Origin of the sequence: Pectobacterium parmentieri, assembly GCF_001742145.1 — a bacterium.
GTDB classification, from domain to species: domain Bacteria; phylum Pseudomonadota; class Gammaproteobacteria; order Enterobacterales; family Enterobacteriaceae; genus Pectobacterium; species Pectobacterium parmentieri.
This window is the reverse complement of sequence record NZ_CP015749.1, coordinates 57672-115342: the sequence shown is the minus strand read 5'-3', so window position 1 is coordinate 115342 and position 57671 is coordinate 57672. Positions and strand designations below refer to the sequence as shown.

The window sequence follows — 57671 nt, the reverse complement described above, 5'->3', positions numbered from 1 at the left end:
TTTCCTTTTCGTTCTCGATGCAGTTTGTATCTCATCCCTGCAAACCGCTAAAGTATCTCCTTCGTGATCAATCAGCGCACTACCGCGTTTATTCATCAATCTCGTTGAGAAGGAAGCAACATGAGAGCTATGCGCCCAGCGTAATTGCTGGAAAATACGTTTACTCTGATGAATACGGCGGGCTGACACCGATTGATGAGCTATAAATGCGCAAAGTAGTCAATAACGGGAGAAAAGTTACCATGAAATTAAGCCACAACTTTAGCAGTGCATTAAGAACCTTCGCCTATTTCATGGCTAGCGGCACCCAAAATACGCTTGAAGGCATTGATTACCTTTCGCTGTACGGCAAAGAACCCAGCGCGTTTGAACAAGTCTTCGCGATCTACGCCAATGTGTTAGAGCTGGATGAAGACGGTAACGTACTGAACGCCAAATATGCCGAAAAACGGGCAACAGACTATTTACGACAATACTGTGATCCCAGTTTCACCGTTGAACCACCTTATGAAGACTGGGAAGTTGAGCTGCATTAATTTATCCACGGGGCGTCTTGATCAAAAAAGCCTCGACGAAACGGTCGAGGCGGTTACTGGAAATGAAGACGCATGTTCCCTGATATGAAACAAGATCGCTATCTGCCACGACCTATTCCCTGTGCTACAATCCCGCGCCAGCAAAGGTAACCTCAGACAACACCGCCAAAACACACGAAATGATGACTGACAAACCATGACCGACGTAAAATCAGATAAAAGCAACACGGTATCCGCCGACTCCCGCGCCTCTAGTCTTAACCGCTTCTCCGTCGCGCCGATGCTCGACTGGACCGATCGTCATTGCCGTTATTTTCTCCGCCAGTTGACTAGCCAGACGCTGTTGTATACCGAAATGGTGACAACAGGCGCGATTCTTCACGGTAAAGGCGACTATCTGGCCTACAGCGAAGACGAACATCCTCTGGCGCTGCAACTCGGTGGCAGCGATCCTGCGGCATTGGCTCAATGCGCCAAACTGGCAGAGCAGCGCGGCTATGATGAAATCAATCTGAACGTCGGTTGCCCGTCAGACCGTGTACAAAATGGCCGTTTCGGCGCCTGCCTGATGGGCGAAACCGCGCTGGTAGCAGACTGCATCAAGGCAATGAAAGACAGCACCTCAATCCCGATTACGGTGAAAACCCGCATCGGCATTGACGATCAAGACAGCTATGAATTCTTGTGCGAGTTTATCCAAACCGTTGCTGGGCGCGGCGAGTGCGATACCTTCATCATCCACGCGCGCAAAGCCTGGCTATCGGGCCTTAGCCCGAAAGAGAATCGGGAAATTCCACCGCTGGATTATCCGCGCGTTTATCAGCTCAAACGTGATTTTCCAGCACTGACTATCGCTATCAACGGCGGCGTTAAAACGCTGGAAGAAGCCAAAACGCATTTACAACATCTGGACGGCGTGATGATGGGGCGTGAGGCTTACCAAAATCCCGGTATTCTGGCGCAGGTTGACCGTGAACTGTTTGGTATTGATGCCGTTGCTCCGGATCTGGCTGGCGTCGTGCGAGCCATGTATCCCTACATCGAACGCGAACTTTCTGGCGGTGCGTCATTAGGCCACATTACACGCCATATGCTCGGCATGTTTCAAGGCATCACCGGTGCTCGTCAGTGGCGACGCTACCTCAGCGAAAACGCCCACAAGCCCGGTGCCGACGCTGCGGTAGTAGAACGTGCGTTGACGCTGGTTAATCTGGTTTAAAAAATACCAATAGTTAGTATTTTCCACCAATACATTCTCATTTCTCTTTCTGGCGTCTCTGATAGATCAACGACTTATCAGCGACGCATCTTGGCACGATTCTTGTAATTGCTTATGTAGCACGCAGACTCATTTTTCTGCGGTTTAACCGCTACAGGAGCACACCATGTTAGAAATTTTCTTCGTTATTGGCTTTTTTATCATGCTGATGTTGACGGGCGTGTCATTACTGGGCGTGATTGCGGCACTGTTTGTGGCGTCCCTTTTTATGCTGATTGGCGGGCTGTTTAGCATGGCGATAAAGGTGCTACCGTGGCTAATTTTAGCCGTTGCAGCGGTATGGCTATGGCGCAAGTTTAGCGGGCGACCTGTCTACAACTCGCACCGTTATACCTATCAAAAATACACCTATCGTCAGCGCAATGGGAATCAGTGGTAATGCCATAAAAGGGAAAAATCTGAATTACGCGCGAAAATGGCGGCCAACGCGGTGTTTAACACGAATTGATCTTCGCACCGCCTTGTTTTAAGGCCGTCTTATTTTAGTACGACCAGTTTTAGTACAATCTGTTTTAGTACAAAAGTGTGCGCCAGCAGATATTTTTTCCCTGATGTGGCTGCTAGGATGACGCCACTGTTTGACACTCGATTGTCGTTTATAGAGTGAACAAACGTCGTGGCAAACATGCCACACGATTTCATCGTCGTCAGGAAATAATAGCCGCATAGCGGCACCTTCGTGACGATCACCACGCTGTACCCTACATACAGTCTGATGAAATTTGCGTAACGGCCACGGCCTTTCAGGCAATAATACCGGCTCTTAAGGAGTCGGTATTATTGCCAGGCTATGTCGTCCAGAAACAAGCTTTCCTGCCTTTATCGACCTTCCACTGACACACGCCATCACGCTTTTTTTATTGCGTCTGTTCGCGCTTGTGTAGCTTCACGCAAAAACCTGATGGTGTCATCGTAAAAGCAAAACTCTCGGTGACGGCCGATGCCGCCTGCTGTGCCTCTACGCGAAAGCCGCTACACAGTGCATGAAAACCCAGTTTGATCTCCATTAATGCTAAAGACCGTCCGGGGCACATACGCGGCCCACCGCCAAAGGGCTGGAGATCGGAAAAAGCCGCCTTTCCGCGCTCAAGCCACCGCTCAGGCATAAAATCATAGGGCTGCTGAAATAGCTCGTCATCAAACCCGCTCGCATTCAGCATTAGCAATAAGGGCGTGCCCTTTTTGATCAGGAAATCATCAATGACGGTGTTCTTGGTAGGCTCAAGGTACAGCAACGGCGCGACGGGCTTAAGCCGCATGGATTCATACATCACAGCGGTGAGCCAAGGCATACGCGGCAACGGCCACGGAAGGATGGCCTCAACACTATCAGTCACCTCTTTACACTCCTGAAAAACGCACGCTTCTACCGAAGGAGCCGAGCAAAGCAAAAAACTCATCCAGGTAAGCGTATTTGCCGTCGTGTCCTCCCCTGCAATAAGCAGCGTAATCGCATTCGCCACAATATCGTCGTCTTTCAGCATCCCGTCTTTTTGCTGCTCAGCGAGCATCACCTGTAGCATATTTTCAGGCGCGTCCAGTAATTGTGGATTGAGCTGGATACGTTGCCGCTGGCGATAAATGAATCCATCCACATACTCACGAATCAGGTTCAGACTCGCATCAAACTGTTTATCTCGCGCCCTCCGAATATAGCGCCATACAGGGAGTGGAGACTCGCAGCGCTCATTAATGATGGGAAATAAGTGACGTAAGCTTTGCGATAGCGGGTTATCACCTTGTTCAAGGGTATTCACGTCCTCACCAAAAGCCAGTAATGATGTGATATCAACCGTATAACGCTTAAATTCATCCACCAGGGCGATCGTTTCCCCAGTTTCAGCCAACATCGTAAAACGGTTAGATAGCCGAGAAGTGACTTTCCTGAGACTCGAATAGAAATACTTCAGATGAGCGGGCTGAAACATCGGTTCCGTCAGTTTACGCTGGTTTTCCCACCGTTCTCCTTCCGATGAGAAAACCCCGTTCAACCCGGCTTCCTGAAAAACAGATTCAATACTGCTGATGCGCCGAAACTCGCCAGGACGGGATTTCATTATGGTGCGAATCCATTCAGTATCGGCAATCACTACCGCTGGCGTAAGCCCCAGCCTTAATCGGTAAAAGCGTCCGTACTGCGCTTTCCACCGCAGCATCTGTAAATGGATGTCACTACGTTTTAAGTAATCAACATGCCCGAGAACACCTCGGGTGGGGGGCATTGGCAGGCGTTTGATGGATCTCATATTCGCATCCTTCTTTATGTATGTTCAAAAGCAGATGAATACATCACCTGTGAAAACAACAATCGAGATAGCGAAGAGGTAGAGAAATAATGTACGGCGCAGAGAACGTGCAAGGCAGAAAATTTGAATCAGCGTCTGAGTCTATGTTTTCGTCAAATCCTACCGCGAGGTGTTTAAAAAACAAACACGTTGATTTGGTTTTTTTGTTAATAAGTAATACTACGGGCAGCCGTCTTTTCTTCTACAGAAGGGCACGGCAAATAAACCGAAGCCCAGCCGAACGAGGAAAGGCAAGGTTACCGTAGCACGCTACGATAACCTTCCTAAACCATTAGCCCGGGATCAACAGGCATGAACCCTGCGTGCTGCGACTTTCTAACGCCCGATGAGCCGCTTGTGCATCCGCTAGTGCGAATTTTTGATTTTGCGGCACGTCTACCGTAATTGCCCCACTGACAATTAATGAGAACAGTTCGTTGCTAGCCTGCTCCAGTTCAGCACGGTTCGTCACATAGCCAAACAGTGAAGGACGCGTCACGTACAGCGAGCCTTTCTGGTTCAAGATCCCCAGATTGACGCCGGTCACCGGCCCAGACGCATTGCCGAAGCTCACCATCAGCCCGCGACGGCACAGGCTATCGAGCGAAGCTTCCCAGGTATCTTTCCCGACCGAGTCATACACCACCGGCACTTTCTTCCCATCGGTCAGTTCTGCGACGCGCTGCGCGATGTTCTCACTACGGTAATTAATGGTCGCCCAGGCACCCGCCTGTTTTGCGCGCTCCGCTTTCTCATCGGAACCTACCGTCCCGATCAGCTTCGCCCCCAGCGCCTTCGCCCACTGGCAGGCAATCAATCCAACGCCGCCCGCAGCCGCATGGAACAAGAAAACGTCATTCGGCTTGATGTCATACGTCTGGCGCAGCAGATAGTAAACAGTCAACCCTTTCAGGAAAGAGGCCGCAGCCTGCTCAAAGCTGATGGCGTCTGGCAGCAGCGCCACCTTCTCCGCCACCACGTTATGCACCTCACTATATGCCCCCAGCCCGGACTGCGCATACACGACGCGATCGCCGACTTTCAGCACGCTCACACCCGCGCCGACTTTCGTTACGACGCCCGCCGCTTCGGTTCCCAGCCCGGAAGGCAAATCAGGCACGGGATACAAGCCGCTACGAATATAGGTATCGATAAAATTAATGCCGATGGCGCGGTTCTCCACCTGAACCTCTCCCGCTGCGGGTTCGGCAGGCATGAAATCCCCATATTGCAACACCTCTGGGCCGCCATAAGCCCGAAACTGAACGCGTTTTGCCATGTTATCTCCTTAATCGTGACAGGTTCATCATTGCTCTATTATGGATATGGATTGTGTTATTTCGGACGTGCGGCATATACAATGCCCTCTTATCCAATGGCAAATCAACCGGTAAAGAATCCGTTTCATGGCAGAGAAAAGACCCACCAATAAATCGAATGAACCCCGTGACCGCCAAATGGAAGGTCTGAAACTTCCGCCACATTCGCTGGAAGCTGAACAATCGGTATTGGGTGGCCTGATGCTCGACAATGAACGCTGGGACAATGTCGCCGAGCGCGTTGTCGCCAACGACTTCTATAACCGCGCCCATCGCCTGATCTTCACCGAAATGCATCGTTTGCTGGAAATGAGCAGACCGATCGACCTGATTACGCTGTCCGAATCGCTCGAACTGCAAGGCTCATTAGAATCCGCCGGTGGCTTCGCCTATCTGGCCGAGCTGGCAAAAAACACCCCAAGCGCCGCCAACATTGGTGCCTACGCCGACATCGTGCGTGAGCGCGCCGTCGTGCGTGAAATGATCTCCGTCGCCAATGAGATCGCCGATGCGGGTTACGATCCACAAGGGCGTAGCAGTGAAGATCTGCTTGATTTGGCCGAATCCCGCGTCTTCCAGATCGCTGAAAACCGTGCCAGCAAGGACGAAGGTCCGAAAAGTATCGATCGCATTCTGGAAGACACCGTTTCCCGTATCGAACAGTTGTATCAGCGCCCGCACGACGGCGTAACTGGCGTCTCTACTGGCTATCAGGATCTGGACAAAAAGACTGCAGGCCTGCAGAAATCCGATCTGATCATCGTCGCGGCGCGTCCATCGATGGGTAAAACGACCTTCGCCATGAACCTGTGTGAAAACGCGGCGATGATGCAGGATAAACCCGTACTGATCTTCAGTCTGGAGATGCCCGGCGAGCAGATCATGATGCGTATGCTCGCGTCTCTGTCTCGCGTGGATCAGACCCGTATCCGTACCGGTCAGCTCGACGATGAAGACTGGGCGCGTATTTCCAGTACCATGGGGATCCTGCTGGAAAAGCGCAACATGTACATCGATGACTCTTCCGGCCTGACGCCAACCGACGTCCGTTCCCGCGCTCGCCGCGTGTTCCGTGAACATGACGGCCTCAGCCTGATCATGATCGACTACCTGCAATTGATGCGCGTGCCGTCATTGTCGGACAACCGAACGCTGGAAATTGCAGAAATATCTCGCTCACTCAAAGCGTTGGCAAAAGAATTACAGGTTCCGGTCGTCGCCCTGTCGCAGCTTAACCGTAGTCTGGAACAGCGCGCCGATAAGCGCCCGGTCAACTCGGACCTGCGTGAATCCGGCTCCATCGAGCAGGATGCCGACCTGATTATGTTTATCTATCGTGACGAGGTTTATCACGAAAATAGCGATCTGAAAGGTATCGCTGAAATCATTTTGGGGAAACAGCGTAACGGCCCGATTGGCTCCGTTCGTTTGACCTTTAACGGGCAGTGGTCGCGCTTTGATAACTATGCCGGCCCACAATATGACGATGAATAACGCAGCGCTCAGCAATGACAACACTGCACTAAGGACCAAGAATGAAAACGGCAACCGCCGTCATTAGTCGGCGTGCGTTACGCCACAACCTGCAACGTATCCGCCAGCTAGCGCCTGGCAGCCAGGTCGTTGCCGTCGTGAAAGCCAATGCCTACGGCCACGGCATGATCGAATCCGCTCATACCTTCTGCGATGCTGACTGCTACGGCGTCGCACGACTCTCCGAAGCATTGGCGCTTCGCGCAGCGGGCATTACCAAACCGATTGTCTTGCTGGAAGGCTTTTTCTCCGCTGACGATCTCCCGCTTCTGGTTGAGCACCAGCTAGAAACTGCCGTTCACAGCCCCGAACAGCTTGCCGCACTGGAGCAGGCCACGCTGTCACAACCGGTACGCGTGTGGATGAAGCTCGATACTGGCATGCACCGTCTCGGCGTTCTGCCGGAACAGGCCGACGCGTTTTGGCAACGCCTGACTGAATGCCGCAATGTCGTGCAGCCGGTCAATATTATGAGCCACTTTTGTCGTGCGGATGAACCCGAAGCCGGAACCACCGAACGCCAGTTGGCCTGCTTCGATGCCTTTACACAGGGCAAACCCGGCGCACAGTCCATCGCCGCCTCCGGTGGCATTCTGCTATGGCCGCAAGCGCACCGCGATCGCGTTCGCCCTGGCATCATTCTCTACGGCGTGTCGCCGCTGGATAACGAAGACGCCGCTCATTTTGGCTTTCAGCCTGCCATGACTTTTACCTCTCACCTGATCGCCGTGCGCGAACACAAAGCAGGGGAAGCCGTTGGCTATGGCAGCACCTGGACCAGCCCGCGCGATACGCGCCTGGGTGTCGTGGCCGTTGGCTATGGTGATGGCTACCCACGCTGCGCGCCAGCGGGTACACCTGTGCTCATCAACGGGCGCGAAGTGCCACTTTCTGGTCGCGTATCGATGGATATGATCACCGTTGATTTAGGACCAGAGGCGCAGGATAAGGTGGGTGATGAGGCTATTCTCTGGGGGCCAGCGCTATCGGTTGAGCGCATTGCCGCACACACGGGCGTCAGCGCCTATGAGCTGATTACCCGCTTAACACAGCGTGCCACGTTGGAATACACGGATAATTAATAAAAAATCATAATAATACATATACTCCAAATAATTCGAGTTTCAGGAAGGCAGCAAGAGAGGGAATCCCGATGAGCTTACACAAGTAAGTGATTCGGGTGAGTGAACGCAGCCAACGCACATGCAACTTGAAGTATTACGAGTATATGATCTATTTTGTGTAAGGATGCACCAGATGCCTCAACCGCCCCGTTTTTTCGGCCCTATCCTTTACTATGCGGCAAGCTGGCTTGCCGCATCCGCTATCCTGACGCTGTTTGCGCTCATTAATTTTTATACGCTGGAACCGACTGATGTTGGTGGCACACTGTTTGGCGGTATGTTCGGTGCGATATTCGATCTGATTTACTGGTCTTGCGCCGCGTTAGGGTTCTGCTTTCTGGCGCTCTTTCGACTCTCGGGATGGCGTGTTGCCTTGATATTAGCAGGGCTGGTGCAAATCGGTATCAGCGCACTATGGCGTATTCAATACTGGCAGGATTATGAAAATGAGGAACTGATACTTTCTCCGACGCCTGGCGAACTGCATGTTTCCATATTGGTGGGCGTAGCGATGACCACTATCGGCATCGTGAAATATCGGCACGCCCAGCACAATTCGAGACCTCATAGCCCAGTGCGGAGCAAAACCGTTACCCAAAAAACGCGCTCCACAAACACAATCACCGCCAAAACAATCGCCGCATTCGTACTGATCGCGCTTTATCTGGTACTCCCACTGCATCTCTATCTGCGTGAACCTTTACCCTACTGCGCCTTTAGCCCCAGCGGGCAGCAGCTAAGTATCTGTCTGGGAGAGGATGACGAACGGATCATTGTGGAGTGATGCAGATTGGAACAGGCCGAGACAAAGAATAAAATCTACAACGCGCTTCCTCCAAGACCCTTTTTTAACGGCTAGTCGTAATTTACTGATTTTTAATCACCTACAGCCTCGATTGTAAAAAAGGGTTTTTCCGAGAAAACAGGGTATTCGCTTTAATAATCTGGTAATTAGCATAAAACTCTTACGGTTCACTGCCGTATAGGCAGCTTAGAAACGCAGGAAGAATCTTTTATAACATAAACAGAATGTTCACTGCCGTATAGGCAGCTTAGAAATTAACTTCATCGAGCACGCCCAGCAGTTTAGCGTTCACTGCCGTATAGGCAGCTTAGAAACTAAGCACGGCTATTAATTGCCTTATTCCAATGTTCACTGCCGTATAGGCAGCTTAGAAATCTGAAACGCTAAACGGCGTAACGTGCACTAAGTTCACTGCCGTATAGGCAGCTTAGAAATTAGCGACTGCAACGCTAATTAATAATAGGATGTTCACTGCCGTATAGGCAGCTTAGAAAGTTAACAGTAAATTCACCGTCACGGTAATAGTGTTCACTGCCGTATAGGCAGCTTAGAAATTCCACGTGACCCAATATAGAACTATCAGAGTGTTCACTGCCGTATAGGCAGCTTAGAAATATGCTAACGGCGCTCGTACTCTCTTGGATTTGTTCACTGCCGTATAGGCAGCTTAGAAAAGTGCTGGATGACGTCACGCTCGACGTTATTCGTTCACTGCCGTATAGGCAGCTTAGAAAGTATATGATGACCATAAAGGCGTGTTAGAAGTGTTCACTGCCGTATAGGCAGCTTAGAAAACGGGTCGTATGCAAATTCGTTAAGTGAGTCGGTTCACTGCCGTATAGGCAGCTTAGAAAGACATGCAAACCCGTCAGCGTGAAGTTGCTGCGTTCACTGCCGTATAGGCAGCTTAGAAAACCGTTTCCCAGGCTGTTATGCAGTTAATTAAGTTCACTGCCGTATAGGCAGCTTAGAAAATAACGGCATGTGCCAGATCAACGGCATCTGAGTTCACTGCCGTATAGGCAGCTTAGAAATTGGGCAATGGGCAGTGCGCCCGTTGCTCGTCGTTCACTGCCGTATAGGCAGCTTAGAAATAGCGCCCCGCTGCCTGCACTAAAGGTTCACTGCCGTATAGGCAGCTTAGAAAGCTCATCACTGCGCCGTGTGCGTGTTTATCAAGTTCACTGCCGTATAGGCAGCTTAGAAAATCACCCTCTACCGCCGCCGCGACACGCACCAGTTCACTGCCGTATAGGCAGCTTAGAAAGTTTATCTCGACGGGCATTGTATCCTTTGTATGTTCACTGCCGTATAGGCAGCTTAGAAATCTTACGCGTGAGGCATACATTGATATCCTATGTTCACTGCCGTATAGGCAGCTTAGAAAACAGTCTAGTACTGACCTCTCCGGTTGAAATGGTTCACTGCCGTATAGGCAGCTTAGAAACTCTTTCGACCACACTGAATACGCCAGCGATGGTTCACTGCCGTATAGGCAGCTTAGAAAGGCTGCGTTCTCCGATACCAGATGACCTGAATGTTCACTGCCGTATAGGCAGCTTAGAAAAAGGTGCGAAAGCCACAGCGTCATGAAACCAAGTTCACTGCCGTATAGGCAGCTTAGAAATTTTGAGGCCAATCACATTCTGAAGCTTAAATGTTCACTGCCGTATAGGCAGCTTAGAAAAGCGCAGAACCACCCACGCTAACCCGCGAATCGTTCACTGCCGTATAGGCAGCTTAGAAAATAAATTACGCCGGTTTGAGTCCTGACAAAAAGTTCACTGCCGTATAGGCAGCTTAGAAAACGGATGACCGAGTGACCGGCGACGAATACCAGTTCACTGCCGTATAGGCAGCTTAGAAAGAGAGCGGAACGATGTGATCCACCGCCCTGTCGTTCACTGCCGTATAGGCAGCTTAGAAAAGTCGGCTCAATTGGCACCAGCGCCCAACCTTGTTCACTGCCGTATAGGCAGCTTAGAAATTGCCTACATACCATAAATTACGTCTAGCTGAGTTCACTGCCGTATAGGCAGCTTAGAAACGGTAAGCAGATAAAAATTTATGGCGGAAAGGGTTCACTGCCGTATAGGCAGCTTAGAAAGCAATGCGTGGGGCGGCATGGTATTGAAAGAAGTTCACTGCCGTATAGGCAGCTTAGAAAGGGCGCGCTGTCATGCTGCGCATCGAGCCAGCATTCACTGCCGTGCAGGCAGCTTAAAGAACAAAACGTTTCGGAAATCAGCGATAAAAAACTCATAGGCAACGCGGCTTAAAAAGCTGGTAGTCTGTTTGACTGACTATCTGACACTGTTTAGGGAACGCGATGTACAACATTGATGATTTCGATCTGAAAATTCTGACGCTGCTGCAAACCAATGGCCGCCTGACCAATCAGGAACTGAGTGAGTTGGTCGGGCTTTCCGCCTCACAGTGCTCCCGCCGCCGCATCGCGCTGGAACAGGCACAACTGATCCTCGGCTATCATGCCCGACTGTCACCGAATGCCGTTGGTCTGGAATGTCTGGGGTTAATTGAGGTGCGGCTGATCAACCACACCAGCGAATACGTTGAACGCTTTCACCAGATGCTAGGGGAAGTGGATGCGATTATCGATGCCTATAAGACGACGGGTGATGCCGATTATCTGTTAAAAGTCGCCGTCGCGGATCTGCCAGGGCTCAGCACGCTGATTAGCCAGATTCTGTCGCAGAACAAGAGTGTCGCGCATCTGAAAACCTCAGTCGTCTTGAACCGCCTCAAAGAAAACGGTTTGGTGACACCGGAACCCCCTGTGTTGCCCTAAACTGGGGCAATAGTGCCTATTTGGTGCATAGAAATGAATTATTTACGCAATAAAAGACATTTATTTGCACAAAAAAACCAATAAATATAAATTTAACGCACGAATCGCGCATTATTTTCATCTATATAATTCAATACGTTGCTCTTATTACCGCAGGTCTTTCGCGAAAACCAGCCGCTAAGCGGTATCATCTGGTGTGATTCTTGCTTGGGTAAGCACATATTTTTACGACCATCTGTTGAGTGCTCACCATGGATAACGTTATTCCCACACAAAAAATATCACATACGCGACTGGAAGATGTGCTGGCGATACTGATCGGTACGCTGATGGCATCGTTTGGTATCATCCTACTGCGTCAGGCAGGTGCTCTCACCGGTGGCACTGCTGGTATCGCTTTTCTTGTCCACTATCTGACAAACATTTCCTTTGGCGTCGCGTTTTTCCTGCTGAACCTACCTTTCTATTATCTGGCCGTGCGTCGCATGGGGTGGGAATTCACGGTGAAAACATTTAGCGCCGTCGGCTTAGTTTCTTTATTTTCCGATCTGCACCCGCTTTTCGTTCATTTTGATCGGCTCAATCCGTTTTACGCCACGCTGTTCGGCAACATCATCACGGGCATAGGCTTCATTGTGCTATTCCGCCATAAGGCCAGCCTCGGTGGCGTTAACGTCCTGGCGCTGTACCTTCAGGACAAATACGGCCTGCGAGCGGGAAAATTCCAGATGGGTGTTGACGTTGTCATTGTGCTGACTTCCCTGTTCGTGGTAAGCATATCGATGCTGATTGTTTCGATTCTGGGAGCAACCATTCTGAACTTGATTATTGCGATGAATCATCGCCCCGGCCGTTACGCGGCCTGATTGTCCCCCACCCTCGTCGGGGTTACGGTGCCCATAAAATGACACACTCAGGAGAGCCACACTGTGTTTCAAAACGTTGATACCTATGCCGGAGATCCTATCTTGTCTCTGATGGAAAAATTCAAACAGGATCCAAGAGCAGATAAGATCAATTTGAGTATCGGGCTCTACTACAACGAGCAGAATATTATCCCGCAACTGCGCGCCGTCAGCGCGGCGGAAAACAGCCTGCGCCAGCCAGTTCAGAGCGCGAATTCCTATCTGCCAATGGAAGGACTACAGCCTTACCGTAGCGCGATCCAGCATCTGCTGTTTGGTGAAAGCCACGCGGCGCTGGCAGCGGATCGCATCGCCACCATCCAGACGCTAGGCGGCTCCGGTGCGCTGAAAATCGGTGCAGATTTCCTGAAACGCTACTTCCCGGATTCAGAGGTGTGGGTCAGCGACCCTACATGGGAAAACCATATTGCGATCTTTGAGGGCGCGGGCTTTAACGTTCATACCTATCCGTATTTCGATGGCGAAAGTCTGGGCGTGAAATTTGATGCCATGCTTGCCACCCTGCAAACGTTGCCAGCACGCAGCATTGTGCTGCTGCACCCATGCTGCCATAACCCGACCGGTTCTGACCTCACCACCGAACAGTGGGATCGCGTCATTGAAGTCGTCATCGCACGTGAGTTGATTCCATTTATGGACATCGCCTATCAGGGCTTTGGCCTCGGGATCGAGCAAGATGCCTATGCAATTCGCGCCATTGCCAGCGCGGGCGTACCGGCACTGATCGCCAACTCATTCTCCAAAATTTTCTCCCTCTACAGCGAACGCGTCGGCGGCCTTTCCGTGGTGTGTGACGATACCGACAGCGCACTGCGAGTGTTGGGTCAGTTAAAAGCGACGGTACGCCGCAACTACTCTTCCCCACCAAATTTCGGCGCTCAGGTGGTTTCTAAAGTCCTGAACGACGCGCAATTGAACGCCGACTGGAAAGCGGAAGTCGAAGAGATGCGCACCCGTATTCTGAGCATGCGCCAGGAGTTGGTATCAGCCTTGAAAAATGCGCTGCCGAACCGCAATTTCGATTACCTGCTCACTCAGCGCGGTATGTTCAGCTACACCGGTTTCAGCCCGGAACAGGTTGACCGTCTGCGTGAAGAGTTCGGCGTTTACCTGATCGCCAGCGGCCGTATGTGCATGGCGGGGCTGAACCACAGCAACGTCCAGCGCGTCGCGGCGGCTTTCGCCGCCATTCAGTAAACCGTAAAATGATAAAGCCACAGGTTTAACCGACTCACCGTTGTGAATTCGCTTAACGTGTGGCTTTTATTTTCGCTTAGCCGCTGTTACGGTTAGGGATTCGTTTCTTTGTATTGTACTAATCAGAACGTTCATGACTACGTTACGCTACCTAAATGGTTATCCCCCTGCGATTGTCGCACAAGCTCAAACCCTCGTTGAGCAAGGCAAGCTCGGCCTGTGGCTGGAAAAAAGATATCCCGATCGCCATCACATCCAGAGTGATAAGTTGCTCTATCAATTTGTCGCAGAGTTAAAGCAGCGATATTTGAAGAATGCGCCTGCGATATCCAAGGTGCTTTACGACAATAAACAGAATCCGATAAAAGGGACGCTGGGCACCAATACCTTTGTGGCACGTGTACAAGGTGGAAAATTAAAGTCCAACAACGAAATTAGAATCGCGACGCTATTTCGTGACGGGCCAGAAGATTTCCTACGCATGATCGTGATACACGAACTCGCCCACCTCAAAGAAAAAGATCATAACAAGGCATTCTACCAACTCTGTTGCCATATGGACCCTGACTACCATCAGTTGGAATTTGATATGCGGATCTGGCTAAACTGGCGAGAGATGAATACGACTTCGGCATAAACCCTCCATTTATGAGAGATCGCTTTGCTTTGATGCCACATTAACCGTATTATTTCCGGGCTGACGGCCGATATATTATCAGTCAGCTTATTTATAATTATTTTCATAAGGATTTGATATGGCTAATTTGATTTATGCCAGCATTAATGGTCAAAAACAGGGTTTAATATCATCCGGTTGCTCAACGCTTGACTCAATTGGCAATCGCTACCAAACTGGTCATGAAGATCAAATACAAGTATTAGGCTTAAACCACAGTATCAGCCGCGATCAAAATGTTGCCCATCACCCAATTAATTTTGTTAAGCCAATCGACAAATCGTCCCCATTATTAGGGATGGCAATCTCTTATAATGAAAAGGTGGATGTCACATTCTATTTTTACCGCGTCAATTCCGCAGGGCAATTAGAACTTTATTATGAAGTTACATTAACGGATGCGAACATTGTCGATGTCACCTGTGTCTATCCGCACGTCATCGATAACAATGAAATCATGCCGTATGAAAAAGTCCAGCTAAAATACAAAACCATCGCATGGAACCATAAGATTGCAGGAACATCGGGTTACAGTATCTGGGAGGAAATGAGCCTCTAGGATTTATGACCTTTGATAACAAGCACATCTTATTCGTTGTGCTTGTTAGTTATCATTTATCGCAAAGAGTGATATCTTTCACATATTTATTGGGATCCATCCAGGATATTTTAGGGCAGGTTTTATACCCCTGATGACTAAGGCTGTATGATATATACGATGATGAAAACAAACTAACCACAGCACCGAAGATAAGAAACTTAACCAACCACTCGCCTAATTTATTATTGATCTTCACATGCTCATTTTTTATCGCAGAAAAAAAACAAGCATATGAAAAATAGAATGACAACGGTACTCCAAAGATAGCAACCCCAACTCTCCATGAAAAAACAATCACATCATTTGATTTAAAAAATGATAAATACTCACTTAAAGAAAACCAAGTTCCCCAGCAGGAAAGGCATAAAATAAAAACAGAAAACGCTCCAATAAATGGTCTATTTACTTTAACCACGAATAACTCCATATTTAATCATAAAATAATTATCAATCTATTCTTTACAAAGAATAATATCTCTTACATATTTACTGGGAGCTATCCATGAGTTCTTGGGACAAACTTTATAACCCTGAACATGAAGACTATAAGAGATATACATAGATAAAATCAAACTCACCACGGCACCAAAAATAGCAAAAATGACCAATGCATTTGAGATTTTATCATTCATTTTAATCGGTCTATTTTTCATCGCAGAAAAAAAGCCAAAACAAGAAAACTGGAACACGATTGGAACGAGAAAAATTATCACCCCGAGTTTCCATGAAAATGAAACAACATGACTCAGATTAAAGAAATCAATATAGCCGCGTAAAGAGAACCATCCTCCCCAGCATGAAATAATAAAAACTGAATATATGAAAAAAACGGTCTATTTATCTTAACCACGATTGATTCTTCCTTGGTAGGAAAATAAAAACTACTAGATATTTTTGTTATTTACCATTCATCACAGAGAGTAATTTTTTTCACATATTTATTGGGAGCCATCCAAGAGTTCTTAGGACATAATTCATACCCATAACTTCTAAAATTATAAGATATGTAGAAAGATGAGAACAAACTAATGATAGCACCAACTATCATTATTATAAATAACCCCCCTCCAAGTTTATTATTTATTTTCGCCACTTCATTATTTATTGCAGAATAAAAAAATAAATATGAAAAATAGAATAGCAAAGGAGAACCAAATACCATTAACCCAACTTTCCATGAAAAGACTATCGTGTCATTTAACTGTAAAAAATCCAAATATGAATTAAAAGAAAACCAACCAGTAAAACATGTCAATAGAAAAATAAAAATTGCAAATGCGCCCACTAATGGCCTGTTAACCTTAACCACGGCTGTACCTCCCCCAAGCATGAAAAAGCATATTCTCTTATCATTATTTATTCTTTACAAAGAACAATATTTTTTACATATTTATTCGGAGACATCCAGGACGTCTTAGGACAGACTTCATACCCTAGCTCATTTAGGCTATAAGAGATATAAAGAGATGAAAAAAAACTAATCACAGCCCCCAGAATAGCAAATATAACCAATACATTTGAAATTTTATTATTCATTTTAATAGGCTTGTTTTTTATCGCAGAGAAAAGGGAAAAATGAGAGAATTGCAATACTATAGGCACTAAAAAAATCATCCCCCCCAGTTTCCATGAAAATAAAACAACATCGCTTAGATTAAAAAAATCAATATATCCGCTTAAAGAAAACCATCCACCCCAACATGAAAGGATAAAAGCAAACAATGAAAATGAGAAAAATAATGGCCTATTTATTTTAACCACGACTGACTCTCCCTTGGTAGGAAAATAAAAACCACTAGATATTTTTGTTATTTACCATTCATCACAGAGAACAATGCTTTTCACATACTTATTGGGATCCATCCAAGAGTTCTTAGGACATAATTCATACCCATAACTTCTAAAATTAAAAGAAATATACATAGATGCAATAAAACTAATCACCACACCAATAAAAAACAAATAACCACATACATTTGTTAATGTTCCATACATTCCTATCGGTTTGTTTTTTATTGCCATGTAAAACCCTAAATAAGAAAAATAAAACAACATTGGCGAACCAAAAATAAGTATCCCGACCTTCCATGAAAAGATAATTATATCGCTTAGTCTAAACAAACCCCAATAACCATTAAAAGAAAACCAGATTCCCCAGCATGTAATTATAAAAACCAGCACTGAGAATGAGAAAAATAGCGGCCGATTTATTTTAAACACGAACAATCCTCCACAGGCATAAAAATAACAACCTATTAGATAATCTTTACCATTTATCACAGAAAACAATATCTTTCACATACTTATTGGGATCCATCCAGGATATTTTTGGACACATTTTATAACTTTGAATGTTAAGATCATATGATACATATATTGATAAAAACAAACTAACCACCGCGCCAAAGATAGCTATCATTGCTAATATATTTGCTAATTTATTATTCATCTTTGCAGGTTCGTTTTTTATTACAGAATAAAAAGCCAGATATGAAAAATAGAACAATAGTGGTGCAGCGAATATCAGGACACCAACTTTCCATGAGAAGATAATTACATCATTTGATTCAAAGAAAGCTAAGTATCCGCTTAAAGAGAACCAACATCCCCAACAAGAAGCAAGAAAAAGAAATAATGCAAACGAACCAATTAATGGCCTATTTACTTTAACCACGGCTGTATCTCCCCCAGGCATGGAATATCATACTTTCGTACTATTTTATTCTTTACAAAGATCAATGTTTTTTACATATTTATTTGGAGACATCCAGGATGTCTTAGGGCAGACTTCATAGCCCAACTCATTTAGGCTATAAGATATATACAGAGATGAAAACAAGCTAATTACGCCCCCAATAATCATTATTATAACCAACCCCCCTCCAAGTTTATTATTAATTCTAGCCACTTCATTATTCACTACAGAATAAAGGAATAAATATGAAAAATAGAATAGCAATGGTGAACAAAAAACCATCAACCCAACTTTCCATGAAAAAACAATTACATCAGTTAACTGTAAAAAATCCAAATATGAATTAAAAGAAAACCAACCAGTAAAACATGTCAATAGAAAAATAAAAATTGCAAATGCGCCCACTAATGGCCTGTTAACCTTAACCACGACTGTACCTCCCCCAGGTATTAAAGAACTGGTCTGGATGGTATGGGGTATATTGTGATCTATGTGATTTTAAGTTATTTATTATCGTCTCACTTATTTTATACCTATCATCTAACCAGAGTAATGAAAAGCTGACAATGACCCCTAATGCGAATACACCACAAGCAATAATAATAACACTGCCTCCTGTGGCTACCATTACCGAGGTAGCTGCCGTTTTCGCCCCCCATGCAACTCCAATCGATATCGCTAATTTTGCGGCATCCATCGTTAAATTAACAAAGAAATCGGTTAATGCGTATTCATCTTTAAACATTAACTCAATGGTTCGGTAAGCCGCTGAAAAAATAATACATAATCTTGCACCAGCCGCAATACCGCTTTCGATACCTTTCGTCCCTATCCCTATATCTACTATTTTATGACTAATATTTAAATATCTAGTGGCATTTAAATATTTCCTTACCCCAGGATACCCAGATAGTTTTATATATTTATTGCCATCTTTTCCAATATATTCAGTTGCCTTTACGCCGAATCCTTTTATCTCCATCAAAATTCGGCTCACAGACACAGCCTCTGCAATATTACCGGCAAACGATGATACAGGGTCAGTACAGCCAAATATGGCCGTTTTCCACGATTGATTAGGATTTGGCGTACACAATGTTTTTAAAAAATACGTTGCTTCCTGCGCAGTCAATATGGCATGAATATTATCATCATTTATTTCATTTAGTTGAGCACGTAATTTTTGATCGTTGATATCTGCATGCTGCTTTTTAAAATCAAGATGATCCTCTAGCCGATAATCATCATCAACAAGCGTTTTTAACACCGGATCGTATTTCACCGTGATCTCACTCCCTTGAATTTTACTTAAGCCAACGAATTATTTCCCTGTAAGAGTACCTTAACGGAAAAATGACGATTTTTAAATATTAATAACGTCAAAATTGTAATTTCTCACCCAATCAAAAAATCCAGTTACGTAAAAGCGTCACGAAAAGAGGCAACAATAATACGTTATTAAAGGGCCATAACGCATTGAGCACCAGAGCAGCACTACCTCGATAATAGCCAGACGCGGGTGCTTGAGACGATGAATAATCCATCGATGCGACAGTGAACGGTTAGGTTTTCACACTAATCGCCAGATTATTAAAGAAAATATATTTTTTTCGAAAACCCCTTTTTTATTAAGACGACCAACTGCAATTAACAATCAATAGCTTGCAGTTGGCCGCTACCAAAGGGTTAGAACCACGGAACGGTGGCTTCCGCGCTTAAACCATAGGAAGAGAAACGGCCTGTGGCAGGGGCGTTCTGTAGTGGGCCATGTTCCACAAACACAAAAAACATCTGCCCGTTGGACAAGCTCTTGATTTGCACAAACGGCAGTGTGCTACGTTTTTCCACCGCATCGGGAATTCGTGCTGCGGCTTCTGCTTCCGTTAACCAGCCTTTGTTCACCGAGCGTCGACGCAGCCGTTCGGCGCTGGTCTTGAGCTGAACGCGGCGTACAGTGCGAAATTTCACGTTGTTAGGTACGGCTTTACACTCAGAAACCTGTGTGTAATCCCGCAATCCTTTTAGCCAGGACGTTTTTTCTAACGTAGAGAGCGCGTCTGCCGTACCGTGTAGCCGCAAGCATTCCCCCAGCGTTTTACCCACTTCGGGAAAGCTAATCCCAATCTTGCCATCCGCCAGTTGCCCCAGCGCCCGGTGCAGTTTGGCAAACAGCGCGTTCAAAAGCTGCGGCGCAGTGAACTCGGGATCGGGTTGGACGCGGATATCAATGTAGTGATCCATACCGCCACCTTATTCGCCTTTTTCACCAAACACACCGCCACGAATCAGCGTAGCGATGACGTAGTGCTGCTGTTCTGGCACGGGGACGTCGCCTTTAATTACCCAGTTATCCAGCAGCGTGTAGAAATCCATTTTCTCTTTAGGCTGGCGATAGGCTTTACCGCGACTGGTTACCGAGCCGTAAGGTTCGACGGCAATCGGACCCGCTTCATCAGCCGCCGGATACCAGTCGTCGATGGTGCGCAATGCGTTACCGATTTTCTGCGAGTGGATGGCCGCGACATCGTTTACCTGATAGAGGATCTTGCTCTTGCCGTTACGCGCTTTTTCGTCGAGCACCAGTTCCTGAGATGGGAAGACTTCCTGCCCGTTGCCTAACTGCACGTAGGCTTCCACGGTAAAAAGCGCCGAGGCGTCACCCGCCAGCCCCTCCTCAATCGCCTGTGCTAATGCTGCAAGGTCACCCGTTGGCTGGCTGAACTGGCGCAGCGAATAGTCTTCACCGTTGAACTCCCAACTTTTTTCACCTTTCCTGGTGACGACGACGCGGATCGCTTCCGCCCCAACGCGGTTGCGCCACAGAAAACGACCGTTCGCGATATTCTCCGCATAGCGTGCCGCCAGTGTGCCAAAACCCTGATCCTGAGCATATCCGGTGATGATGTTACCCAGCGCGGTTTGATAATCCTGATCGTTACATACCGATGGCTGCGCCAGATTACCGAGCACCCGCAGGGTGAACACGACTTTTAGGGTATCGGCATCGAAAGGAAGAGCGGCGACGTCCACTTTTTGCAGGTTGGCTTTTTGAATTTCCGCATCCAGTTTGGTCGTGTCGCTGGTGAGGGCATTTTTCAGGCGGTTAGAGATCGTCCCACGAACCGATTTCTCCTGAATGGCAATAGCCGTCCAGTTGTCCTGCTGCGTCCAGTTTCCTGCGTACATCAATGCATCCGAGTTAGCCAATTTACGTTCAAAAGCCAGTACTGATGCGGTCTTTAACGCTGTTGTTGCTTTTGCCATGGTATCGTCCTTTTTAGTAATCGAATTCGTAGGAAGTGTCTTCTGCTGCTGAGTCGGTATCCGCTAACTGGCGGCAGTGATAATCGCCGTTCTGGTGGTCATATTCCCAGAGTATCTGGCGGATATCATTGATGCGGTGCGCGCCTTGCCATTCCCCGATGCCGTAGGCGGCTTCGGCAAAACAGAACGATGTGTGCGGATCGCGGGTTTTATCAACCTCACCGGGTGCATAAAGTGGTGAAATGGCACGGTAGCCAATCATCAACGGCGTCAGAAAACCGCCGTCGCCGGGCTTGGGAAGGTATTTCCACTGTACGGCGTTATCGCTAGGATCGCGTTCTGCCTGCATCTTCAGCGCGGCGAAATCCAGCCAGGCATCGATCATTTCTGCTTGCGGGTTGTCCTGCTGTAGAGCCTGAAAATGGCGATGCAGTAGTGAGGTGCGGTCTCTTAGCACAAAGCCCGGTAATAGGCGGCGCATGACTCCACGGTTTTCCACTTCGTCCACCGGTAACGACTGGATGGTGACCCGCTCGATATCAATAACGGTTCCTCCTGCCAGACGTTGGCATTGCGCCTGCTGTTTCAAATGTTCACATAGGGCCGTGGTATCCGCCGGGATCTGTCCGTCGCAGCGTATTAACAACGAGACGGTCATATGCATGCGGCCTTCTTCATTAAAAGCGGCAGTTTTGGCTTCTTTGGTGAGCGGGTTACGGGTCAGGGCAAAACTCCGTTCCCAACTGGAACCATAGGCGTGTAGCTGATGCTGATGGCTCACCACGCCGCAGCCGTCCAGCGTTAGCCCGTGGCTAGCCTGTAGCTTGCGCGATAGCGCATGGGTAAACCCGAGAAAGTGCGTAATGGCAGGAAAGCCGTAGGTCAGTCCAGCAATGGCGTTGGCGTTTTCGACCTGGATACGACGCAGGATAATCAACGTGCTCATGCCAGCTCCTCTTTCAGTGTGCCTTCCATTTCGCGCATACGACGTTTGAACAGGGCTGCGGTAGACCATTCCCGACGTTCTACCTCGCCGAAAATCAAGTTTTCATGCTTGAGGCGACGGTTCAGCCAGCGGCCAAAATCGTAGGCCACCGCCTGTTGCCAATCTCCCGCTTCGCGTTCACGGCGGAAAACGGTATCCGTTTCTGCGCGATAAGGATCGAGCCACAACTGCTGGGTGCGTTTCAGTTCAGACTCTGCGCTCCAACCAGCGGGCAGGTTCTGCACGCTAGCGACATAGAAGAAGAGCTGATCGATTAACTGGTCGAGGTAACGCAGGCGCTGTTGACGAATGTCGCGATTGTTTTCCACCTCTTTGACGCTGAGTAAAAAGCGCTGCATCTGCGCTAACGTCGCGCGGGTGTAATAGTCCACCTCGCCGCGTGGCCGGAAAATGGATTCATGCTGCTGCGGAGGTTTTTCAATACTATTCCACTGCGGTGGTGCACTGCTGAGCAAATAAGAACGGCCGCTGCGGCTGCTGTTTAGCGCAGAAATATTTTGTGGCTTGGTGCCACCCATATTCTGTACTGCCAGATTGGGGTAACTGATAGAGAGTTGGTCGTGCCACTGGCTTGCTTTTTGCGCCTGACGAATTGCTTTTGCCTCGTCGCCAAAACGCACGGCATTGATCCGCTGATGGAGAGCCTGTGCCAGTGAAGAGGAGTAAAGTGGGCTGAGCAGATGGTATTCACCATTTGCTAGCGGGAAATAGATCTGTTTGGCCAGCTTATGTGAGCTGGGTTGGCGATCGGTGAACACCTGCTGAAACCCTGCCAACCACTGTGCGAGCTGTTCCGGACTTTCTGCCAGTGCTTCCAATGCGCTGTGGTCGCCACGCTGTAAGGCGGCGACCAGCGAATCCCCGTCGTATTCGGTCTGTAGCAGCTTGGCGACATCTAATGCGGCTGCGTTGCCGACGGCATCAATGGCGGGTTGTGCCAGCGTTGCAGTGGAAAGCGTTTTGGCATCAGCTACAGTGTCAGCGCTAAAGATACTGCTACCTCTGGCATCGCTGTGGGTGAACTTCAGCGCGTGGGTGACCAGGCTGATTTGTCCAGCGCGGCTGGCAGCATCGGTTAACCAGTTTTGTACTTCGTGCTTTTGCTCTATCTCCCGACGCACTTGCGCCAGTTCTAGCTCTGTCACAGCCAGCGCTTCACCGCTGAGTGCTGCGCGTTTCTTCTCCGCGTCTTTATCGAAAGCATCCAGCTTGGCCTGCTTTCGCGTGCTAATGTAGGAGAGTATGAACGTTTTCAATTTCTCACCACGCATAGTTAATCCTTTATTTTTAGACTCTTACATGAACTTTCTTCTAGTTTCGATTGATTGTTATAGAAAAAATTGAGAATTGTTGTCCCTTTGCTGAGCTGTCCGCTTGGTTATTGATATACATAGTTATGGGCTTCATACAAAGGATGACAACCAAAATAGCGGCCAATAACACTGCTAATCCAATAACGTTTAATCGTTTCATATGCTGCGACCTGCTTAAAGCTTGCACTATACGAGCATGATAGCTGAAGATTTCATTCAACCTAAGAAAAGACATTTGTCTCTTTATTTTTATATTTCTTCAGTGATTGAAGCATAAGCGTATGAATGTGTATCATGCAAGCCCTATCGATACAGATAGCTTAGAAATAAGAAAAGTCATTCGTGGCTTTAATCTTACATTACTGCCGTACAGGCAGTGGCGCACTCAACTGAGTGCGCCAAACACTCCCAACAGCGGGTGCCAGTACCAGTCTTTTTCTTCACGCAGGCGAATTTCGCCGAAGCGGGCGCTCACCCAGCTCAGTTCCCACTGCTTTTCTTCTGCCAGCCGTTGGTACAAGGCGTGGTAATCCGGCTCAATCCAGGCACTGACGCCTTCTGCCATGTTCAGCGTAACGGGACGAGCAATATCGTTTGGCTTCCAGCCGCTGGGGCCATCGTCCTGCACCATGAAAACGGGTTCTTCATCGTCATCGGCGATCCACAGGGTGTACGCTTCATCTTTCGCCGATTGACGAAAAGGTGTTCGCCGTTGCAGTTCACCATTCCAATGCGGGTGTGCGCGCCACCAAAAGGCTGCGGGAGGGCGTTTCAGGTCATCGAGTTTTTTATTTTTGAGGCCAAGCAGCGTTTTTCCCAACACGGCATGCTCTAGCGCTACCAGTGAAAGCGGTTTGGTAAATGATGCTGGCTGCACGATACGCGGTGCGGCGCTAAGGTGGCGGTACTCTTTTTCCTGTAATAGCTGATGGAGATCGTGTGTATCCAGGCTGTCATCCTGCGACTCAAAGCCAGGTTTACAGTACGCAATGTCCTCTCCCCTAAGCGCTCGAATATTGTGACTGAGCAGATAGATATTCGGCGTTTTAGGTACATATCGTTCATCCTGCCGGTGACGCAATATGCGCCCGGCAAGTTGGATCAGCGAACGCATCGAGCTAGGTTCAACAATCGCCCAGTCGTAATCATGATCGCGACCCACTTCAGCGACAGAGGTTGCCAGAACAACAAAGACGTGATGCTGTTGTGGCGCTTTTTCTATCGCCTGACGAATCTCCTCTACCTGCCACAGAGCATCGGCATCGTTGCGCATCAGCGCGGCATCAAGCCGCTGTTCAATATAGGAGCGCATCGCCAACGGATGTTGGCTGTGATAAACGCAGTAATGAATACAGGTATCCGGCGGTGAAGGGATGGAAAGTAACTGTCGAGTGGCGGCAACCAGCGGATCGATGTTTGCCATTCTGACCAGCCCCAGCGAGACGGTCTTCCCACTTTCATGCTGTTGGTGATGCTGCGAATGTAAATCCAATATCCGTGGATGGATCGCCTGTGCGACGGCCAGATGAACATCGTCTGCATTTTTGCTGGGGCTGCTGACCGGTACGATAGTGGCGAAGCGTAGCGGGAGTTCATCTTTCGTCAGATTTTTCAGCCGCTGATGAACGAACGCATCGTGCTTGATCATGAAGTCTTTCACGTCGCCATATTGCGCATGCTGACAGTCAAATTCATCAAACCAGCCGCAGCACACATTCAGTGGCGCATTTGGTGTACCGTAAGCCTGTTGCCAGGCAGCGCGGCCATCAAGATAAGCATCGAACAGCGCACGAATTAACGCAGGCGGCAGTGTGGCTGACGACAACAGCACGCGTGAGCCCAACATTCCCGCCCAGTTAACCAGTCGACAAAGGGCAGGAAGATCCTCCAGACCAAAATCATCCGGTTCATCGAGTACCAGGTCGGAGGTTAATAATCGTAGCATTGGGGCAATCTGGTGACCGCCGCGTAGCCCTTCCGTTGCTGGCATTAGGTGATCGATGGTGGTGATCAGCACGGGCGCACTCAGTAATTGATGCAGAGTTGGACTGCGTTCCAGCCAGGCTTTTAGCCGACCATCATCCAGAGAGCCATCGTAGCGAACATATTGATGTTCAGAGAACAGCGGATCGGCGGATTCACTGCCGGTCTGTGGCGTATTCTGCTGGCGTTGTTGATTCTCCTTCCGCATTTCATGGAGATCTTGCACCGCCTGTGAACCAATCAGCACCGCTAAGTCGTCTTCGTCCAACTTCAAACGTTGCCGTAGCGCATCGCCCGTTTGTAACGTTAGCGTACGTAACCCCAGCGCGACGGAGAAGCGGCAGCCGATGGCTTCATCCGACAGACCATACATAATTCGTGCGTTAGCAAAGGTTTTCCCTCTGCCTGTCGATGCCATGTTGATGCCGAAGAAGCCGTGCTGTTTCGTGGTTTCACGAATGGAGCCAGCAAGGTCAAACGCACGATCTTGCCAGCGAAAGCGTGGATGCGTGCTGCGTTGACGGAACCCTTTGTGGCGGGTGATGGCGGGGAGCGTGTCACGCAGGTGCGGCAGACTTCTCCCCAGTAGTAGGGCATTTTGTCCAACACCGACGCAGTGTTCGTCCAGCCTCTGTTTGTATTCCCTTGTCTTGCGATCGGTGTTAGCCCACACCGGATAAGTGATGTCCTGCCAGCCAAGCGTCGCCGCGCCTGCCGAGTAGTGGTGATCTGCCAGCATGAGCGCAAGGCGTGCCAGATGCACGGTCAACCGCTGGTCTAACTGGCTGAAATACATGAATGCAGGCAGCTTCAGCGCACGGCCTGCAAATTTTCGAGCCTTCTCTCTCCAGACCGCGCTGCGCAGTGGTGTCCCGTTAGGGAACTGCCAGTTTTGCTCTCGCTCGGACGATGTCCAGTGAGTTTTGTAGTGATTGATGGCATTCCACTGAGCGGAGGTATGGTCGGTTAACCATGTCTCAGCGAAACTTAACTGCGGTTCACTACTATTTGGTGCAAGCTCAACAGCTTTATTAAACACTGGCAGCCGATGGTGAGACACAATCAGCCAGGCAACGGTTTGTGCCAGTGGCGGCAAGGTACGAAATGGGCTATCGCTGAACGTCGGCTTATCGTGTTGCAGCGTTGCCAACAGCGCGACCTCCGCTTCTGGGGTAATGGTGCTGAGCATGGTTAGCCAGGCTTTATCGTCCTGCTCACCGACAAAAGCCTGAAATAGTCGCAGCGATACCCATTCATGTCGATAGGGTTGGCTGTGCGGGCCTGTGCCGCTCAGTCCCGCCTGAAACAACGCATTGGCTTTGCCAACATCGTGAAATAACCCAGCAATAGCGGCCAGCAGGCTAAATACCTCAGCGCTGTGCCACGGGTTTTCATCTTTCGTGCGCAGGACATCCCGGCTGGTGGTATTGGTCGGTACGCTCCCCTGAGCATTAAAACGCCGCAGATTGCCGACGACCCACAGCAGCTCGGTATGGTTTGTACTACGAATCCAGTGACAGGCGACAGCCGTATTGCGACGTGCCGTTTTGCGCAACAGCTTGCGTAGTGTGTTCAGCCCTTCCAGCGTGATAGCGGTTTGCCAACTGCGTTCGCCCTTGCGCTCGGCAAACTGATCCAGTATTCGACGGGTTTCGACCAGCGCACGCTTATTGCATTCTGAAATCAGCAGAATATTCATCGCGCTACCTGACTCAGCTTACTGGCGACATCCTGCAAACTGCCGATCATCACATCCAGCGCTTCGGATTGTTGAAACGCGGTCAGGCAGCGCTGACGAAATTCTTGTTCATCTTCGCCCTCCATCGCAGCAATAAAAGCCTGCGGTAGCACAAGCGCATCTTTAATTAAATCGGCGACGTCGAACACCAACCCGCCACGGCGAGTCTTACCGTGCAACACAGCTAGCCCGTGCGGCAGACCCAAGACCCACGTCGAGACGGCGGCCAACCCATAAGCCAGATAGTTGCCGTGATCGAGAAAGCGGTTAGCCAAATCGGTGCCACCGCCGCGTTTGGCGCGGGTAAAGTCACCATAGCTGACAGCATTAGCGGCCAATTTGTACAAGGCTTTCGTCATCATCGCTTCCTGTACCAGCACATCATTACTGGTACGGCAGTTGGTTAGCCCTTTTTCATAACGATCCAAAAGCGCCTGAAGGTGATCGGCCTTAAAGGTAAAGCGGGATTCGCGGGACAGACGAGAGCTTAGCCAGTGCTGACGAATTTGTGTTATTCGCACCTGCTGAAAGGCGACGGCGGCGGCCAGCCTTTTCTCATCATCGAACCAAAAGCTCACCCAGTCCTGCAAATACTCGGTTGGTCGATATTCGCTCTGTGGCGATAGCCAGGATACCGCGATTTCCGCCTCGTTAGCCGCAAACAGCGGAGTACCGCCACCGCCACAGAAACCGACCATCACACCGGCTCTGGCAAACTCTCGCATGGCGGCCTGCGTGACGGAGGTGCCGGTTCCCAACATCACAACGCTGGTATTGGCGATGGGAATATTCCAGTACAGCGACTGACTTCCCTCTTCCGTGACATATTCGACACGGCCACCGTTGACGAGAATGCGACAATGCTGAAGATAATAAACATTGGCGCGTTTGGAATGCAGAATTGTTTTTAAGTCCGAAGGGCTAAAAGCGTTATCCATAATGTATTTTCTGCCGCGATCGATAATAGGTGTTGATGCCAGCGAAATTAATCGCAGACTAACTATTTAATAAATAAAAATATAATCTTCAGAAAACTAACGAAAATCAGCCTATCACAGATAGTTTGGGAAAATGATGGCTACAAAAAATATTACCCAGATGCAGACCCTTTTTATTTGGTCTATTTCACAGGATTAAAAATCAATGAGTTACAGTTAGGCTGAAAAAAAGGGTTTTTGCGGCAAAAACGGTGATTGCTGCTAATAAAACAAATCGTTAGAGTGATCGGGCTACAGGTTCACTGCCGTACAGGCAGCTTAGAAAAGCTAAACGCGGCGGTGTACTCCGCTATCGAAGTTCACTGCCGTACAGGCAGCTTAGAAACTGTATAAACATACATACCCCTAAAAGCTCCTGTTCACTGCCGTACAGGCAGCTTAGAAACACTGCAAATTATCCGCTTTCAGGTTTCGCAGGGTTCACTGCCGTACAGGCAGCTTAGAAAGCGTTTAGCTGGTGGAACAATTTAGCGTTAGCGTTCACTGCCGTACAGGCAGCTTAGAAATCATTCAACGTGCTTGACTATGCCCTGCGTGTGTTCACTGCCGTACAGGCAGCTTAGAAATAGAGGAAGATTCTAGCCTTTTAGATATCTTGGGTTCACTGCCGTACAGGCAGCTTAGAAAAGCAGAAAGCAGGGCAAGCGGCAGAAACTCGTGTTCACTGCCGTACAGGCAGCTTAGAAATTCATACGCATCATTGAAGCTGTGCAGGGCAAGTTCACTGCCGTACAGGCAGCTTAGAAATAGATAATAGGGGCTTATTCTTTGTTGAGGTTAGTTCACTGCCGTACAGGCAGCTTAGAAATAAAGTCGGGCAATCTGTTTACGTGCCTTTCGGTTCACTGCCGTACAGGCAGCTTAGAAAATAGCAAAATCTAACGCCCGCGCATCCATAAAGTTCACTGCCGTACAGGCAGCTTAGAAACTACAGTAGTATCACTGTAGCAACCATCGCCCCGTTCACTGCCGTACAGGCAGCTTAGAAAATGATGACGAGGCAATTTTTCTTGCGCAGCTCGTTCACTGCCGTACAGGCAGCTTAGAAATGGGTAATGGTCGCTGTCACGGTCGCCTCCGTGTTCACTGCCGTACAGGCAGCTTAGAAACACAATTCCAATTCATCCATGATGTGCATGATGTTCACTGCCGTACAGGCAGCTTAGAAATCATTATATAATCACTATCCGTGAATTTCATGTGTTCACTGCCGTACAGGCAGCTTAGAAAATGTAAGCGCTAACAATGTTATGGTGCGCTATGTTCACTGCCGTACAGGCAGCTTAGAAAGTTATCAATATTTATTCCGATGGCGCATTCACGTTCACTGCCGTATAGGCAGCTTAGAAACGCCGCCCGATACTGACGTTGCGCCGCTTTCGTGTTCACTGCCGTATAGGCAGCTTAGAAAGCTGATTAACGATAAGTGGATGGAATTTCTGAGTTCACTGCCGTATAGGCAGCTTAGAAAGTGGAGGGCGGGTTTTACGGGTCGCTAATTGCGTTCACTGCCGTATAGGCAGCTTAGAAAGTGCACCGAATGTGGCTGTCGTGAAACTCGGCGTTCACTGCCGTACAGGCAGCTTAGAAAGTTAAATTCCAGCGTTTGGTATTGGGCAATCAGTTCACTGCCGTACAGGCAGCTTAGAAAAGCCACCTCTGCCAGTTTTCCGTACAGCGTGAGTCCACTGCCGTACAGGCAGCTTAGAAAAGAATGGAGCCAATCACGTTTCAGTACAATATGTTCACTGCCGTACAGGCAGCTTAGAAAAGATCACAGTGAACAGGAAAACGATATTCAGCGTTCACTGCCGTGCAGGCAGTTCAGTGTTTATCGAGATAAGTCGCTGGTACGATTCGCTTCAAGGGAGCTATTCCCCATTCAGCGTAACGACCAGCGAGCGGCTGCCGCCGTGGTTGCGGTGTTCGCACAGGTAGATACCCTGCCAGGTGCCGATGTTCAGGCATCCGTCGGTGATGGGGAGCGTGAGGCTGTTTCCCAGCAGGCTGCCTTTCAGGTGCGCGGGCATGTCGTCACTGCCTTCATAAATATGGCGGTAGTACGGTTCATCCTCCGGCACTAACCGATTAAAGAAGCTCTCGAAATCCTGCCTCACCGTGGGGTCCGCATTCTCATTAATCGTTAGCGCCGCCGAGGTATGTTTGATGAACACATGCATCAGTCCGGCTTTTATCTGACGCAGTGCAGTGACCTGCGCCAGTATTTCATCCGTCACCAGATGGAAGCCTCTGGCTTTCGGCTTCAGGCGGATTTCATATTGCGCCCACATGATTTGGCCTCTCGCTATCAGGCTTCGCGTGCCAGAATCGGTCGCAGGAAGCGCGCGGTGTGAGACTGCTCGCACGCCGCTACCGTTTCCGGCGTGCCAGAAACCAGAATTTCTCCGCCGCCGCTACCGCCTTCCGGCCCTAAATCGACAATCCAGTCCGCCGTTTTAATCACATCCAGATTATGCTCAATCACCACGATAGTATTGCCCTGATCGCGCAGTTGATGCAGAACGGTAAGAAGCTGCTCAATATCAGCAAAGTGCAGGCCAGTCGTGGGTTCGTCTAGAATATACAGCGTCTGACCCGTTCCACGTTTTGACAGTTCGCGTGCCAGTTTCACACGCTGCGCTTCCCCGCCGGACAGCGTAGTTGCCGACTGCCCAAGGCGAATGTAGGACAGGCCAACATCGATCAACGTTTGCAGCTTCCGCGCCAGCGCTGGGATGGCATCAAAAAACTCGCGCGCTTCTTCGATGGTCATATCCAGCACTTCATGAATGCCTTTACCCTTGTATTTAATTTCCAGCGTTTCACGGTTATAACGTTTACCTTTGCACTGGTCACACGGCACATAGACATCCGGTAGGAAGTGCATTTCGACCTTGATTACACCGTCGCCTTGGCAGGCTTCGCAGCGTCCGCCACGCACGTTAAAGCTGAAACGTCCGGGGTTATAGCCACGGGTACGGGCTTCCGGCACGCCAGCAAATAGCTCGCGAATCGGCGTGAAAATGCCGGTGTAAGTTGCGGGATTGGAACGTGGTGTACGACCGATCGGGCTTTGGTCGATATCGATCACTTTGTCGAAATGTTCCAGTCCCTGGATCTCACGGTAAGCAGCAGGTTCTGCCAGCGTCGCACCGTTCAACTGACGCTGTGCCAGCGGGAACAAAGTATCGTTGATGAGCGTAGATTTGCCCGATCCCGACACACCGGTGATGCAGGTAAACAGGCCAACTGGCAGCGTCAACGTGACGTCTTTCAGGTTGTTGCCCTTCGCGCCGATCAGCTTCAATACTTTGGTTGGATCCGCAGGTACGCGCTGCTTCGGTATTTCAATCTTGCGCTTACCGCTGAGGAACTGCCCCGTCAGCGACCCCGGCACCGCCATAATTTCTTCCATCGTGCCCTCGGCGACAATTTGTCCGCCGTGCACACCCGCACCGGGGCCAATATCAATCACATGGTCGGCAGCACGAATTGCGTCTTCATCGTGTTCCACCACAATGACGGTATTGCCCAAGTTGCGCAGATGAACCAGCGTTTCCAGCAGGCGCTCGTTGTCTCGCTGGTGCAGGCCGATAGACGGCTCATCCAGCACGTACATCACACCAACCAGCCCGGCACCGATCTGGCTCGCCAGACGAATACGCTGCGCCTCGCCGCCGGACAGCGTTTCCGCCGAGCGGGAGAGCGACAAATAGTTCAGCCCCACATTCACCAGAAACTTCAGCCGATCGCCAATCTCTTTTAGTACTTTCTCGGCGATTTGGGCACGCTGCCCGCTAAGCTTCATATTCTGAAAAAACGTCATCGCATGGCCAATGCTCATATCGGAAATCTGCGGCAACGTGGTTTGCTCAACAAACACGTTACGCGCTTCTTCACGCAGACGCGTCCCGCCGCAACTGGCGCAGGAGCGATTGCTGATGAATTTCGCCAACTCTTCGCGCACCGCCGTGGATTCCGTCTCTTTATAGCGGCGCTCCATATTGTGCAGCACGCCTTCAAACGGATGACGACGTACCGAGGTATCACCACGATCGTTGATATATTTGAATTCAACGTTCTCTTTGCCGGAGCCGTACAGAATCACTTTCTGCACCGCTGCAGTCTGGTCTTCAAACGGGGCATCGACGTCAAATTTGTAGTGCTCCGCCAGCGAGCGCAGCATCTGGAAATAATAGAAATTGCGGCGATCCCAGCCGCGAATCGCTCCGCCCGCCAGCGACAGCTCCGCGTTTTGCACCACGCGAACCGGATCGAAGAACTGCTGTACGCCCAGACCATCACAGCTTGGGCACGCGCCCGCCGGGTTGTTGAACGAAAACATACGCGGTTCCAGCTCGTGCATGCTGTAGCCACACACTGGACAGGCAAAATTCGCCGAAAATAGCAGTTCAGGCTGCGTTGGATCGTCCATATCGGCCACGACTACGCTACCACCGGACAGATCCAGCGCAGTTTCAAACGACTCCGCCAGGCGCTGCGCCAAGTCTTCTCGCACTTTAAAGCGATCGACGACAACTTCGATGGTGTGTTTTTTCTGTAATTCCAGTTTTGGCGGATCGGACAGATCGCACACCTCGCCGTCGATACGGGCGCGGATGTAACCCTGTGACGCCAGGTTTTCCAGCGTCTTGCTGTGCTCGCCTTTGCGATCTTTCACAATCGGCGCCAGCAGCATTAGGCGTTTACCTTCCGGCTGCGCCAGCACGTTGTCCACCATTTGGCTGACCGTCTGCGCATCCAGCGGCACATCATGCTCTGGGCAGCGCGGTTCACCCACGCGGGCAAACAGCAAACGCAGGTAGTCATGAATTTCGGTAATCGTCCCGACCGTCGAACGCGGGTTGTGTGAAGTGGATTTTTGTTCGATAGAGATGGCGGGCGACAGCCCTTCTATATGATCGACATCCGGTTTTTCCATCAGCGACAAGAACTGACGGGCGTAGGCGGAGAGGGATTCCACATAGCGCCGCTGCCCTTCGGCATACAGCGTGTCGAACGCCAGCGATGACTTACCCGAACCAGACAGACCGGTGATAACGATCAGCTTGTCACGAGGGATTATCAGATTGATATTCTTGAGATTATGGGTACGAGCACCACGAACTTCGATCTTATCCATTCACACACTTCCCGGAATAAAAACGGTTTGTCATCGTCTCCCGAACGGAGAGAACCGGTACGAAACGGACAATTATGGCACAAAAAAAACTGAATGAATATCCAGTATTAAACCCGTTTATTTTGCAAACGCTGCAAATCTGACTTTCATTTCTGAAGCCATTTCGCAGGTATGACAGAGAGTTTTCCCATGTTAAGATTGATCGTTTAGACTTAAAACAAATCTATCGATTCATCAGGAGATACGAGCATGGCCAGCAGAGGCGTTAATAAAGTGATTCTTGTCGGGAATCTGGGTCAAGACCCGGAAGTCCGCTATATGCCGAATGGTGGTGCAGTTGCCAACATCACGCTGGCTACGTCGGAAAGCTGGCGTGACAAGCAAACCGGTGAGCAGAAAGAGAAGACCGAATGGCACCGTGTGGTTCTGTTCGGCAAACTGGCAGAAGTTGCAGGCGAATACCTGCGCAAAGGCTCTCAGGTTTATATCGAAGGCGCACTGCAAACCCGTAAATGGGCCGATCAGGCTGGCGTAGAGCGCTACACCACCGAAGTCGTTGTTAACGTCGGCGGCACCATGCAGATGCTAGGTGGACGACAGGGCGGCGGCGCACCAGCAGGCGGTAATGCAGGTGGCGGTCAGCAGCAAGGCGGTTGGGGTCAACCTCAGCAGCCGCAGGGTGGCAACCAGTTCAGCGGCGGTGCGCAAGCTCAGCAGCGTCCGGCACAGAACAGCGCGCCCGCACAAAGTAACGAACCGCCAATGGATTTCGACGACGACATTCCGTTCTAGCGCATACCATAGACAATTCTGTAAAGTTTAGACCTGAAACCCTCGCACTGCGGGGGTTTTTCATTTTGTGGTGTATAGAGAAACCAAACATAAACAATCAACCAGGGAAATCATCACATCATGTGCGTTTCGTGCTCAGCGGTATAATCAGAGCACAATCGGTACAGTTATTTCTCCATTGCTACTGAAAAATAGCAACGCCTTATCAATGAGGTGTAAACGTTATATATGGAGATATACGTATGGAAAAAAATAGTACACGCCGCATAGCTACCAAGAATCGATCCCAAAACACGGTCAACAACACATCCTCGACACAGGCTAAGCACGCGGTAACAGGACGCTATTCTTTCAGGCTCGCTGCGCTTGCTGTGACCGTTTCAGGTTTGTTTTTTTCCTCACCCGGGCTAATGGCGGCAGAAACGGCAGCGACTGCCGATTTAGTTTTACGCAATGGCAATATTTATACCGTTAATCAGGGTCAGCCGTGGGCGGAAGCCGTCGCAGTACGCGATGGCCGTTATGTTTTCATCGGTTCAAATGCACAGGCGGCAGAGTTTATCGGCCCGAAAACGCAGGTGGTTGACCTCAATGGCAGTATGGCAATGCCGGGGATTAATGATGTCCATGCTCACCCGTTAGACGGCGGCTATGAAGATATTTATTCCTGTAACTTCGCGCAAACAAGCTCACTGGATGGCATTCTGAATCAGGTCAGTGAATGCGCGCAAAAAGCAGGACCGGGCGAATGGGTGGTCGGGTCTGCCTGGGGTAGCCCGCATATGGCAGAGCTGTCTACCGCCGAAGCGCTGGCGAAATTGGATAAAGTCAGTAACGGGCGTCCGGTCATTCTGCGTGATGATTCTTACCATAACCGCTGGATTAATAGTGAGGCGATGCGTCTGGCAACTATCACCGCCCAGTCCGTTAGCCCAGCCGGAGGCGTCATTGTTAAAGATGCCAAAACAGGCGAGCCTACAGGCCTGTTGCAAGAATTCCCCGCATTCCAGCATGTACAAAGTCTGGTTCCGGTACCCACAGAAGAGCAACGGCTGACATCAGGTCGCAGAGCCGCAAAAACGATGGTGTCGTTGGGCATTACTGGCGTGCAGGAAGCGGTCAGTTCAGAAGTGAATCTGCGCATCTGGAGCAAGATTGACCGGGCAGAAGGCCTGCCTCTGCGTATTATCGGCTCGATCGTCTCCACGCCGCTGTTGGATGAAGGCGCTGCGGGTCTGGAGTTGGTTGCCCGACGCGATGTCTACCGCACCACCAACTTCTTCCCCGATCGTTTTAAATTTGTGTTGGATGGTGTTCCACCGGCCCATACCGCAAAGCTGATTGATCCCTATCTGCCAACCAAAACCCATGGCGATCACTATCACGGTGATACGCACTACACCACCGAGCAAGTCGTCGAGATTCTGTCCAAGCTGGATAAACAAGGCATATCAACCAAGCTTCATGCTGCGGGAGATGGTTCACTGCGTCTGGCGCTGGATGCCGTTGAGCAGGTACGTAAAATTAATGGACCAAATGGTCCGATGCATCAAATCGCGCATACGCATTTGATTTCACCGCAAGATATGCCACGCTTCGCACAGTTGCGGGTTGCCGCCGACCTCTCGCCGATGCTGTGGTTCCCGTCCGATATGACTAACGCCAGTGTTGTGACCATTGGCGAAGAACGTATGAAGGACTTTGTCCCCACGGTTAAATTGTTACGTTCTGGCGCGGTAGTCGCTGGCGGCTCTGACTGGCCAGCCGGTGGCCCCACACCATCACCTTGGATCGGTATTGAAGGACTGGTAACACGCCAGAATCCGCTGGATGATGCACCCGGTACACTGGCCCCCGAAGAAGCCGTCGATCTGCCTGAAGCGATTCGTATCTATACCATCAACAGCGCAAAAACGATGGGCATAGAGAAAGAGACAGGCTCGGTCGAGCTGGGTAAATCCGCCGATCTAATCGTATTGGATCGCCACTTGTTCAACGTACCGATCAAACAGGTGCATCGTGCCAACGTGGTCAAAACGTATTTCAAAGGCCAGCTCGTCTATTCAGCGCCAGAGAAATCCTAACGTGCGGAACCGTCAATAATATTAGGTAATTTTCAGGGGCGTCGATGCAGACGCCCCTTTAACACCGTCTTCATCTCCTTCTAATTGGTCTGCATCTCTCTCAATAAGTGGCTGGGTATATCCGTCTATTTCATTGCTATCTTATTCCTATCTTATTGCTATAAAAATCAGCCTGATTTTCAGCACCCATCCGTAACAACAAAATATCGCGACAATATGAGAGTAAAAATAATGAATTTAGATCGAGAAATTATGATTAATTCAGCCGAGCCAGAAGATTACGATCAATGGCTACCCTATTGGGAAAGTTATCAGGCGTTCTATAACGTCCAGCTTACCGATGACGTCACTAAAACAACTTGGGATCGCTTTTTTAAAGCAGAGATTCCCGTTCACTGTGCCATAGCACGGGAAGGAGCACACATTATCGGCTTCGCACATTTTGTTTTTCACGATTCCACCTGGGGCGTAAACCCTTATTGTTACTTAGAAGATCTTTTCGTTGCCCCCACCGCTCGCGGTAAATGCGTTGGCAAAAAACTGATTGAATATGTGAGAGAAAAGGCACAGGAAAAACACTGTGATCGGTTGTATTGGCACACTCAGGAAACCAATAAAACAGCCCAGCGACTTTATAATTGGGTAGCGGAAAAACCGGGCATTATCGAATATAGAATGCCGCTTTAATTATCAAACATTCGGCAGTAAAGTGACGGCGTGCGGCATACACGCCGTGTATAAATGGATTTATAAAATGAACTACCAGTCAACATCTCTTTTTATCTACACCACCAGGATCTTTTTTGCGATTTGCCTCTGTGGCGCGCTGGCAGTCGCCGGTATAAGCGCCCCGGTCTTCTACCTTCTGGCGATGAAACTGGCTTACCCCGTCATCCTCTCTCTGCGATTACACCGTCTGAGTGAAAAAGGCATCGCCTTTTTGCCAAAGGAAAAGAGTGAATGGATGGTCTATGTTCATGGCATCCCAGTGCGTGAAACCAGGACATCATTAACCAATCCGTATTTCTTTAGTGCCGAAAGCATACGGACGTTTTCCCTACGTGCCTACATAGGAAAGCTGCTGGTTCAGATCTGCGCCGTCATTTTATTGGTGCAGCAGACCATAACGGTCAACTGGCCGTGGCTTTATCTTGGCGTGGTTGTTGCCGCGCTCTGGTTTGCTTATGCCATTGCTATGACCATTATTGAACTTGTTTCAATTATGAGAGATCGCTGGTTTATCGAGAAACTCGTCTCTCCCAGTCAAAGCGAATGGTTCGGTGGATATATCGATTTCCGCGGCTATCGTGTCACGGTTCTTGAACGACTGCTGTCGCTGAAATAGCATCCCGTCTATTTCAGTCTCTGTACTGATTCTTTGACCACCGCCAGTTCGGTGCATTGGGCAATACAGTGATGACGTCATTTGCTGCGCCTGCAAAGCAGGCGCCATACCTTATTGGCGCATACCGATCGCCAAGCGATTAAAAGCACTCATCAGCGCGACGGCAAAGCTCAGATCGGCGATCTCTGCATCGCTGAAATGTACCTTCAGCGGCTCAAAATCTTCATCAGGCGCGTGGCTGTGAGCCACGTCCACAAGCGATTCAGTCCAGGCTAGCGCCACACGCTCGCGTTCATTGAACTGCGCGCTCACACGCCAACCAGCCAGGCTGTCCAGCTTCGTATCCGGCACACCATCAGCACGCAGAGCCGACGCATGCATCTCCAGGCAGAAAGCGCAGCCATTAATTTGCGACACACGCAAATAGACCAATTCGATCAACTGTTTTCCAAGGCTGCTCTTGTTCAGGGCTTTCTTGGTCATGCCGAGCCCTTGATAGGCTTCTGGCGAGAGAGTTTGGTAGGGCAAGCGAAGCGTACTCATAGAAGGTCTCCAATTAAGAAATGAAAGGACGAGAAAAAAATCAGTACATAGAGCGTCTGAGCCAATGGTTCAACCGTCGGAGTTGCACGACCTTGCCATCCGGAGTGACCACAACATCGTTGTTTCATGGCTCTTCACACCTATAGCGCTAAGCTGAAATGCAACCCTTTGGAGAGCAAGCCCTGACGAAAATAGAAGCGTTGCGCCAGTGCATTGCCCAAGGCTGTATCGAGCACCAGATGAGCACAGTCTTGCCGCTGCGCTTCCTCGCGCATTGCCTCGATCAGCAGGCCACCGAGCCCCTTATCGCGGACAGCAACGGCAACCACAAGGTCATCAACATAGAGGAATCGACCATACAACAGGTTTTCCTGAATGCGGTAACCCGCCAACCCCATGACGCGATCGCCCTGCCATGCCGCCAGCAGATGATAGCCTTGCCCAGCTTGGCGACGGGCCTGCGCAGTGAATCCGGCAGCATCAGGAAGATGAGGTCGCAGCTCCCGCATAACATCGAAGCAAGCCAGATAGTCCCGATCGCTGTCAATGAGGCTCAATCGAAAGGTACCCATGTCAATCTCCTTGTAATGAAGCCAGTATGTTAGGAAAATTATGCCCCATAATGAAGGTGCAAGAATTGAGTAAATGAATAGGACATAACGTATGGACATGCAGCATCTGAAGCCAAGCAGGGAACACGATGCGCCGCTCTATTTACAGTTGTATCGACGCTACCGCGACGCCATTACCGCCGGAAAACTTCATCCAGGCGATCGCGTACCGTCCGTGCGCAGCCTTGCCAGTGAACTGAATCTGGCACGAGGCACGGTCGAAATGGCTTATCAGATGCTAGCCGGTGAAGGCTATTTCCTGACACGTGGCCCAGCGGGTACCATCGTCTCCCCCCAGTTGGAAAAGCTGACCGAGTCGGGATATATCACCCCCTCCCGTTCTCAAATACCCTCGCGTCCGCAAACCGAGGCCGCTCAAGTACAACCTTTCCAACTCGGCTTACCTGCACTGGATGCCTTTCCCCGCAAGACCTGGGCACGCCTTGCCGGGAAAAATTTACGCACGCTGGATACGGCAGCCATGATCTATCCCGATCCGGCGGGCTATGAACCGCTTCGTCGAGCCATCGCGACCTATCTGGGGATCTCGCGCGGTATCACTTGCACATACGAGCAGGTGTTCATCACCGCAGGCTACCGGGGAGCACTGGAACTGGTGTGCCGCACGTTATTACAACCCGGCGATATTGGATGGTTCGAAGATCCCGGCTATCTCTTCGCTCGCCAGTTCTTAGAGCGAGCAGGTATGCATCTGGCACCCGTTCCGGTGGATGAGGAAGGTCTGAATGTGGACATGGGTCAACAGCGAGCCGCAGAGGCACGTTTTGCCGTGGTGACTCCCACGCACCAAAGCCCAATGGGGGTAGCGTTGTCTCTGCCCCGACGACTACAGTTGTTGGAATGGGCCAGCCACCGCCGATCCTGGATCATTGAGGACGACTACGACAGCGAGTTCCGTTACCACGGTCGACCATTACCGGCGCTGAAAAGCCTGGATCGCGACGGGCGCGTACTCTACACCGGCACCTTCAGCAAAGTCCTGTTTCCCGGCCTACGCTTAGCCTATCTGGTGGTCCCTGAACCGCAGATCGAGCGCTTCAAGGAGACGACAAATCACTTTGGCTACTCTGGTTCGATCTTGCCCCAGGCCACGGTGGCGGATTTCATGGAACAAGGTCACTTTGCCCGCCATTTGCGCAAGATGCGTTCACTGTATGCCATGCGTCGCAGCTATCTGGTCGACGAGCTTTTACAGACATTAGGTTCACACCTAACCGTCCAACCGCAGGCGGGCGGCATTCATGTGTTAGCTACGCTGGCAACCCGTGGTGACGACCAGTCTCTGGCAGCGGCGGCTCAATCTCATGGTCTTGCCATTCAGGCACTGAATGACTGGCGAATGTGTGGGCCATCACACGGCGGGCTCCTTATGGGATTCACGAATGTGGCCGAACCCGCGATGGCAAAGGTATTGGTACATCAACTGGCAGCGGCCATCGGGTTATCGTGAAAGGGTTATCCCACAGTCGGACAGCTCTGCTGCCCGTAAGCTCAATCTGTATTACTCTCAATGCGCCGTACCGATTCTCTGACGACCACCTTCCCCGCCAGTTCGGTGCGCTGGGCAATACCGAGCGCCTGTGAGGGCGTCATTTGCTGCGCCAGCAACTGTAGCGCAGCACGGGCAATCGTCTCAAACGGCAGGTGTACCGTGGTGAGCGAAACCGGCAGCATGTCGAATGGCAGAATGTCGTCCATGCCCATCACCGACATATCATCTGGCACCCGCAGTCCGTGCTGATACAGCGCGTCGATCACGCCGATGGCCTGATTGTCCGCCGCGCAGAAAATCGCGGTGACACCTAATCTATCGGGATTCGCTGTCAGCCAGCGCAATAGCGCATCGCGGGCCGTGCGCGGGTGGAAATCCGGCAGCGACAGAATCAGATCGTCATCCACCGCAATCCCCGCCTGAGCAAGCGCATCACGATAGCCACGCTCGCGCTGTTTAATCGTCATGCGCGACGTCCAGGTCAGATGTAGGATCCGCGTATGACCCTGATCGATCAGGTAACGCACCGCGGCTGCCGCTGCATAATGGTTGGCTGGCGTGACGCTACTCAGACGCATCGAGGGATCCTCACCGTTAATCAGCACCGCCGGAATACCACTTTCCGCCACGGCGTTCAGCAACGTTGGGTGATCGTCATTCACGATGAGAATACCGCTCTCTTTTCCTCCCTGAAGTTCACGCAGCAGTTGCTGTTCGTTAATGGTGTCGTGTTCCCCCAGAAATGGACGCAGTTGGATATTGCGTTGTAAACACAGCGTTTTCAGAGCATTAATCAGCGTCAGCGACACCAAATTGTACTCACTTTCCAGCATCAGGTTGCGCGGCGTCGCCAGCAAAATATGGCGCAGCGGTTCCGTCTGCGTGACGGTCGCTTTACCCACTTTATGCAGCGGATAACCCTGCTCGGTGGCGATCGCCATGATGTGCTGCCTGACTTTAGCGCTGATCGGTGCCGTCCCGTTCAGCGCGCGGGAAACCGTGCTGATGGAAACCCCCGCGCGGTCGGCAATATCCTTGAGTGTCGCCATTATTTCATCCCCGTGTTGGCAATCCCCGTCGTGATGTATTTTTGCAGGAAGACGAACACTGCCGTCACCGGCAGAAGCGAGAGCATCGTCATCGCCAGTATATAGTGCCACTGCACCGAGAACTGCCCCTGAAACGCATTCAAACCTATTTGCAGCGTAAAATTGTCCTGACTGGAGAGGACGATCAGCGGCCAGAGGAAGTCGTTCCAGCGCCAGATCACCGAGAAGATCGCCAGTACCGCCAGCGCGGGTGCGGTCAGCGGCAGGATGATCTTCCAGTAAATACGGAACTCGCTGGCGGCATCGATCCGCGCCGCCTCGATCAGCTCATCGGGGATCGTCAGCATATATTGCCGTAATAGGAATACGCCGGTCGGCGTCGCGACTGTAGGGATAATCACGCCCCATAGGTTATCGCCCATGTTCAGGCCGATCACCACCAGAAACGTTGGAACCATCACCACCGACAGCGGGATCATCATGGTCGAGAGGAACAGCGTCAGCACCGTACCACGACCGCGAAACTCGTATTTTGACAGCGCGAACGCCGCCATCGAACTGAGCAACAGGGTCAGCAGCGTCGCCATCACCGTCACGAATACGGTGTTCTTCAGGTAGGTGGCAAAGTGGAACTTCGTGATCGGCGTCGTGTAGTTTTCCGTTTCCAGATGCAACGCCTTCATCGGCACCAGATCTTTGGTCGACACACGCACCACCTCACTCGGCGCATCTGGGTTCACCAGTTGGGCGATCAGCCCAATACGCCGGACCAGCGCCATGGTTTTCGCTTCACCGTCTTCCTGTTTAACCTGCCACAGTTCCAATGGTTTGGGGTACTCCGGCAGCATGATGGTATCCGCCGCCTGCGGCAGAAAACTCGGCGGAAAGCGGTTAATCTCTGCGGGCGTTTTGAACGACGACATGGCTGCCCACATGACCGGAATCATCACCAGCAGCGTGCCGACCACCAGCCAGACCCAGCTCATGATATCCGTCATATGGATGCGCCCTGGATGACGGGTGCGGGTGAGAAAGGCGATTATTTTCATCATGGCTCCCGTTATTTTTTCCCTTCCAGCCGACGCGTCAGCAGGAACTGCAACGCCGTCAGGATCATCAGCACTACGCCCATCAGCACCGAGGCTGCCGAGGCCAGCCCGTAGAGCGATGCATTTGACGAGAAGGCGGTCTGGTAGATGTACTGCACAATAAAGCTGTTGGCCGTGCCGGGGCCGCCACCGTTGGTTAACACCCAGGCTTCATCGAAGATCTGCACGCTGTTGATGGTCAGCAGAATCACCACCACCAGAATGTTCGGTGCCAGCAGCGGTAACGTCAGCCGATAAAAACCACGCCAACGCGAGGTACCGTCCACCGCCGCCGCTTCATAGATATCACGCGGGATCGCCTGCAATCCCGCCAGCAGGATCAGAGTATAAAACCCGACGTGAAACCAGACGGAGACAAACACCACCCAGAAACGCGACAGCGTCGGGTCGAGCAGGAAGGTAATCGGCTGCCCGCCCAGCGACGACAGCACCAGATTCAGCAGGCCGTTACGGTTAAGGAACCACTGCCAGATCAGGCCAACCACCACCGGCGACAGCAGCACCGGATAGAAGAACATCGCACGGAAAAACCCCCGCGCGATAATCTTGCGGTTAAGGATCAGTGCCGTCACCAGCGCCACCAGCAGCGTGCAGAGCACGTTGAAAAAGGTGAACGACACGGTGTTGTAGACGCCAGTCCAGAACAGATCCTGTTCACAGCTCGATGGCTCGGCGTAATTGCCGCAGCTCAGCAGCGTGGAGAAGTTATCCACGCCGACGTAAGGACGTTCCCACAGCAGAATATTGGTGCCACCGGTAAAGGCGTAGCACACCGCCAGCAGAATCGGAATAAAGACAAAAACGGCGAACAGCAGCATGTTAGGCGCGATAAAAAACCACGGCATCACTTTGCGGCCACCGAATTTTTGTAGCAGATTCACCGCTTTCTCTACTGGCGTCACCAGCTTATCGATCAGCGATCCTGCGGGCAGTAAGGCAATCTTTTTCATGTCGTCCTCTCCCGTCGCGATAATTAATGCTCGCTACCACGCGGCAATGTGTCATCCGTTTTGCCGTCGAACAGATGGCAATACGTCGGCGGGAAGCGCACGAACACCGACTCACCCGCAGCGAACTCGCGGTGCTGCGCCAGATGGACGATCATCTCATCGTCAATACCGCCCATTCGCCCGTAGATAAAGGTTTCATGCCCCATCATCTCGCAGCGATCGACGCACAGCGCGATCCCCTCCCCCTCCTCCACCAGCTCACAGTGTGAAGGACGAATCCCGAGCGTGACGTTCTGCCCGACGGTGCCGATAAACGGCAGCACCAGACGATTGCCGGAAGGACACTGCACCTCGACGCCGTCGGCACCGGTGGCGACGATCTGCGCCGGGAACATATTCATGCGCGGTGAGCCGATGAAGCCCGCGACAAACTTATTTTTCGGCCGATTGAACAGCTCCAGCGGCGTGCCAACCTGCTCGATCCGACCCGCATTCAGCACCACAATGCGCTGCGCCATTGTCATCGCTTCCACCTGATCGTGAGTCACGTAAATCATGGTGGTGCGCAGTTTCTGATGCAGGCGAGACAGCTCGCCACGCGTCTGCACGCGCAGCTTGGCATCGAGATTGGAGAGCGGTTCGTCAAACAGGAACAGGTCAGGTTCACGCACAATCGCACGGCCAATGGCCACGCGCTGCTGCTGTCCACCCGACAGCGCACGCGGTCGGCGATCCAGATAGGGTTCCAGCCCCAGCATACGGGCCGCTTCATCAATACGACGGATGATTTCGTCTTTGGGGAAGTGCAAATTCTCCAGCCCGAACGCGAGGTTCTTGCGCACCGAAAGGTGCGGATAGAGCGCGTAAGACTGGAATACCATCGCAATCTTGCGCTCGGCTGGCGTGAGATCGTTCACCTTGCGGTTGTCGATCAGCAACTCGCCGCTGCTGATCTCTTCCAGCCCGGCAATCATGCGCAGCAGCGTGGATTTTCCACAGCCCGACGGGCCGACAAAGACCATGAACTCGCCGTCATGAATCGTTAAGTCCACGCCTTTGATGATGTTCACCGCACCATAATTTTTGTGGACGTTTTTCAGTTCCAGACTCGCCATTGTCAGCCCTCGCAAACAGAATCTAACTGTGCCAATAACATCAGCATCACCAGCGCCTGCCCGTAAGGCACGGCAACATTGGGAATATCGCGATAGAACTGCAAATCATGCCCCATCGCCGTGCCGTCCGAGACACCTTGCACTACACCCTGTGCGTCAATCTGCGCCACCACGGCGGCATAGCCTTTTTCCAGCACGTCCTGCGGGAAATCGTGCAGCATCCCCAGCCGCCTCGCTGTCAGGATGCCAGCGATGAATCCGGCACTGGCGGAGGTTTCCAGCGGTGAATCCGGGTCATCCAGCAGTGTGTGCCACAGGCCAGAATCGTGCTGGACACGCGCCAGCGTTGCCGTTTGCTGTTCCAGAATCGCTTCCAGCGTGCGCAATACCGGCGCGGACAGTTGATCCTCCGCCAGCACCCGCATTTCCGGCAGCACCAGCGTGATCCACGCGTTGCCGCGCCCCCAAAACGCATTGGCATAGTGATGGCGGCCGACGAACGTCCAGCCGTGATACCACAGCCCGCTGCGCACGTCGGCCAGATAGCGCGCGTGCGTGACGAGCTGATATTCCGCCTCTTCGATCAGATCACGACGGGAAAGCAGTTTCCCTGCGACCACCAGAAACAGACCGGCCATAAACAGCGTGTCGTCCCACAATTGCCCGGTATTCGGCCGTTCTTTCACCGTATGCTGGAAGCCGCCGTCTTCGGTTTTCGGCAGCGAGTGCAGCAGCCAGTCCGCCCAGTTGCTCACGGTTTCACGCCACTGCGCGGGCGCATCCGGTTTGTCCTGACACAGCAGCGCCAGCACCAGCATCGGTGCCGTCGAGTTGATCTGACGCGGCGGCAACCCAGCATCCAGCTTTTGTTGATACCAGTTCGCCAGCGTCGTCAGCATGGTGTCGTCCTGCGTCAGATGCGCCAGCTTCCAGAAACCGTACAACCCGACACCAACTTCCCAATCCCACTCTTCAAATTGAATCGTTAGCCCAGCGTCCGGTGCGTCGTCCTGCGTTACGCTATCAATCGCTTTCAGGCGGCAAAACGCCCGCGCTACCTGCGCTAACAGCGCTTCGGTTTGTTGTCGGTTAAGTGAGCCTGTCTGCATGTCATGGGTTTCCTGTGTTGAACTGCGGGACGACCGGGACATCGTCGGGAAAAACGAACGGCTGCTGGGCTACGCTGAACCCTGTTTTGTGGCTAAAGGCCAGTTCTCCGTAATCGGGATCGTCAATACACACGCCGTTGCTATCCTGAACCAAAGAGCGCCCCCGGAAGCGGGCAGCAAACGCGGCGAATCCTTCCGCACCGTCGCCGCTGTCCACAGCAACGAACCACACGTTCTGTTCGCCATACGCCCGCAGTTCACCTTCCGCCTGCTGGCCTGCGGTCGCAAATGGCTGTAATCCGGCGGGATTATGGAAAGCGGCATAGCCGTTGCCGCCGCGTACAAAGCACCAAACGTCTTCAACGATGACGTCATCCAGCGCGGTTTGTGGCAAATAGAGGTGCGTCCACGGGCGGACATCCTGTTGCAGATCGAACACCATCAGCGCGCGATTACGGTATTGCATCAGGTGTGGCAAGCGCCCGTTACCCGTCCAGTACGAAGGTCGATGCACACCGTCAGGACGATCCTCACCGGGGTGGTTTACCCACAGACGGGCGGCATAATGCGTGCCTAGCCGCACATCCAACAGATGCTGTTGGTGTCCAGGCTCGCCGGGGTGATGGTCGAAAACCGAAGAAAAGGCGACATCGCGCTGCTTCCAGGCAATAATGCGGGCACTACGGTTCAGCCCCTGCACCCAGCGGGCTTCTGCGCCGTGTGGCAGTGACCAGTGCGCAACCCGATCCGTCGTTTCCGGCGGCTGATAGTCGCTCAGGCACAGCAGCGGCAGCGCGGCACAGTGCGGAATCAGCCAGCCCTCGCCCCACATCAGCGCACACAGGCCGGACAGTTCGGTCAACATGCCGGAACGCAGCTCTTTATCGTAGGCACGTCCCATGGTGCCAACCGCGACGCCATTCTGATGCACCCACGCCGTCATCAGCATGATGCGGTCAATCACCACGCGAGATTTCTCGCGCAGATCGGCGTCCTGCGCCAGTTCGTACAGCGCCACCAGCCCAATCAGATCGATGGGGTAATAGGCCGCCGAGTTCCACTCCACCAGCCCGTGTTCCAGAATGGAATCAAACCAGCGCGTCAGGCGCTCATGAGCAATCGCCTTTTGCTCCAGACCACGGCGGCCGCTGCACGGGAAAGTGTCATCAGGGAAGTTTTGTCCGGCCAGATATTGCGCGACGTGGAAACACAGGCAGTGGTTCTCACTCCAAAACCACATGGTGTCGTTGCCCGGTTCATCAATCCAGTAGCGGAAGCCAAGAATGGCGCTGCGCACGCGCCGCCAGTCCTGCGGTGGCAGTTGTTGCCCCTGATAGCGCTGCCACAGCCAAATCAGCGGCACCAGTTGGAAATCCGCGCAGTCTTCACGGCGGCTGATTTTTTGCAGCGCGCTGTTGAGAATCGGCGTAGCGGCATCGCTGCCCTCGCCCGTCGCGACAATCGCCAACAGCCGTCCGAGGCGCTCAAAACCGTGCCGCGCAGTATGGCGCAACACCGCTTCACGCCGCGCAGCCAGCGTCGGTAACGCAGGCATCGTCTGCGATGGCAGGCGTCCAAAGCTCAGGGTGCGCGTCAGCGTAATGCCGTTACAGGTCGCGGCGCAGACCAGATCGTAGTAACCGACCAGAACGGCGGGTAAATCCACCTGCCAGCCCAGATTGCCCGCAGGCAGCGTTTGTTTCTGCTGCCATACGGGGACAGATTCGTTGACGTTGCCAATCAGACGGTGCGCCATCGTCACGGATTCCGGCAGCGGCTGCGTGCTGTTCAGCACCAGCACGGGCGGTTGGATCAGGTTATTTTCCAACGTCAGCCCGTTAACCCAGCTATCCAGTTCGGTCAGTTGTTCGCTAAGTGCCGCATCGTCATCAAGCTGCCAGAAGAGCGTGTCTTCCCCCTGATAGCACAGGCTGAATAGATAATCGGTATCACGCTCGCACAGTTCTTCGCTATGCACGACCAGCGTGTTCGCCCCCGCTTGCAGCGGCAGCATGATGTCACAGGTTTGTTCAGTATTACGGGTAAAGGGCGTAAAGCGAGTAATCGGCTCGCCGTTCAGCCACAGCGTAATACCGCCGCAGGTGCTGAGGGTAAACGGCGCCGCCTGCGCACTGTCGCTGTGGATAACACAGCGAGAAAAGCGCTGAACATGAACCGGACACGGCCAGAAATCACTGAAATTCACACTGCGGCTTTCATCGCCGCCGCTCCACATCAGCGGGAAATGAAGATCTTCAGGCAACGTCACCTCACGCTTTGCTTCTTCCTGCAAAAAACGCACGCGGCAGGGTAAAACACCAACATCGACAAAACCGTTGATAAAGCGGTAATTCACCTTATCAGCCAGCGTATCCGGCTCGGCGAAATAACGTTTTTCCGTCAGTTCGGTAATCAGAAACCGATTAATGACGCCGTTCTTCTTTAATTTCCAACCGATATTCATACGGAATCCTGTTTACGGTTTTGACGAATAAAATAACGAAAACGTATGACTAAATTTATTTGCACCTTCACTGTGCACACGCTGCCAATATTTAGGGCAACAGTTGATTCCCTGCACCATCAACTCGCAACCACAATGCAAATTTGCATTAAATTGTCTTTTGCATTCATTTATTGACATTTCGCATTAATAAATAAGATTCTCATATTTATATATGTGATTAATATCACAAAAATACTTTATTTAAACCAACATTTAAAATATCTTTAATCTGCCTCACATAAATCAGTCGGGCTTCTGTCCATGATTGCATGATGAAAATGACAGGTTAATGCAAATTTGCATTAATTAGGACAGAGAATAAATCACAGGAATAAAAATAACCTCGCAGGCAACGCCAGGGTATTTCAGCCATTAATCAAACCTATGATGTGGAGATGTTTATGATGCGTCCCAACACCGCGTTATTTTTTTCCGCTCTTACGCTGGGGTTATTCAGCAGCAGCGCGTTAGCCGCCAAAACGCAAATAACATTTTTATATAGTGACGACGATCCCGAATTAGTGCATTTCATGGAGCAGAAAGTTAAATCCTTCTCCCAAAGTAATGAACGCATCGATGTGAATTTCGTCAGCACGGGCTATAACGCGCTGCAAACACAGTTGCCGATGCAACTAGCGGCAGGCTTAGGCCCCGATATTGCCAAAACCACGCAGATGGGGCTGCTCGGCTATACGCTGGATTTGCGTCCCTACCTGAAAGATCCTGCCGCATTCGAGAAACGCTATAGCACGGGTATCGAAAAGGTCATGCGCGTTAAAGGCGTGCATAAAGCCGATGCGCTGCCGGGTTTTGTCGCGTCCTGGACCGCCGATCTCCCGTTCGTTAACGTGACGCTATTTGAACAGGCGGGCGTTCCCCTGCCGCAGCCGGGCTACACGATTGATGATTTGATGAAAGCCTCGAAGCTGGTCGCGGAAAAGACCGGCGTGCATATTCCCTTTACCATCGACCGCAGCGGTTTCCGCTTCTCCGGCCCGGCTTACTCTTACGGCGCACGTTACGATAAAGATGGGCTAATCAACTTCCCAGATGCGGCTGCACAGCAGTGGATTAAGGATCTGAAACGCTGGTCGGATGAAGGCGTGTTCCCACGCGAAATGTGGGGCGCAGCGGGCGGCGGCCAGTATAAGAGCATGGCGGACGATTTCGTGAACGGCAACATCGTGACCTACTTCTCCGGCAACTGGCTGTTGAACCAGTTCAGTAAACAGATCGGCGATGGTTTTGACTGGAAAGTGCTGCCAGCGCCTTGCAAAGAGAAGTGTATTTCGATGGGCGGAGCGACCTTCATCATGCCGTTCACCACCACCAAACACCCGCAGGAAGTGGCCGAGTTCATGGAGTGGCTGGGCAGCGAGCCGTTGCAGCGTGAGATCGCCGAGCACTTCAATATCATCGTCGGCGCGGATATTACCGATCTGCACTACCAGACTAAAGATAAGCATGTGATCGACGGCCTGAATACCGCACGCGAAGAGATCAAAAAGATCCCGTCTTACGTCTTTGACTGGGAGCGCATGGAAAGCCTGGGGGCGAACGAGCTGTACCCCATCATCCTGACGCGCTTTACGCAATATCTGAACGATCAAGTGTCGTTTGATGAGTATCTGCGCCTGACGTCAAACGATGTGAAGCGCCTCAACGAAACGATTGCGACCAATCAACAACAGCGGAAAAGCGCACCGTGAAATGGCAACTGAGGGAGATCGACATCGATGGCGATCGTCCCTTTGATCGCTCGTGGGAAAGCACATTGTGCGAACAGCGCTGGCCGGGACAAAACCGCTATCTTCTCGTCACGGGCGGTTTTACCCGGCTGCTACACTGGCATGACGGGATCCTGACCTGTCGCAGCGGCGACAGTTTCCCCATAGGTAATCCGGCCAGCCTCTCGCGGCTGGGGCTGTGGGCGGTGCAGGAAATGCTTCAGGCCGTTGAGGGCATCACCCCGCTTACGCCACTCAGTGAAGCGCTGTTTCAACACTTCGATAACCATGTTGATCGGGTGATCGACTGGTCAAAGCAGGCGCAGGCCAACGATTACGCCACGCTTGGGCATGTTGTGCTGGTACACCCGCAGGATGCACTGGCGGAGCAGTTGCTGACACGCTGCGCCAGCGAGTTAATCCTGCTGCTCAACAGCCTGCCAGCCTCAGAGGCTGAAATCGTCAGCCTCAGCGGCGATCTGGCGGTGGCCTGTCTTCCTTATCTGGATTCAGGAGCGAGCGCATCATGACGACATGGCTCTATGCGGGTGTGGATGGCGGCGGCACAGGCTGTCGGGCGCGTATTTATCAGGCAGATGGTACACCGCTCGGACAAGGACACGGCGGTCGCGCCAATCTGCTGCTCGGCGTGGAGAGCGTGCGCCAGTCGGTAGACGATGCCATCGCGCAGGCGCTGAAACACAGCGGGCTGTCACCGGATGACGTACCCAGGCTGAAAGTCGGACTGGCACTCGCGAGCGCGGAGCATCGCACCGCCTACGAGGCGTTTCTGGCATTACCTCATCCTTATGCCACTCAGGTGCTTAATACCGATGCGCTCGGTGCCTGTCTGGCCGTCAATCAGGGGAAAGACGCGGGCGTAGTCATTGCCGGAACCGGCTCCTGCGGGCTGGCGTGGCAGAGCCAGACAATTACCGCCTACGGCGGCCATGAGTTCCCGATCTCCGATCAGGGCAGCGGCGCACGCCTTGGGCTAGCAGCGCTGCAACACACCTACGATGTAATGCAAGGCTGGTGCGCGCCGTCTACGCTCAGCCAAAGCATCGACGATTTCTTTTCCGCCTGCGCAGAGCAGGCCGCGAACACGCTTGACGCGCTACGGGCATTTAGCCCGCAGGCGAAACCGGGCGACTATGCACAGTTCGCCCGTCGCGTATTTGACTGCGCTCAGCAGGGCGATGCCGTTTCCAACGCGCTGCTGACGCGGACGGCCAGCGACATCAGCCTGCTGTTGGCCGCCGTGGCGCGCCACGCCCCACCTCGCTTATCGCTCATGGGCAGTATTGGCCTGCATATCCGGCCTTGGCTGCCGGACGAGTGGCAATCCCAACTCACCGTTCCAATGGGCGATGCACTCGACGGCGCACGATTGATTGCCTGTCATGATTATGCGCTATACAGCCATCCGTTATAAATAATGCCGGAGACATCAATGACATCACTCACTCGCAGAACTTTCGTCAAGCTCGGCGCAGGCAGCGCCATTACGCTGGCTGGCGGCTTTTTTCATGCTAACGCCGACACGACCGCGCCCGCCGGGCCGCTGCGCATTGCCATTATTTCGGATGTCCACGTCCACAATATCTACGGCAACTACGATTTTGACGGCCTGCCCGATGCGCAGACCGGAAAGAAGCTGACCATTCGCACCCTGAAAGATTCGGTGAATTCGACCCGCATCTTCAACGAGCCCTACTTTGCGCTGCTGGCTGCGCTGGACGAACTGGCAAAACAGCAGGTGAAATACGTAGTGCTGTCCGGCGATTATTCTGATGACGGCCAACAACCTACCGTTGAAGGCATCGCCGCCATCCTGACGCAGTACGAACAGCGTCACGGGATGCGCTTCTTCGCCACACCGGGCAACCATGATGTCAACCGTCCACAAGGGGATGACTCGTGGGAAAGAATGCTCAACGCCGACGGCACCAGCACGCTGCTGAGCAGTAAACCCGGCGTTAAACTGGGCGGCGCACAATCGCTAATCGTTACAGCCAAGATGCAGGCACTCGGCTATGAACGCGGCCTGCCGCTGATGAAACCGTTTGGTTTCTTTAAACGCGATGACTTCCTGCACTGGGAAACGCCGTTTGGCGACAGCGACGAACTCAATAAACGTCAGTATCTCGCCCGTTCACCGGATGGTAGCAAACAGTGGAACATCGTCGATGCCTCCTATTTGGTGGAGCCGGAAGCGGGGCTGTGGCTACTTTCCATCGATGCCAACGTGTATCAGGTCAAAGACGGCCCGGAGAAACGTGAAGGGATTGAAGGCTACTCCACCAGCAGCAACACCGGCTGGAATGCCTTGCTGATCGAGAAACCGTTCATGCTGCCGTGGGTGAAATCGGTGGTACAGCGGGCGAAAGCGCAGAATAAGAAGCTGCTGGTGTTCTCGCACTATCCGCTGGTCGATTTCCTCGACGGCACGGTAGAGGATGAAAAACAACTGTTCGGCAGCAACAGCTTCATCAAGCGTACGCCGAAGCCAGAGGTTGCCGAACAGGCACTGGCGGCAGGCATCCGTCTGCATTTCAGCGGTCATCTGCACGTCAACGACACGGGCGTGTATCGCGGTTCACAGGGGACGCTGGTGAATGTGGCGGTGCCGTCACTGGCCGCCTACCCACCTGCGATGAAGCTGGCGACGCTGCATAATGACCGAGTCGATATTGATACGCTGGTCCTACGCAACGTGCCGCAGTTCAACCATCTGTTCCCGTTTTATCAGAAAGAATTGGATCGCACCGGCGAACCGCTGGGTGACATACTGAAAAGCCGCGATTATTACGACTTCCTGCACCACCATCTGGCGCTGCTGGTACGCCAGCGTTTTCTGGTAAAAGACTGGCCGGAGGATCTATCTCCTCTCATCAACACGCTGAACTGTGCCGATCTGCTGTGGATTGCGCAGCAAAAAGAGCCGATCAGCGCCAACGCGCTGCCTGATGCCGACCAGCGTAAACCGAGCGCGGTAGCAGGCAGCGATGGGTTACAGGATATTTCTCTGCTCACGCTGGTGACCGACTGGTATTGCCTGCGCAACGGCAGCGATCTCGCCTGGCAAGATATTCCGGCAGCGCGAGTGAAACAGTATCGCGCACTGCTCGCTGCCTACACGCCAACGGCTACGCTACCACCGGAAAGCCTGCAATACCGCTTCGGCCTGATGCTAAAAATCCTCGCGGGATATATCAACGATGAGCCAGCGACTCGCTTTGTGGTTGATATGCAGGGGAATTTATCAGCGGTGTAATGTGTTCATGGAATTGGCTTTTAGTCACATGGGTTATGTAGAGCTAGAGGTGGTTTCGTGCGCTTCAAACACCGTTATCTTCATGCTACGTCGCAGCACGCGCCCGACATAGGGGGCTACGCCAGCCCCCTATGAACCCCGGCTTTTTGGCGGAAATTATGCCGTGAACAATATAAGTTAGCTGGGTTTTGTCAGCAGAATGGCGCACGAAATATTCCCCCAAACCAAACTCAATCGCCTTACATACTTTCTTACCTATACCCTCTACCATCATCGATAAAAATCGGTATGTTATAATATAACAACTTAGCCTTTTACCGATGATAATGACAAGTTTTTACTCTCTCTCCGCGCTGAAGCGCGTGTTACTGGTTTCCCTGCTGCTATCACTGTTATGGCTATTAGTCGGGTGGGCGGTGATGTTGCCATGATTGCCCTACAGGAATTGGCCTTTGGCTACCGTGGCCAACCGCCACTCGCGACGCTCAGCGGCTGTTTTCACCAAGGATCGCTGACGGCGATTATTGGCGCGAACGGCACGGGGAAATCCACACTGCTGAAAACGCTGGCAGGCCTGCTGTCGCCGCTTTACGGCACGTTCAGCCTCGGTACTGGTGGTAAAGAAAATGCTATCGGCTATCTGCCACAGCTCTCCGAATTCGATCGGCAGTTCCCTATTAACGTGCGCGATCTGGTGCTGATGGGTTCACTGCCCCATCGCGGATTGTTACGGAGTATTAACGCCAACTGGCACCGCAAAGCCATTGATGCCCTCGACGCTGTCTCGATGGCAGATTTCGCCGATCGGCATATTGGCATCCTGTCCGGCGGGCAGCTACAGCGCGTGCTCTTTGCGCGGTTGCTGTTGACACAGGCTCCGATCATTCTGCTGGATGAGCCTTTTACCGGCGTCGATAGCCACACCACGCAGGCACTCTTGCAGATTATCGAGCAACTTCACGCCGAAGGCAGAACCATCCTTACCGTGTTGCACGATTTGGAACTGGTTGGGCAGCACTTTCCAACTGTCTTGCAACTCACCCAGAGCGGCCATCGCTGGGGAGATGCCCACCCCATATTATATAGCCTGCGCAAGGCAGAAAGTGATACGCCAACGCTCAGGATCGTCACGCCATGATGCTATTTCACCTCATTACTTCTCCTTTTGCCGAATTCGGTTTTATGCGCCGTGCGCTGGTCGGCTGTCTGGTACTCACGTTAAGCGCCGCGCCGCTGGGCTGTTTCCTGCTGTTGCGGCGAATGAGCCTGATTGGCGATGCGCTGTCGCATGCGGTGTTACCCGGCGTGGCAATCGGCTACCTCATCTCAGGGATGTCACTGCTGGCGATGGGCATTGGCGGCTTTATTGCCGGGCTGTCGGTCGCCATGCTTTCTGGCTTCGTCACCCGCCACACAGAATTAAAAGAGGATGCCAGCTTTGCCGGATTTTACCTCGGTTCGCTGGCGCTTGGCGTCACGCTGGTTTCGCTGCGCGGCTCCAGCATCGATCTACTGCATGTGCTGTTCGGATCGATTCTGGCGGTGGATCGCGCTGCATTGATCGACATTGCACTGATCGGTTCCGCCTCCTTGCTGGTACTGGCGGTGATCTATCGGGCGCTGGTGATTGAATCATTTGACGTAACCTTCCTGCGCATCAGTTCAGGCCGCTATCGGGCGCTAATCCACGGCCTGTTTCTGTCACTGGTGGTGCTCAATCTGGTCGCAGGATTCCAACTGCTAGGCACGCTGATGACGGTCGGCATGATGATGCTGCCAGCCGCCAGCGCACGGTTTTGGACACAGCACCTGCCCATCATGCTCGGCATCGCAGTACTGCAAGGAATGGTTGCCAGCCTGATCGGGCTGCTGTGGTCTTACTATGCCGAGTTGCCTGCTGGCCCCGCCATCATCCTGACGATGACGCTGTTTTTCTGTTTCTCCGTCTGTGTTGGTCACCACGGTGGGCTGCTACGCCTGCGTCGTTGACCGATAAATTTCGTTACCTGTAATTTTCTGTGAGGGAAAAATGAAACGTTCACTATTAGCTATCGCATTATCCGGCCTGCTGCTTAGCCCACTGGCGATGGCAAAGAATCTTGATGTTGTTGCCAGCTTTTCCGTACTTGGCGATATGGTCAGCCACATCGGCGGCGATCGCGTTACCGTGACCGACCTGGTGAAACCGAATGGCGATCCACATGAGTTTGAACCGTCACCAAAAGACAGCAAAACGTTGGCTAGCGCCGATCTGGTTTTCGTTAACGGGCTGGGGCTGGAAGGCTGGCTCGATCGTCTGGTCACCGCATCTGGCTATCATGGCGACGTTATTACCGCCTCCAACGGGATTGAAACACGCTCAATGGTGGAAGACGGCAAAACGGAAACCGATCCACATGCCTGGAACAGCATGAGCAACGGCGTGATCTATGCGCACAACATCGTCAACGCGCTGGCAAAAGCCGATCCTGCCAATGCCGATTACTATCGCCAGCAGGGCGAAGCCTACATCACGCAGCTACAGGAGCTGGATCGTTACGCGAAGAAAACCTTTGCCGCTATTTCGCCAGAAAAACGCAAGGTGTTGACCAGCCATGACGCGTTTGGCTACTTCAGCCAGGCCTACGGCGTGAAGTTCCTGTCACCGGTAGGTTACTCTACCGAATCTGAAGCCAGCAGCAAAAAAGTGGCCTCGCTGATTAAGCAAATCAAGCAAGAGAAGGTGAAAAGCTACTTCATTGAGAACCAGACCGATGGACGTCTGGTGAAGCAAATCGCCAATGCCAGCGGCGCACAACCGGGCGGTGAACTGTACCCGGAAGCCCTGACCGATGCATCCGGCCCGGCAGCGACCTATACGACCGCGTTTAAACACAACGTTGATACCCTCGCCGCCAGCATGAAGTAACCCCCGCGCCTGCTAACGCCGGATGACCAAGATAAATAGACAAGGGCAGCGATGCCGGGAAACGTCCCGCCAGATGCTGCCCTTGATGTTATGCGCTCTGTTGGTACAGTCGGACGTTAATTGGATACCAGTTGTACCACCACGAGCCTTCCCCCCTCTTGGGTGGAAAGGACAAACTGTGCACCGTCCGTCAACGCTAGTTTATCCCCGATGGCGACCTTCTGTTTATCGGGTAACGACATCAACTCCTCAATACCTTCATTCACCAGCCACCATTGGTCATTATGAAAGACAAAATAACCCACACGTTTCTTCTGTTCTGGCGTCGTGCGCTCATTTGGGGCAATCAGGCGATTGACATGCCAGGCATACAGCGACTGGCCGTTCCAGACCATCAGCCGGTGATCGTCAGGGCGATAGCTCCCTGTTTTACGCGAAGAATACAGGTTGAGTATCGGCAGCTTGCCTTTATACGGCGTACCGCAATAAGGGCATGAGGGCTGGGTCTTACCCGAAAAGACATACCATTCCTGTTCACACGCCGAGTTCTGGCACGGCTGGATAAGATCGACCGTTTTCACCAGTGCGGTTTCCCACTCATCCGCCGTCGGACGTTGGGTTGGCTCATGCAAACCGGTAATAAATGCTTTCTCAAACAGAGGCGTAAGATAAGGTCCCAGAATGGTATAGGGGATCTTATCCGTATCTGCCCACGGCAAGGATGACGGGCTGACTTGGTTGAGCTTAACCGCATTGCTGCGGTCTGTCGGATGTTCGATAAACAGCGCCCTTTCCCCCATAGACAGCGCTTCGTCCCGCATCTCATCATCCATATCATGAATTTTACCGCCCCGTAGCGGGTGCCGGTAAAACAGATACATGTAATTCAATACGGCTAACGCATGACGATCGGTACTGATGCTAGGCAAAATCCGATTGGCATCTTCTTTCGCCAGATGAGTCGTTTTCACCACTTCGGGCGCAATAAAGTCCGGCGTACCCACGACATCCGGCGGATATTTCCCCGGCACCACCAGACCATCAATATCGATCACACAGGCATGACCCGCTTCGGGATCAACCAGCACGTTCTTATAACTGAGATCGCTGTGGCACAGACCGGCGGCGTGCATACGACGCACTGCCCGAGTCAATAGCAGGCAGACTTTTAGGTAATTCAGCAGGTTACCGCGCTCACGCGGATCGAGAAATTTGTTCTGGTTATTCGCACTGGCGAACCATTTTCCTTCTTTCTCTCGCCCTTTGATGCCAAGAAAATCATTATTCTTGGAACCATACTTAAAGAAAAAGTGGCTCTGGTAGGTTGGCACCACAATACCGATTCGCCCCTCGTGCTCAACCACACTGGTCGGCCAGCAGAACAGGTCTTGCCAATACTCACCACCCGCCTGCTCAAAAATACTTTGCCGATAGCGACCGGTGATCATCGCAATTCGCTCTTTCGCCTGCTCATTCTGTGGTTTTTTATAGAAAGCGACCACGTAGGTCTTGTCAGGAGAGAAATAGACATCCTTCATCGAGCCCGAACCGATGACTTCGTCAACGTACTGGACACGCTCGCCCTCTCGGGTGGTACAACTAATAATATTAGCCATTTATTATCACCAGCAATCCATTTCTGAGACTCACCATGCCACGACAATCGTCCGGTCATCATGGTTTCCGGGCGAGAAAAAGTTTAGCCACTCAGTCAACCGTTCTGCTGCCTGTTCGCTGTCATTCAAACAAGGGGCAATGTCGGCAATCAGTGCATCCCATTTTGCCGCGTTTTGTAGCCCGTTA

The 57671-nt window shown here is 51.6% G+C and carries 50 protein-coding genes, 1 pseudogene and 2 CRISPR repeat arrays (1 of these 53 only partly in view); of the genes and pseudogenes, 23 read left to right on the top strand and 28 right to left on the bottom strand.

Features of this window, described 5'->3' with window-relative positions; all coding sequences use genetic code 11:
• Window positions 1-242 precede the first annotated feature (242 nt).
• From A8F97_RS00495 to pspG, 3 genes are all read left to right on the top strand, one after another.
• Window positions 243-536 carry a DUF7677 family protein gene (locus tag A8F97_RS00495; protein ID WP_014701277.1) on the top strand — a complete coding sequence of 98 codons (294 nt, stop codon included), beginning with the start codon at window positions 243-245 and terminating at the stop codon, window positions 534-536.
• Window positions 537-732: 196 nt separating this feature from the next.
• The gene (gene dusA / locus A8F97_RS00490; protein WP_033072103.1) at window positions 733-1755 is read left to right on the top strand and encodes a tRNA dihydrouridine(20/20a) synthase DusA; all 1023 of its coding nucleotides are present in this window, start codon (window positions 733-735) and stop codon (window positions 1753-1755) included.
• A 166-nt stretch (window positions 1756-1921) separates the two neighbouring features.
• The gene (gene pspG, locus A8F97_RS00485) at window positions 1922-2194 is read left to right on the top strand and encodes an envelope stress response protein PspG (protein WP_014701285.1); all 273 of its coding nucleotides are present in this window, start codon (window positions 1922-1924) and stop codon (window positions 2192-2194) included.
• Between the two features lie 478 nt (window positions 2195-2672).
• Here the strand turns inward: pspG and A8F97_RS00480 are convergent, their stop codons facing one another.
• Window positions 2673-4061 carry a cytochrome P450 gene (locus A8F97_RS00480; protein WP_015731157.1) on the bottom strand — a complete coding sequence of 463 codons (1389 nt, stop codon included), beginning with the start codon at window positions 4059-4061 and terminating at the stop codon, window positions 2673-2675.
• A 331-nt stretch (window positions 4062-4392) separates the two neighbouring features.
• Window positions 4393-5379: a quinone oxidoreductase gene (locus A8F97_RS00475; protein WP_033072104.1), complete on the bottom strand. Its 987-nt coding sequence runs from the start codon at window positions 5377-5379 to the stop codon at window positions 4393-4395.
• 127 nt (window positions 5380-5506) lie between these two features.
• Between A8F97_RS00475 and dnaB the strand changes: the two genes are divergently transcribed.
• The 8 genes from dnaB (at window position 5507) to A8F97_RS00435 (ending at window position 15048) form a co-directional block, all read left to right on the top strand.
• On the top strand, window positions 5507-6913 hold the full coding sequence (gene dnaB, locus A8F97_RS00470; protein ID WP_014701289.1) for a replicative DNA helicase: 1407 nt from the start codon (window positions 5507-5509) through the stop codon (window positions 6911-6913).
• Between the two features lie 41 nt (window positions 6914-6954).
• Window positions 6955-8034 (top strand): alanine racemase, encoded by a 1080-nt coding sequence (gene alr / locus A8F97_RS00465; RefSeq protein ID WP_033072105.1) that lies wholly within the window; start codon window positions 6955-6957, stop codon window positions 8032-8034.
• 175 nt (window positions 8035-8209) lie between these two features.
• A complete protein-coding gene (locus A8F97_RS00460) occupies window positions 8210-8860 on the top strand; it encodes a hypothetical protein (protein WP_033072106.1) in 651 nt (216 codons plus the stop codon).
• A gap of 186 nt (window positions 8861-9046) precedes the next feature.
• Window positions 9047-11108: direct repeats of the CRISPR family, unit length 28 nt; unit sequence GTTCACTGCCGTATAGGCAGCTTAGAAA.
• Window positions 11109-11210: 102 nt separating this feature from the next.
• Complete coding sequence (locus A8F97_RS00455) at window positions 11211-11690, top strand: Lrp/AsnC family transcriptional regulator (protein WP_014701292.1); 480 nt, start codon at window positions 11211-11213, stop codon at window positions 11688-11690.
• Between the two features lie 251 nt (window positions 11691-11941).
• A complete protein-coding gene (locus A8F97_RS00450; RefSeq protein WP_014701293.1) occupies window positions 11942-12556 on the top strand; it encodes a YitT family protein in 615 nt (204 codons plus the stop codon).
• 63 nt (window positions 12557-12619) lie between these two features.
• Window positions 12620-13813: an amino acid aminotransferase gene (locus A8F97_RS00445; RefSeq protein WP_033072107.1), complete on the top strand. Its 1194-nt coding sequence runs from the start codon at window positions 12620-12622 to the stop codon at window positions 13811-13813.
• A gap of 133 nt (window positions 13814-13946) precedes the next feature.
• Window positions 13947-14450, top strand: coding sequence for a M48 family metallopeptidase (locus A8F97_RS00440; protein ID WP_015731161.1), 504 nt, complete (start codon window positions 13947-13949; stop codon window positions 14448-14450).
• A gap of 118 nt (window positions 14451-14568) precedes the next feature.
• Entirely contained in the window at window positions 14569-15048 is a 480-nt protein-coding gene (locus A8F97_RS00435; protein WP_015731162.1) for an Hcp family type VI secretion system effector, read from the top strand.
• 52 nt (window positions 15049-15100) lie between these two features.
• Here A8F97_RS00435 and A8F97_RS22850 read toward each other — a convergent pair whose 3' ends face one another.
• From A8F97_RS22850 to uvrA, 16 genes and pseudogenes are all read right to left on the bottom strand, one after another.
• A complete protein-coding gene (locus tag A8F97_RS22850) occupies window positions 15101-15505 on the bottom strand; it encodes a DUF1240 domain-containing protein (protein ID WP_025919348.1) in 405 nt (134 codons plus the stop codon).
• A 37-nt stretch (window positions 15506-15542) separates the two neighbouring features.
• Window positions 15543-15940 (bottom strand): annotated as a pseudogene (locus A8F97_RS00430) (DUF1240 domain-containing protein).
• A gap of 51 nt (window positions 15941-15991) precedes the next feature.
• Window positions 15992-16399 carry a DUF1240 domain-containing protein gene (locus A8F97_RS00425; protein ID WP_033072275.1) on the bottom strand — a complete coding sequence of 136 codons (408 nt, stop codon included), beginning with the start codon at window positions 16397-16399 and terminating at the stop codon, window positions 15992-15994.
• Between the two features lie 47 nt (window positions 16400-16446).
• Window positions 16447-16851, bottom strand: a complete 405-nt coding sequence (locus A8F97_RS00420; RefSeq protein WP_033072109.1) for a DUF1240 domain-containing protein — start codon at window positions 16849-16851, stop codon at window positions 16447-16449.
• Window positions 16852-16902: 51 nt separating this feature from the next.
• On the bottom strand, window positions 16903-17310 hold the full coding sequence (locus tag A8F97_RS22845; RefSeq protein WP_082218653.1) for a DUF1240 domain-containing protein: 408 nt from the start codon (window positions 17308-17310) through the stop codon (window positions 16903-16905).
• A 46-nt stretch (window positions 17311-17356) separates the two neighbouring features.
• On the bottom strand, window positions 17357-17764 hold the full coding sequence (locus tag A8F97_RS00415; protein WP_033072276.1) for a DUF1240 domain-containing protein: 408 nt from the start codon (window positions 17762-17764) through the stop codon (window positions 17357-17359).
• Window positions 17765-17809: 45 nt separating this feature from the next.
• Entirely contained in the window at window positions 17810-18214 is a 405-nt protein-coding gene (locus tag A8F97_RS22840; protein WP_082218654.1) for a DUF1240 domain-containing protein, read from the bottom strand.
• Window positions 18207-19067, bottom strand: coding sequence for a hypothetical protein (locus A8F97_RS00410; protein ID WP_082218655.1), 861 nt, complete (start codon window positions 19065-19067; stop codon window positions 18207-18209). Before A8F97_RS00410 ends, A8F97_RS22840 begins: the two co-directional genes overlap by 8 nt.
• A gap of 404 nt (window positions 19068-19471) precedes the next feature.
• Window positions 19472-20026 (bottom strand): type I-F CRISPR-associated endoribonuclease Cas6/Csy4, encoded by a 555-nt coding sequence (gene cas6f, locus A8F97_RS00405; RefSeq protein WP_014701304.1) that lies wholly within the window; start codon window positions 20024-20026, stop codon window positions 19472-19474.
• Window positions 20027-20035: 9 nt separating this feature from the next.
• Window positions 20036-21049: a type I-F CRISPR-associated protein Csy3 gene (csy3, locus tag A8F97_RS00400; RefSeq protein WP_015731169.1), complete on the bottom strand. Its 1014-nt coding sequence runs from the start codon at window positions 21047-21049 to the stop codon at window positions 20036-20038.
• A 13-nt stretch (window positions 21050-21062) separates the two neighbouring features.
• Entirely contained in the window at window positions 21063-21995 is a 933-nt protein-coding gene (gene csy2, locus A8F97_RS00395) for a type I-F CRISPR-associated protein Csy2 (protein ID WP_015731170.1), read from the bottom strand.
• The gene (gene csy1, locus A8F97_RS00390; protein ID WP_033072110.1) at window positions 21992-23326 is read right to left on the bottom strand and encodes a type I-F CRISPR-associated protein Csy1; all 1335 of its coding nucleotides are present in this window, start codon (window positions 23324-23326) and stop codon (window positions 21992-21994) included. The genes csy2 and csy1 overlap by 4 nt, the downstream gene beginning before the upstream one ends.
• A 427-nt stretch (window positions 23327-23753) precedes the next feature.
• Entirely contained in the window at window positions 23754-27050 is a 3297-nt protein-coding gene (cas3f, locus tag A8F97_RS00380) for a type I-F CRISPR-associated helicase Cas3f (protein WP_033072112.1), read from the bottom strand.
• Window positions 27047-28027, bottom strand: coding sequence for a type I-F CRISPR-associated endonuclease Cas1f (gene cas1f / locus A8F97_RS00375; RefSeq protein WP_033072113.1), 981 nt, complete (start codon window positions 28025-28027; stop codon window positions 27047-27049). The genes cas3f and cas1f overlap by 4 nt, the downstream gene beginning before the upstream one ends.
• A gap of 297 nt (window positions 28028-28324) precedes the next feature.
• Window positions 28325-29858: a CRISPR direct-repeat array (repeat unit 28 nt; unit sequence GTTCACTGCCGTATAGGCAGCTTAGAAA).
• Between the two features lie 100 nt (window positions 29859-29958).
• A complete protein-coding gene (locus tag A8F97_RS00370) occupies window positions 29959-30378 on the bottom strand; it encodes a secondary thiamine-phosphate synthase enzyme YjbQ (protein WP_015731174.1) in 420 nt (139 codons plus the stop codon).
• Window positions 30379-30395: 17 nt separating this feature from the next.
• Window positions 30396-33230, bottom strand: a complete 2835-nt coding sequence (uvrA, locus tag A8F97_RS00365; protein ID WP_014701313.1) for an excinuclease ABC subunit UvrA — start codon at window positions 33228-33230, stop codon at window positions 30396-30398.
• Window positions 33231-33479: 249 nt separating this feature from the next.
• Here uvrA and ssb1 point away from each other — a divergent pair, with 249 nt between their 5' ends.
• From ssb1 to A8F97_RS00345, 4 genes are all read left to right on the top strand, one after another.
• A complete protein-coding gene (ssb1, locus tag A8F97_RS00360; protein WP_014701314.1) occupies window positions 33480-34022 on the top strand; it encodes a single-stranded DNA-binding protein SSB1 in 543 nt (180 codons plus the stop codon).
• Window positions 34023-34264: 242 nt separating this feature from the next.
• Window positions 34265-36106 carry an amidohydrolase gene (locus tag A8F97_RS00355; protein ID WP_033072114.1) on the top strand — a complete coding sequence of 614 codons (1842 nt, stop codon included), beginning with the start codon at window positions 34265-34267 and terminating at the stop codon, window positions 36104-36106.
• 231 nt (window positions 36107-36337) lie between these two features.
• Window positions 36338-36793 carry a GNAT family N-acetyltransferase gene (locus A8F97_RS00350; RefSeq protein ID WP_183042266.1) on the top strand — a complete coding sequence of 152 codons (456 nt, stop codon included), beginning with the start codon at window positions 36338-36340 and terminating at the stop codon, window positions 36791-36793.
• 67 nt (window positions 36794-36860) lie between these two features.
• A complete protein-coding gene (locus A8F97_RS00345; RefSeq protein ID WP_033072115.1) occupies window positions 36861-37451 on the top strand; it encodes a hypothetical protein in 591 nt (196 codons plus the stop codon).
• 111 nt (window positions 37452-37562) lie between these two features.
• Here the strand turns inward: A8F97_RS00345 and A8F97_RS00340 are convergent, their stop codons facing one another.
• Window positions 37563-37994 (bottom strand): carboxymuconolactone decarboxylase family protein, encoded by a 432-nt coding sequence (locus tag A8F97_RS00340; RefSeq protein WP_033072116.1) that lies wholly within the window; start codon window positions 37992-37994, stop codon window positions 37563-37565.
• A 140-nt stretch (window positions 37995-38134) separates the two neighbouring features.
• Window positions 38135-38566 carry a GNAT family N-acetyltransferase gene (locus A8F97_RS00335; protein WP_025919366.1) on the bottom strand — a complete coding sequence of 144 codons (432 nt, stop codon included), beginning with the start codon at window positions 38564-38566 and terminating at the stop codon, window positions 38135-38137.
• 91 nt (window positions 38567-38657) lie between these two features.
• On the opposite strand from A8F97_RS00335, the gene pdxR reads away from it, so the two are divergent.
• The gene (pdxR, locus tag A8F97_RS00330) at window positions 38658-40076 is read left to right on the top strand and encodes a MocR-like pyridoxine biosynthesis transcription factor PdxR (RefSeq protein ID WP_033072117.1); all 1419 of its coding nucleotides are present in this window, start codon (window positions 38658-38660) and stop codon (window positions 40074-40076) included.
• A gap of 41 nt (window positions 40077-40117) precedes the next feature.
• Here the strand turns inward: pdxR and A8F97_RS00325 are convergent, their stop codons facing one another.
• Genes A8F97_RS00325 through A8F97_RS00300 form a run of 6 tightly spaced genes read right to left on the bottom strand, consistent with a single transcriptional unit; the run spans window position 40118 to window position 47914 of the window.
• Window positions 40118-41167, bottom strand: coding sequence for a LacI family DNA-binding transcriptional regulator (locus tag A8F97_RS00325; RefSeq protein ID WP_033072118.1), 1050 nt, complete (start codon window positions 41165-41167; stop codon window positions 40118-40120).
• Entirely contained in the window at window positions 41167-42219 is a 1053-nt protein-coding gene (locus A8F97_RS00320) for a carbohydrate ABC transporter permease (RefSeq protein WP_033072119.1), read from the bottom strand. The genes A8F97_RS00325 and A8F97_RS00320 overlap by 1 nt, the downstream gene beginning before the upstream one ends.
• Window positions 42220-42227: 8 nt before the next feature.
• Window positions 42228-43226, bottom strand: coding sequence for a carbohydrate ABC transporter permease (locus A8F97_RS00315; protein WP_014701323.1), 999 nt, complete (start codon window positions 43224-43226; stop codon window positions 42228-42230).
• A 23-nt stretch (window positions 43227-43249) separates the two neighbouring features.
• A complete protein-coding gene (locus A8F97_RS00310; protein ID WP_033072120.1) occupies window positions 43250-44341 on the bottom strand; it encodes an ABC transporter ATP-binding protein in 1092 nt (363 codons plus the stop codon).
• A 2-nt stretch (window positions 44342-44343) separates the two neighbouring features.
• Window positions 44344-45450 (bottom strand): beta-galactosidase BglB, encoded by a 1107-nt coding sequence (bglB, locus tag A8F97_RS00305; RefSeq protein ID WP_014701325.1) that lies wholly within the window; start codon window positions 45448-45450, stop codon window positions 44344-44346.
• A 1-nt stretch (window position 45451) separates the two neighbouring features.
• The gene (locus A8F97_RS00300) at window positions 45452-47914 is read right to left on the bottom strand and encodes a hypothetical protein (protein ID WP_033072121.1); all 2463 of its coding nucleotides are present in this window, start codon (window positions 47912-47914) and stop codon (window positions 45452-45454) included.
• 443 nt (window positions 47915-48357) lie between these two features.
• Here A8F97_RS00300 and A8F97_RS00295 point away from each other — a divergent pair, with 443 nt between their 5' ends.
• The 7 genes from A8F97_RS00295 (at window position 48358) to A8F97_RS00260 (ending at window position 55868) form a co-directional block, all read left to right on the top strand.
• Window positions 48358-49665 carry an ABC transporter substrate-binding protein gene (locus A8F97_RS00295; protein ID WP_014701327.1) on the top strand — a complete coding sequence of 436 codons (1308 nt, stop codon included), beginning with the start codon at window positions 48358-48360 and terminating at the stop codon, window positions 49663-49665.
• Complete coding sequence (locus A8F97_RS00290) at window positions 49662-50213, top strand: N-acetylglucosamine kinase (RefSeq protein WP_014701328.1); 552 nt, start codon at window positions 49662-49664, stop codon at window positions 50211-50213. Before A8F97_RS00295 ends, A8F97_RS00290 begins: the two co-directional genes overlap by 4 nt.
• Window positions 50210-51118: a glucosamine kinase nucleotide-binding domain-containing protein gene (locus A8F97_RS00285; RefSeq protein WP_015731187.1), complete on the top strand. Its 909-nt coding sequence runs from the start codon at window positions 50210-50212 to the stop codon at window positions 51116-51118. Before A8F97_RS00290 ends, A8F97_RS00285 begins: the two co-directional genes overlap by 4 nt.
• Before the next feature lie 18 nt (window positions 51119-51136).
• The gene (locus A8F97_RS00280; protein ID WP_033072122.1) at window positions 51137-52960 is read left to right on the top strand and encodes a metallophosphoesterase; all 1824 of its coding nucleotides are present in this window, start codon (window positions 51137-51139) and stop codon (window positions 52958-52960) included.
• A 427-nt stretch (window positions 52961-53387) separates the two neighbouring features.
• Entirely contained in the window at window positions 53388-54098 is a 711-nt protein-coding gene (locus A8F97_RS00270) for a metal ABC transporter ATP-binding protein (protein WP_033072279.1), read from the top strand.
• Window positions 54095-54949: a metal ABC transporter permease gene (locus A8F97_RS00265; RefSeq protein WP_033072124.1), complete on the top strand. Its 855-nt coding sequence runs from the start codon at window positions 54095-54097 to the stop codon at window positions 54947-54949. Before A8F97_RS00270 ends, A8F97_RS00265 begins: the two co-directional genes overlap by 4 nt.
• Window positions 54950-54989: 40 nt before the next feature.
• Complete coding sequence (locus A8F97_RS00260) at window positions 54990-55868, top strand: metal ABC transporter substrate-binding protein (RefSeq protein ID WP_014701333.1); 879 nt, start codon at window positions 54990-54992, stop codon at window positions 55866-55868.
• A gap of 116 nt (window positions 55869-55984) precedes the next feature.
• Here the strand turns inward: A8F97_RS00260 and A8F97_RS00255 are convergent, their stop codons facing one another.
• On the bottom strand, window positions 55985-57484 hold the full coding sequence (locus A8F97_RS00255; RefSeq protein ID WP_014701334.1) for a helix-hairpin-helix domain-containing protein: 1500 nt from the start codon (window positions 57482-57484) through the stop codon (window positions 55985-55987).
• Window positions 57485-57514: 30 nt separating this feature from the next.
• Window positions 57515-57671, bottom strand: partial view of a PP2C family serine/threonine-protein phosphatase gene (locus A8F97_RS00250; protein ID WP_033072125.1) — the final stretch only. 1610 nt of this gene lie beyond the right edge of the window; the window shows 157 of its 1767 coding nt (coding positions 1611-1767); its start codon lies beyond the right edge, outside the window — the gene reads right to left on this strand; the stop codon is at window positions 57515-57517.

Coding starts and splice junctions, on each gene's coding strand:
- pspG (WP_014701285.1), top strand. CDS start 1,922: ATGTTAGAAATTTTCTTCGTTATTGGCTTTTTTATCATGCTGATGTTG.
- pdxR (WP_033072117.1), top strand. CDS start 38,658: ATGGACATGCAGCATCTGAAGCCAAGCAGGGAACACGATGCGCCGCTC.
- A8F97_RS00350 (WP_183042266.1), top strand. CDS start 36,338: ATGAATTTAGATCGAGAAATTATGATTAATTCAGCCGAGCCAGAAGAT.
- A8F97_RS00295 (WP_014701327.1), top strand. CDS start 48,358: ATGATGCGTCCCAACACCGCGTTATTTTTTTCCGCTCTTACGCTGGGG.
- A8F97_RS00450 (WP_014701293.1), top strand. CDS start 11,942: ATGGATAACGTTATTCCCACACAAAAAATATCACATACGCGACTGGAA.
- A8F97_RS00335 (WP_025919366.1), bottom strand. CDS start 38,566: ATGGGTACCTTTCGATTGAGCCTCATTGACAGCGATCGGGACTATCTG.
- A8F97_RS00265 (WP_033072124.1), top strand. CDS start 54,095: ATGATGCTATTTCACCTCATTACTTCTCCTTTTGCCGAATTCGGTTTT.
- dnaB (WP_014701289.1), top strand. CDS start 5,507: ATGGCAGAGAAAAGACCCACCAATAAATCGAATGAACCCCGTGACCGC.
- A8F97_RS00270 (WP_033072279.1), top strand. CDS start 53,388: ATGATTGCCCTACAGGAATTGGCCTTTGGCTACCGTGGCCAACCGCCA.
- A8F97_RS00370 (WP_015731174.1), bottom strand. CDS start 30,378: ATGTGGGCGCAATATGAAATCCGCCTGAAGCCGAAAGCCAGAGGCTTC.
- A8F97_RS00315 (WP_014701323.1), bottom strand. CDS start 43,226: ATGAAAAAGATTGCCTTACTGCCCGCAGGATCGCTGATCGATAAGCTG.
- A8F97_RS00340 (WP_033072116.1), bottom strand. CDS start 37,994: ATGAGTACGCTTCGCTTGCCCTACCAAACTCTCTCGCCAGAAGCCTAT.
- dusA (WP_033072103.1), top strand. CDS start 733: ATGACCGACGTAAAATCAGATAAAAGCAACACGGTATCCGCCGACTCC.
- A8F97_RS00255 (WP_014701334.1), bottom strand. CDS start 57,484: ATGGCTAATATTATTAGTTGTACCACCCGAGAGGGCGAGCGTGTCCAG.
- csy3 (WP_015731169.1), bottom strand. CDS start 21,049: ATGGCAAAAGCAACAACAGCGTTAAAGACCGCATCAGTACTGGCTTTT.
- A8F97_RS00300 (WP_033072121.1), bottom strand. CDS start 47,914: ATGAATATCGGTTGGAAATTAAAGAAGAACGGCGTCATTAATCGGTTT.
- A8F97_RS00495 (WP_014701277.1), top strand. CDS start 243: ATGAAATTAAGCCACAACTTTAGCAGTGCATTAAGAACCTTCGCCTAT.
- alr (WP_033072105.1), top strand. CDS start 6,955: ATGAAAACGGCAACCGCCGTCATTAGTCGGCGTGCGTTACGCCACAAC.
- A8F97_RS00285 (WP_015731187.1), top strand. CDS start 50,210: ATGACGACATGGCTCTATGCGGGTGTGGATGGCGGCGGCACAGGCTGT.
- A8F97_RS00310 (WP_033072120.1), bottom strand. CDS start 44,341: ATGGCGAGTCTGGAACTGAAAAACGTCCACAAAAATTATGGTGCGGTG.
- A8F97_RS00460 (WP_033072106.1), top strand. CDS start 8,210: ATGCCTCAACCGCCCCGTTTTTTCGGCCCTATCCTTTACTATGCGGCA.
- A8F97_RS00260 (WP_014701333.1), top strand. CDS start 54,990: ATGAAACGTTCACTATTAGCTATCGCATTATCCGGCCTGCTGCTTAGC.
- A8F97_RS00355 (WP_033072114.1), top strand. CDS start 34,265: ATGGAAAAAAATAGTACACGCCGCATAGCTACCAAGAATCGATCCCAA.
- A8F97_RS00480 (WP_015731157.1), bottom strand. CDS start 4,061: ATGAGATCCATCAAACGCCTGCCAATGCCCCCCACCCGAGGTGTTCTC.
- A8F97_RS00325 (WP_033072118.1), bottom strand. CDS start 41,167: ATGGCGACACTCAAGGATATTGCCGACCGCGCGGGGGTTTCCATCAGC.
- A8F97_RS00345 (WP_033072115.1), top strand. CDS start 36,861: ATGAACTACCAGTCAACATCTCTTTTTATCTACACCACCAGGATCTTT.
- A8F97_RS00435 (WP_015731162.1), top strand. CDS start 14,569: ATGGCTAATTTGATTTATGCCAGCATTAATGGTCAAAAACAGGGTTTA.
- bglB (WP_014701325.1), bottom strand. CDS start 45,450: ATGCAGACAGGCTCACTTAACCGACAACAAACCGAAGCGCTGTTAGCG.
- cas3f (WP_033072112.1), bottom strand. CDS start 27,050: ATGAATATTCTGCTGATTTCAGAATGCAATAAGCGTGCGCTGGTCGAA.
- A8F97_RS00440 (WP_015731161.1), top strand. CDS start 13,947: ATGACTACGTTACGCTACCTAAATGGTTATCCCCCTGCGATTGTCGCA.
- ssb1 (WP_014701314.1), top strand. CDS start 33,480: ATGGCCAGCAGAGGCGTTAATAAAGTGATTCTTGTCGGGAATCTGGGT.
- A8F97_RS00455 (WP_014701292.1), top strand. CDS start 11,211: ATGTACAACATTGATGATTTCGATCTGAAAATTCTGACGCTGCTGCAA.
- A8F97_RS00280 (WP_033072122.1), top strand. CDS start 51,137: ATGACATCACTCACTCGCAGAACTTTCGTCAAGCTCGGCGCAGGCAGC.
- A8F97_RS00475 (WP_033072104.1), bottom strand. CDS start 5,379: ATGGCAAAACGCGTTCAGTTTCGGGCTTATGGCGGCCCAGAGGTGTTG.
- csy2 (WP_015731170.1), bottom strand. CDS start 21,995: ATGAGCACGTTGATTATCCTGCGTCGTATCCAGGTCGAAAACGCCAAC.
- csy1 (WP_033072110.1), bottom strand. CDS start 23,326: ATGCGTGGTGAGAAATTGAAAACGTTCATACTCTCCTACATTAGCACG.
- cas1f (WP_033072113.1), bottom strand. CDS start 28,027: ATGGATAACGCTTTTAGCCCTTCGGACTTAAAAACAATTCTGCATTCC.
- cas6f (WP_014701304.1), bottom strand. CDS start 20,026: ATGGATCACTACATTGATATCCGCGTCCAACCCGATCCCGAGTTCACT.
- uvrA (WP_014701313.1), bottom strand. CDS start 33,230: ATGGATAAGATCGAAGTTCGTGGTGCTCGTACCCATAATCTCAAGAAT.
- A8F97_RS00320 (WP_033072119.1), bottom strand. CDS start 42,219: ATGATGAAAATAATCGCCTTTCTCACCCGCACCCGTCATCCAGGGCGC.